The organism is Rossellomorea vietnamensis, from assembly GCF_008180615.1.
GTDB lineage: Bacteria > Bacillota > Bacilli > Bacillales > Bacillaceae_B > Rossellomorea > Rossellomorea vietnamensis_D.
In genome coordinates this window covers 1-54514 of the sequence record NZ_VTEH01000001.1, presented here as the reverse complement: position 1 = coordinate 54514, position 54514 = coordinate 1, and the positions used below count along the sequence as shown (strand labels likewise).

At 40.1% G+C, this 54514-nt stretch carries 65 protein-coding genes and 1 pseudogene; 35 read left to right on the top strand and 31 right to left on the bottom strand.

Annotated elements, in window-relative coordinates; translation table 11 throughout:
• Window positions 1–19: 19 nt before the first annotated feature.
• Together FZC79_RS00340 and FZC79_RS00335 are read right to left on the bottom strand one after the other, a co-directional pair.
• Complete coding sequence (locus tag FZC79_RS00340) at window positions 20–514, bottom strand: DinB family protein (RefSeq protein WP_148944930.1); 495 nt, start codon at window positions 512–514, stop codon at window positions 20–22.
• A gap of 97 nt (window positions 515–611) precedes the next feature.
• Window positions 612–1193 (bottom strand): HD domain-containing protein, encoded by a 582-nt coding sequence (locus FZC79_RS00335; protein WP_148944929.1) that lies wholly within the window; start codon window positions 1191–1193, stop codon window positions 612–614.
• A 127-nt stretch (window positions 1194–1320) separates the two neighbouring features.
• Between FZC79_RS00335 and FZC79_RS00330 the strand changes: the two genes are divergently transcribed.
• From FZC79_RS00330 to FZC79_RS00310, 5 genes are all read left to right on the top strand, one after another.
• Complete coding sequence (locus FZC79_RS00330; protein ID WP_148944928.1) at window positions 1321–1527, top strand: YbxH family protein; 207 nt, start codon at window positions 1321–1323, stop codon at window positions 1525–1527.
• An 18-nt stretch (window positions 1528–1545) separates the two neighbouring features.
• Window positions 1546–2265: a hypothetical protein gene (locus FZC79_RS00325; RefSeq protein ID WP_148944927.1), complete on the top strand. Its 720-nt coding sequence runs from the start codon at window positions 1546–1548 to the stop codon at window positions 2263–2265.
• Between the two features lie 476 nt (window positions 2266–2741).
• Entirely contained in the window at window positions 2742–4076 is a 1335-nt protein-coding gene (locus FZC79_RS00320) for a Na+/H+ antiporter NhaC family protein (protein ID WP_148944926.1), read from the top strand.
• 120 nt (window positions 4077–4196) lie between these two features.
• Window positions 4197–5048: an STAS domain-containing protein gene (locus tag FZC79_RS00315; protein WP_148944925.1), complete on the top strand. Its 852-nt coding sequence runs from the start codon at window positions 4197–4199 to the stop codon at window positions 5046–5048.
• A 281-nt stretch (window positions 5049–5329) separates the two neighbouring features.
• Window positions 5330–6448, top strand: a complete 1119-nt coding sequence (locus FZC79_RS00310; protein WP_148944924.1) for an NAD(P)/FAD-dependent oxidoreductase — start codon at window positions 5330–5332, stop codon at window positions 6446–6448.
• Window positions 6449–6555: 107 nt separating this feature from the next.
• Here FZC79_RS00310 and FZC79_RS22890 read toward each other — a convergent pair whose 3' ends face one another.
• Window positions 6556–6894 carry a hypothetical protein gene (locus tag FZC79_RS22890; protein ID WP_187442625.1) on the bottom strand — a complete coding sequence of 113 codons (339 nt, stop codon included), beginning with the start codon at window positions 6892–6894 and terminating at the stop codon, window positions 6556–6558.
• 390 nt (window positions 6895–7284) lie between these two features.
• Here FZC79_RS22890 and FZC79_RS00300 point away from each other — a divergent pair, with 390 nt between their 5' ends.
• Complete coding sequence (locus FZC79_RS00300; RefSeq protein WP_148944923.1) at window positions 7285–7653, top strand: hypothetical protein; 369 nt, start codon at window positions 7285–7287, stop codon at window positions 7651–7653.
• Between the two features lie 506 nt (window positions 7654–8159).
• Here FZC79_RS00300 and FZC79_RS00295 read toward each other — a convergent pair.
• Window positions 8160–8552 (bottom strand): hypothetical protein, encoded by a 393-nt coding sequence (locus tag FZC79_RS00295; RefSeq protein WP_148944922.1) that lies wholly within the window; start codon window positions 8550–8552, stop codon window positions 8160–8162.
• 136 nt (window positions 8553–8688) lie between these two features.
• Between FZC79_RS00295 and FZC79_RS00290 the strand changes: the two genes are divergently transcribed.
• The 3 genes from FZC79_RS00290 to FZC79_RS00280 all read left to right on the top strand — a co-directional run bounded on the left by FZC79_RS00290 (window position 8689) and on the right by FZC79_RS00280 (window position 11093).
• Window positions 8689–9564: an SDR family oxidoreductase gene (locus tag FZC79_RS00290; RefSeq protein WP_148944921.1), complete on the top strand. Its 876-nt coding sequence runs from the start codon at window positions 8689–8691 to the stop codon at window positions 9562–9564.
• 127 nt (window positions 9565–9691) lie between these two features.
• A complete protein-coding gene (locus FZC79_RS00285) occupies window positions 9692–9895 on the top strand; it encodes a hypothetical protein (protein WP_148944920.1) in 204 nt (67 codons plus the stop codon).
• Window positions 9896–9905: 10 nt separating this feature from the next.
• Window positions 9906–11093: an alanyl-tRNA editing protein gene (locus FZC79_RS00280; RefSeq protein WP_252183209.1), complete on the top strand. Its 1188-nt coding sequence runs from the start codon at window positions 9906–9908 to the stop codon at window positions 11091–11093.
• 255 nt (window positions 11094–11348) lie between these two features.
• On the opposite strand, the pseudogene FZC79_RS23510 reads toward FZC79_RS00280, so the two are convergent.
• Window positions 11349–11951, bottom strand: a pseudogene (locus FZC79_RS23510) (glycine betaine ABC transporter substrate-binding protein).
• A 399-nt stretch (window positions 11952–12350) separates the two neighbouring features.
• Here FZC79_RS23510 and FZC79_RS00270 point away from each other — a divergent pair.
• From FZC79_RS00270 to FZC79_RS00250, 5 genes are all read left to right on the top strand, one after another.
• Window positions 12351–12749, top strand: coding sequence for a GntR family transcriptional regulator (locus tag FZC79_RS00270; RefSeq protein WP_148944918.1), 399 nt, complete (start codon window positions 12351–12353; stop codon window positions 12747–12749).
• Complete coding sequence (locus tag FZC79_RS00265) at window positions 12733–13635, top strand: ABC transporter ATP-binding protein (protein WP_148944917.1); 903 nt, start codon at window positions 12733–12735, stop codon at window positions 13633–13635. The genes FZC79_RS00270 and FZC79_RS00265 overlap by 17 nt, the downstream gene beginning before the upstream one ends.
• Entirely contained in the window at window positions 13607–15565 is a 1959-nt protein-coding gene (locus tag FZC79_RS00260; RefSeq protein WP_148944916.1) for a DUF6449 domain-containing protein, read from the top strand. The genes FZC79_RS00265 and FZC79_RS00260 overlap by 29 nt, the downstream gene beginning before the upstream one ends.
• Window positions 15566–15591: 26 nt before the next feature.
• Window positions 15592–16110: an RNA polymerase sigma factor gene (locus FZC79_RS00255; RefSeq protein WP_187442591.1), complete on the top strand. Its 519-nt coding sequence runs from the start codon at window positions 15592–15594 to the stop codon at window positions 16108–16110.
• A 1468-nt stretch (window positions 16111–17578) separates the two neighbouring features.
• Window positions 17579–19129 carry a hypothetical protein gene (locus FZC79_RS00250; RefSeq protein ID WP_148944914.1) on the top strand — a complete coding sequence of 517 codons (1551 nt, stop codon included), beginning with the start codon at window positions 17579–17581 and terminating at the stop codon, window positions 19127–19129.
• 247 nt (window positions 19130–19376) lie between these two features.
• On the opposite strand, the gene FZC79_RS00245 is transcribed toward FZC79_RS00250, so the two are convergent.
• A complete protein-coding gene (locus FZC79_RS00245; RefSeq protein ID WP_148944913.1) occupies window positions 19377–20228 on the bottom strand; it encodes a DegV family protein in 852 nt (283 codons plus the stop codon).
• A 195-nt stretch (window positions 20229–20423) separates the two neighbouring features.
• On the opposite strand from FZC79_RS00245, the gene FZC79_RS00240 reads away from it, so the two are divergent.
• Window positions 20424–20750 carry a four-helix bundle copper-binding protein gene (locus tag FZC79_RS00240; RefSeq protein ID WP_148944912.1) on the top strand — a complete coding sequence of 109 codons (327 nt, stop codon included), beginning with the start codon at window positions 20424–20426 and terminating at the stop codon, window positions 20748–20750.
• A gap of 92 nt (window positions 20751–20842) precedes the next feature.
• On the opposite strand, the gene FZC79_RS00235 is transcribed toward FZC79_RS00240, so the two are convergent.
• Window positions 20843–21073: a hypothetical protein gene (locus FZC79_RS00235; protein ID WP_148944911.1), complete on the bottom strand. Its 231-nt coding sequence runs from the start codon at window positions 21071–21073 to the stop codon at window positions 20843–20845.
• Window positions 21074–21223: 150 nt separating this feature from the next.
• Between FZC79_RS00235 and FZC79_RS22885 the strand changes: the two genes are divergently transcribed.
• The 4 genes from FZC79_RS22885 (at window position 21224) to FZC79_RS00215 (ending at window position 24670) form a co-directional block, all read left to right on the top strand.
• Complete coding sequence (locus tag FZC79_RS22885) at window positions 21224–21373, top strand: hypothetical protein (RefSeq protein WP_187442590.1); 150 nt, start codon at window positions 21224–21226, stop codon at window positions 21371–21373.
• Window positions 21374–21789: 416 nt separating this feature from the next.
• Window positions 21790–22821, top strand: a complete 1032-nt coding sequence (locus FZC79_RS00230) for an STAS domain-containing protein (protein WP_148944910.1) — start codon at window positions 21790–21792, stop codon at window positions 22819–22821.
• Between the two features lie 1157 nt (window positions 22822–23978).
• Window positions 23979–24332, top strand: a complete 354-nt coding sequence (locus FZC79_RS00220; RefSeq protein ID WP_148944908.1) for a hypothetical protein — start codon at window positions 23979–23981, stop codon at window positions 24330–24332.
• A gap of 62 nt (window positions 24333–24394) precedes the next feature.
• Complete coding sequence (locus tag FZC79_RS00215; RefSeq protein ID WP_148944907.1) at window positions 24395–24670, top strand: HU family DNA-binding protein; 276 nt, start codon at window positions 24395–24397, stop codon at window positions 24668–24670.
• A gap of 200 nt (window positions 24671–24870) precedes the next feature.
• On the opposite strand, the gene FZC79_RS00210 is transcribed toward FZC79_RS00215, so the two are convergent.
• The 5 genes from FZC79_RS00210 to FZC79_RS00190 form a co-directional block, all read right to left on the bottom strand.
• The gene (locus FZC79_RS00210; RefSeq protein WP_148944906.1) at window positions 24871–25497 is read right to left on the bottom strand and encodes a LysE family transporter; all 627 of its coding nucleotides are present in this window, start codon (window positions 25495–25497) and stop codon (window positions 24871–24873) included.
• A gap of 285 nt (window positions 25498–25782) precedes the next feature.
• A complete protein-coding gene (locus FZC79_RS00205; RefSeq protein ID WP_148944905.1) occupies window positions 25783–26028 on the bottom strand; it encodes a hypothetical protein in 246 nt (81 codons plus the stop codon).
• A 212-nt stretch (window positions 26029–26240) separates the two neighbouring features.
• Window positions 26241–26753: a DUF3231 family protein gene (locus tag FZC79_RS00200; RefSeq protein WP_148944904.1), complete on the bottom strand. Its 513-nt coding sequence runs from the start codon at window positions 26751–26753 to the stop codon at window positions 26241–26243.
• Window positions 26754–27203: 450 nt separating this feature from the next.
• Window positions 27204–27518 carry a DMT family transporter gene (locus FZC79_RS00195; RefSeq protein ID WP_148944903.1) on the bottom strand — a complete coding sequence of 105 codons (315 nt, stop codon included), beginning with the start codon at window positions 27516–27518 and terminating at the stop codon, window positions 27204–27206.
• Between the two features lie 35 nt (window positions 27519–27553).
• Entirely contained in the window at window positions 27554–27829 is a 276-nt protein-coding gene (locus tag FZC79_RS00190; RefSeq protein WP_353733596.1) for an SMR family transporter, read from the bottom strand.
• A gap of 212 nt (window positions 27830–28041) precedes the next feature.
• On the opposite strand from FZC79_RS00190, the gene FZC79_RS00185 reads away from it, so the two are divergent.
• Entirely contained in the window at window positions 28042–29088 is a 1047-nt protein-coding gene (locus FZC79_RS00185) for an ATP synthase beta subunit C-terminal domain-containing protein (protein WP_148944902.1), read from the top strand.
• A gap of 89 nt (window positions 29089–29177) precedes the next feature.
• On the opposite strand, the gene FZC79_RS00180 is transcribed toward FZC79_RS00185, so the two are convergent.
• Both FZC79_RS00180 and FZC79_RS00175 read right to left on the bottom strand, forming a co-directional pair.
• Window positions 29178–29690, bottom strand: coding sequence for a DUF421 domain-containing protein (locus FZC79_RS00180; protein ID WP_148944901.1), 513 nt, complete (start codon window positions 29688–29690; stop codon window positions 29178–29180).
• Between the two features lie 92 nt (window positions 29691–29782).
• Window positions 29783–30349, bottom strand: a complete 567-nt coding sequence (locus FZC79_RS00175; RefSeq protein WP_148944900.1) for a DUF2179 domain-containing protein — start codon at window positions 30347–30349, stop codon at window positions 29783–29785.
• A 437-nt stretch (window positions 30350–30786) separates the two neighbouring features.
• On the opposite strand from FZC79_RS00175, the gene FZC79_RS22880 reads away from it, so the two are divergent.
• Complete coding sequence (locus tag FZC79_RS22880; protein ID WP_187442589.1) at window positions 30787–31134, top strand: hypothetical protein; 348 nt, start codon at window positions 30787–30789, stop codon at window positions 31132–31134.
• Window positions 31135–31213: 79 nt separating this feature from the next.
• On the opposite strand, the gene FZC79_RS00165 is transcribed toward FZC79_RS22880, so the two are convergent.
• From FZC79_RS00165 to FZC79_RS00150, 5 genes are all read right to left on the bottom strand, one after another.
• Window positions 31214–31498 carry a hypothetical protein gene (locus FZC79_RS00165; RefSeq protein ID WP_148944899.1) on the bottom strand — a complete coding sequence of 95 codons (285 nt, stop codon included), beginning with the start codon at window positions 31496–31498 and terminating at the stop codon, window positions 31214–31216.
• A gap of 239 nt (window positions 31499–31737) precedes the next feature.
• Window positions 31738–31902 carry a YfhE family protein gene (locus FZC79_RS00160; RefSeq protein WP_148944898.1) on the bottom strand — a complete coding sequence of 55 codons (165 nt, stop codon included), beginning with the start codon at window positions 31900–31902 and terminating at the stop codon, window positions 31738–31740.
• 139 nt (window positions 31903–32041) lie between these two features.
• The gene (locus tag FZC79_RS22875) at window positions 32042–32194 is read right to left on the bottom strand and encodes a hypothetical protein (RefSeq protein WP_187442588.1); all 153 of its coding nucleotides are present in this window, start codon (window positions 32192–32194) and stop codon (window positions 32042–32044) included.
• Window positions 32195–32242: 48 nt separating this feature from the next.
• Window positions 32243–32437, bottom strand: a complete 195-nt coding sequence (locus FZC79_RS00155; protein WP_148944897.1) for a YozQ family protein — start codon at window positions 32435–32437, stop codon at window positions 32243–32245.
• A 14-nt stretch (window positions 32438–32451) separates the two neighbouring features.
• Window positions 32452–33204, bottom strand: coding sequence for a TraR/DksA C4-type zinc finger protein (locus tag FZC79_RS00150; RefSeq protein ID WP_148944896.1), 753 nt, complete (start codon window positions 33202–33204; stop codon window positions 32452–32454).
• A 681-nt stretch (window positions 33205–33885) separates the two neighbouring features.
• Between FZC79_RS00150 and FZC79_RS00135 the strand changes: the two genes are divergently transcribed.
• A complete protein-coding gene (locus FZC79_RS00135) occupies window positions 33886–34224 on the top strand; it encodes a hypothetical protein (protein ID WP_148944895.1) in 339 nt (112 codons plus the stop codon).
• 12 nt (window positions 34225–34236) lie between these two features.
• Complete coding sequence (locus FZC79_RS00130) at window positions 34237–34794, top strand: GNAT family N-acetyltransferase (RefSeq protein ID WP_148944894.1); 558 nt, start codon at window positions 34237–34239, stop codon at window positions 34792–34794.
• Between the two features lie 60 nt (window positions 34795–34854).
• On the opposite strand, the gene FZC79_RS00125 is transcribed toward FZC79_RS00130, so the two are convergent.
• On the bottom strand, window positions 34855–35526 hold the full coding sequence (locus FZC79_RS00125; protein WP_148944893.1) for a DUF421 domain-containing protein: 672 nt from the start codon (window positions 35524–35526) through the stop codon (window positions 34855–34857).
• A gap of 134 nt (window positions 35527–35660) precedes the next feature.
• Entirely contained in the window at window positions 35661–36059 is a 399-nt protein-coding gene (locus FZC79_RS00120; protein WP_148945446.1) for a secondary thiamine-phosphate synthase enzyme YjbQ, read from the bottom strand.
• Window positions 36060–36392: 333 nt separating this feature from the next.
• Here FZC79_RS00120 and FZC79_RS00115 point away from each other — a divergent pair, with 333 nt between their 5' ends.
• From FZC79_RS00115 to FZC79_RS00105, 3 genes are all read left to right on the top strand, one after another.
• Entirely contained in the window at window positions 36393–37016 is a 624-nt protein-coding gene (locus tag FZC79_RS00115; protein ID WP_148944892.1) for an NUDIX hydrolase, read from the top strand.
• Window positions 37017–37302: 286 nt separating this feature from the next.
• Window positions 37303–37605, top strand: a complete 303-nt coding sequence (locus FZC79_RS00110; RefSeq protein ID WP_148944891.1) for a hypothetical protein — start codon at window positions 37303–37305, stop codon at window positions 37603–37605.
• A 21-nt stretch (window positions 37606–37626) separates the two neighbouring features.
• On the top strand, window positions 37627–38322 hold the full coding sequence (locus FZC79_RS00105; protein WP_148944890.1) for a peptidase E: 696 nt from the start codon (window positions 37627–37629) through the stop codon (window positions 38320–38322).
• A 131-nt stretch (window positions 38323–38453) separates the two neighbouring features.
• On the opposite strand, the gene FZC79_RS00100 is transcribed toward FZC79_RS00105, so the two are convergent.
• Complete coding sequence (locus tag FZC79_RS00100; RefSeq protein ID WP_148944889.1) at window positions 38454–38744, bottom strand: hypothetical protein; 291 nt, start codon at window positions 38742–38744, stop codon at window positions 38454–38456.
• Between the two features lie 127 nt (window positions 38745–38871).
• Window positions 38872–40071, bottom strand: a complete 1200-nt coding sequence (locus FZC79_RS00095) for an NAD(P)/FAD-dependent oxidoreductase (RefSeq protein ID WP_148944888.1) — start codon at window positions 40069–40071, stop codon at window positions 38872–38874.
• 89 nt (window positions 40072–40160) lie between these two features.
• On the opposite strand from FZC79_RS00095, the gene FZC79_RS00090 reads away from it, so the two are divergent.
• The 3 genes from FZC79_RS00090 to FZC79_RS00080 all read left to right on the top strand — a co-directional run bounded on the left by FZC79_RS00090 (window position 40161) and on the right by FZC79_RS00080 (window position 42119).
• Entirely contained in the window at window positions 40161–40754 is a 594-nt protein-coding gene (locus FZC79_RS00090; protein ID WP_148944887.1) for a DNA-3-methyladenine glycosylase, read from the top strand.
• Between the two features lie 257 nt (window positions 40755–41011).
• Window positions 41012–41131, top strand: coding sequence for a 3-methyladenine DNA glycosylase (locus FZC79_RS00085; RefSeq protein WP_113928572.1), 120 nt, complete (start codon window positions 41012–41014; stop codon window positions 41129–41131).
• Window positions 41132–41468: 337 nt separating this feature from the next.
• Window positions 41469–42119, top strand: coding sequence for a CPBP family intramembrane glutamic endopeptidase (locus FZC79_RS00080; protein WP_187442587.1), 651 nt, complete (start codon window positions 41469–41471; stop codon window positions 42117–42119).
• A 277-nt stretch (window positions 42120–42396) separates the two neighbouring features.
• On the opposite strand, the gene FZC79_RS00075 is transcribed toward FZC79_RS00080, so the two are convergent.
• Both FZC79_RS00075 and FZC79_RS00070 read right to left on the bottom strand, forming a co-directional pair.
• Window positions 42397–42594: a spore germination protein gene (locus tag FZC79_RS00075; protein ID WP_148944885.1), complete on the bottom strand. Its 198-nt coding sequence runs from the start codon at window positions 42592–42594 to the stop codon at window positions 42397–42399.
• A 25-nt stretch (window positions 42595–42619) separates the two neighbouring features.
• Window positions 42620–42859: a hypothetical protein gene (locus FZC79_RS00070; RefSeq protein WP_148944884.1), complete on the bottom strand. Its 240-nt coding sequence runs from the start codon at window positions 42857–42859 to the stop codon at window positions 42620–42622.
• Window positions 42860–43049: 190 nt separating this feature from the next.
• Between FZC79_RS00070 and FZC79_RS00065 the strand changes: the two genes are divergently transcribed.
• Window positions 43050–43754 (top strand): class I SAM-dependent methyltransferase, encoded by a 705-nt coding sequence (locus FZC79_RS00065; RefSeq protein WP_148944883.1) that lies wholly within the window; start codon window positions 43050–43052, stop codon window positions 43752–43754.
• A 627-nt stretch (window positions 43755–44381) separates the two neighbouring features.
• Here FZC79_RS00065 and FZC79_RS00060 read toward each other — a convergent pair.
• Window positions 44382–45194 (bottom strand): DUF2935 domain-containing protein, encoded by an 813-nt coding sequence (locus tag FZC79_RS00060; protein ID WP_148944882.1) that lies wholly within the window; start codon window positions 45192–45194, stop codon window positions 44382–44384.
• A 252-nt stretch (window positions 45195–45446) separates the two neighbouring features.
• Between FZC79_RS00060 and FZC79_RS00055 the strand changes: the two genes are divergently transcribed.
• Complete coding sequence (locus tag FZC79_RS00055) at window positions 45447–46436, top strand: Gfo/Idh/MocA family protein (RefSeq protein ID WP_148944881.1); 990 nt, start codon at window positions 45447–45449, stop codon at window positions 46434–46436.
• 1066 nt (window positions 46437–47502) lie between these two features.
• The gene (locus FZC79_RS00040) at window positions 47503–47982 is read left to right on the top strand and encodes a site-2 protease family protein (protein WP_148944878.1); all 480 of its coding nucleotides are present in this window, start codon (window positions 47503–47505) and stop codon (window positions 47980–47982) included.
• A gap of 934 nt (window positions 47983–48916) precedes the next feature.
• Here the strand turns inward: FZC79_RS00040 and FZC79_RS00035 are convergent.
• Entirely contained in the window at window positions 48917–49216 is a 300-nt protein-coding gene (locus tag FZC79_RS00035; RefSeq protein WP_148944877.1) for a DUF3817 domain-containing protein, read from the bottom strand.
• A 547-nt stretch (window positions 49217–49763) separates the two neighbouring features.
• Here FZC79_RS00035 and FZC79_RS00030 point away from each other — a divergent pair.
• The gene (locus FZC79_RS00030; RefSeq protein ID WP_148944876.1) at window positions 49764–50621 is read left to right on the top strand and encodes an STAS domain-containing protein; all 858 of its coding nucleotides are present in this window, start codon (window positions 49764–49766) and stop codon (window positions 50619–50621) included.
• Window positions 50622–50854: 233 nt separating this feature from the next.
• On the opposite strand, the gene FZC79_RS00025 is transcribed toward FZC79_RS00030, so the two are convergent.
• The 3 genes from FZC79_RS00025 to FZC79_RS00015 all read right to left on the bottom strand — a co-directional run bounded on the left by FZC79_RS00025 (window position 50855) and on the right by FZC79_RS00015 (window position 53017).
• Window positions 50855–51514: a DUF429 domain-containing protein gene (locus FZC79_RS00025; protein ID WP_148944875.1), complete on the bottom strand. Its 660-nt coding sequence runs from the start codon at window positions 51512–51514 to the stop codon at window positions 50855–50857.
• 267 nt (window positions 51515–51781) lie between these two features.
• Window positions 51782–52594 (bottom strand): alpha/beta fold hydrolase, encoded by an 813-nt coding sequence (locus FZC79_RS00020; RefSeq protein WP_148944874.1) that lies wholly within the window; start codon window positions 52592–52594, stop codon window positions 51782–51784.
• A gap of 222 nt (window positions 52595–52816) precedes the next feature.
• Window positions 52817–53017 carry a hypothetical protein gene (locus FZC79_RS00015; RefSeq protein WP_148944873.1) on the bottom strand — a complete coding sequence of 67 codons (201 nt, stop codon included), beginning with the start codon at window positions 53015–53017 and terminating at the stop codon, window positions 52817–52819.
• Window positions 53018–53363: 346 nt separating this feature from the next.
• On the opposite strand from FZC79_RS00015, the gene FZC79_RS00010 reads away from it, so the two are divergent.
• Entirely contained in the window at window positions 53364–53756 is a 393-nt protein-coding gene (locus FZC79_RS00010; protein WP_148944872.1) for a thiol-disulfide oxidoreductase DCC family protein, read from the top strand.
• Window positions 53757–53831: 75 nt separating this feature from the next.
• Window positions 53832–54254: a DUF4064 domain-containing protein gene (locus FZC79_RS00005; protein ID WP_252183208.1), complete on the top strand. Its 423-nt coding sequence runs from the start codon at window positions 53832–53834 to the stop codon at window positions 54252–54254.
• A gap of 96 nt (window positions 54255–54350) precedes the next feature.
• On the opposite strand, the gene FZC79_RS22870 is transcribed toward FZC79_RS00005, so the two are convergent.
• Window positions 54351–54503, bottom strand: coding sequence for a DUF5348 domain-containing protein (locus FZC79_RS22870; protein WP_187442619.1), 153 nt, complete (start codon window positions 54501–54503; stop codon window positions 54351–54353).
• Window positions 54504–54514 lie beyond the last annotated feature (11 nt).

Here is a 54514-nt window from a genome sequence, read left to right as displayed (position 1 = left end):
CGCCGGAATCGGCGTTTCTTTACTTTGACTGGAGTTTCATAAAGTCGATGATTTGCCTGGAGTGATAATTGTCATGATCAGCAAATTCATACATCAAATACGCGAGAGTGTATTGAGATCCGGTATTCGGGCAATGAGATATGCCATTAACCGTCAAAGGTTTATCCAGTATTAGCGTGTATTTTTCCATTTTCAGTTCATTGAGCAGTCTGTTTCTTAAATGAATAGACTGCTCAATGAGTTTTTTAATGGTGAATGCTTCTGTGCTTATAAGAGACCGGGCATTGAATTCATTATGAGAAGGGAAGGAAACAGCTTTTTTGATTAAGGCAGATGGCAGCACTGTTTCTAAAAGATAAAGATCCCATCCATACATATGGCTGATGACTTGTTTGGTGGACCACTTTCCTTTTGCTAAAGGAAGATCAGCTTGTTTTTCATCTATATAGACCAATCCTTCTAAGAAATCATTATACCTTTTCAGTGCATCTGTTACAGTATTTGGGTCCATCATTCCCGGCATCTCCCTTGTGTGATGTATTTTTTCTCTTTTATCAGAATAGAGAGGGACTATCCCTTTTTTGCTTTAAAGCGGGGGAGTACAGGCGTTTTTACGGCTTCAGCCAGCCATTTTCTTTTCCTGTGTCTACCCATGCCTGAATTTGGCGGTAGATCGAGGGGGAAAGTTCCTGTATCCATTCATTTCGTTTCAATACTTGTTGAGAGCGGATTCCGTGCTCTTTCCATGAAACACCGGAAGTTGCGATATTGAGCATCAGTGGCTGGATATGGTCAATGATGTGAGCAAAAGTTGCTTCAGGTGACTGTGCTTCTTCATATTCTTCCCACGTCTTTCTGTAATCGTCCTTTATTCCTTCTGGCAGCAAGCCATAAAGCCTGTCGGCAGCAAGCTTTTCACGCTGTATCTTATCCTTATATCCTTCTTCGTCGAATGCATAGGTGTCTCCTGCATCGACCTCGACAATATCATGAAGCAGCAGCATTTTAACACTTTTGAATAAATCAACCTCTTCTTTATGTTCATACCGTTCCCAAAGAGTCATGGCCATCATCGCCACATGCCAGGAGTGTTCGGCCGTATTTTCATTTCTGCTTCCATCAGAAATATAAGTTCTTCTGATCACTCTTTTCAACTTGTCAATTTCTAATAAAAAATCAAAACATTCTTTCATGGGCCGTTCTCCTTAAAAAGTTTATTTATATGGAAATTTTATCATAAACAGTATTTCGGCGTAACGGGGATTATTCTTTCACATTTTTAATCATACTAAATTGAGAAACCATTTAAGGAGACAGGATATGGGCGCAATTGATGCAAATGGCTTTGTGTTTGAGACTGAATTCAGTGTGACTGCTCAAAAAGGGGCCATCCATGTGTATAAGGAAGGCACTTTTGTGGAAGAAATCCGGTTTGAGTTCAACGGGAAGTTTCCGCAACATGATCAAATTGAAGAGCTGGTCAACAATTATTGTTATACACATCAAGGTAAGAACAATGATATTTAAAGAAGGGGTGAAGTTTCAATGAATATAGAGTGGTTCGACAGAGTCAGTGGTGAGCTTCAGGATCATCTTCAATCAATATGTGAGAAATATGATAAAGCAGGGCAAATGAATATTGATCGCGGAGCAAAGCATCCGCGGATTGAATTCTATGTTGAGACAGAAGATGGTGAAAGAGACTACTTTTGCTCTCTTCTATTTGATCCATATAACGAAGAATTTTATATGGAATCCTATGATATTGATTATGGACAAAGTCTTAAAATCATTCTTCCTGATATTGAGGACCTTATTGATGCCGTCCATGAAAGTCTTCATGATTATCTCAATATGGAAGAAATTGATTTTTACGATGAAACAGATGAATACGATGATGATCATATTGATTATATTGTGGATGATGAAGATGAAGAAGGGCCAGTGCATTATGTCGTCGATGACCATGATTATGAATATGAAGAGCAGGCAGAAGAAGATATTCTGGAAGAAGTCGATGTTGAATGGGAAACTCCCGAGGTCACTGCTTTCATACACGGAGATGAAGTGGAAGTCACCTATCAGTTTGGTATTCTAAATGAAACAGGTGATGGTGTATTAAGAAGGCTGAATAGAATTGTAACAGCTGATGATCAACTGATAAAAGATGAATCTCATTTCATTTTCAGTAAGGAAGAAGCCAATACCATCATTGCAATGATCGCCAGCCACAGCGATAAGCTGAAGGAATTCGACTTTGAATGATGAGGCAGGTCCTTTATCTTTTCGCGTAGGTCCATTTCAGCAATAAGCACAAGTCTATCAACGAAAAAAAAGATATATGAGACATTGAAATACGACCAGAGGGAAATCCCTGGTCGTTTTCCTGTTTCCCCGGGTTTCTTTTTTAAAGCTCTTTCGGAAATTTTGGCTGTTCTATGTTATGAAAGGCAGCGCCATAATAGACCAAAAAAACCTGCTAATCAAGAGAAAAAAGAGCTGCTCTACCAATTGGAGAGGAAGACCCTTTGTATCTGGGTTTCGACTAATGGGATTACTCCGAAAGCAATAATATAGACCAAAACATTCTATTTATATAAGTCCTTTTTCTAAACCTGTGCAGCCATACACCTTTGGATTGAGTTGATTCTCCATAAATGAAAAGGAATCTCTATAAATAATTCACCTAAGAAATCCGATTTATAGTAAACTTTTGGTTAGAAGGTTAGGAGTGGATAATCATGAAATCTTGGAACTTTACTATAAGGCAAGTCCTCGCTATCATCGCAGTTACATTATCAGGGGTTCTGGTTTCAGTCAGTCTGGAATTCCCTCTTTTCTTTGGTTTTTTGCCTGGTTATTCTATTCTTACAATAATGGTTCTTTTAAAAGGGGCACGTTTAAAAGAAGTGCTTACAATATCGTGGACTGGAGTAAAGAAGACAAGAGGCGTCATCTATATCTTGCTGCTGGTCAGCTTTCTCCTTCCATCCTGGTATATTTCCGGAGTGATTCAACAGCTTGTTTCCATAGCGTTGTTTTTAGTCACTCCCGATCACTTTTATGTTCTTTCTTTTATAATTTGTCTGGTTTTTTCTATGATTCTCGGAACTTCAGTAGGAACGTTGAGTGCTGTCGGCATACCTTTAATGAGCAGTGCTCTTGCCCTTGACCTTTCATCTGCCATAACTGCAGGGGCATTGGTTTCCGGAGCGTTTGTAGGGGACAGGACTTCTCCTTTCTCCAGTTCACACCAGCTTTTATCACACACAGTGGAAGTCAGGACAGGGAAGCAGTTTAAGAAGCTCCTTCCTACCACTATAACTGCCATATGTGTGTGCCTGATTTTTTTTATGTTCATGGACTCTGGAAGGCACTATGGAACAACTGTTTTTTCGAATGAAGCCTTCGAGCGGGAAACCCTTTCTATTATTAAATTTCTGCCTCCCTTTATATTGGTTGCTTTTGTTGTACTTCGCGTTCGTATTCTGTATGCATTCATCTGCAGTGTTTTGTCTGCCTGTCTCATAGGTTTGGCGGAAGGTGCGGGGATTTTCTTCATTCTTGAAGCCTTGTGGTATGGAGTGGAAGGGATCGGAGGCGGCCTTTCAAGTATGCTATTCCTGCTTCTATTCTTAGCGCTGGCGGGTGCCTATAATGGAATCATAGAAGGATATCGGATTATTCAGCCTCTGCTTGACCGCTGGCTGAGAAATTCCAAAGGACTATTCAACGATTCGATTAAAACGATCATAGCGACATTTATTATTTCAATGATTTCTGCGAATCAGACACTGCCAATCATTTTAACAGGCCGCTCTTTCTTGCACCACTGGAACGAAAAGTATGATAAATCCGAATTGGCGAGAACCATGGGAGATTCAACTATGCTGTTTCCAGGCATGATTCCTTGGAGTGTGCTGGCCATCATGTGCAGCACAATTTTAGGGGTGCCGATCCTGTCTTATCTTCCATATGCAGTCTTTTTATGGATTCTTCCTTTATTGACCTTGCTGCTATCCATGTATAAACAAAGCAGAACTGTACATTATTTAGAAGCGAAATCTACGAATTGATTCTTTTGTTTCGTTTCTTAAAATGCCTTTAAACGGGGGTGCGAAAGCATTATTTGTATCTTTTTTATGGGTCTTAGGTTAATATTATAGGATAAACGCTTCAGAAGGGAGTAAGGGTGAATGCATCTGAATAAGGAATTACATAAGTTTTTTCTGAACCATACAAAAGAAATGAGTGAGGAATGGTATCAAACCATTAATAAAAAAAATTCCTCCGGTATATATGTGACCACAGACCAGGACTCTATTAGAAAATTGAAACAGCAAAACTATGAATTCTACTTACATATGGCAAACATCTTTTTAGAAGAAAGAGATGCGTTTTTTGATGAGTTTAACAAATGGATCCACAGAATAGCGAATGATAGCGGGCACATAGAAACACCGATTCATTATGTAATCAGGGAATTTTTAAGAGTGAGAGATCAATACTTTTCTTATATCAATCGATTTGCAAAAGAAAATGATCAAAAAATTGAACAGCAAAGAATTGATAATTGGAAAGATTTGATTCAGGATGTTTTTGATTACGTTGTGCTTCAGTTTGTCGAAGGAACACACAATGCTTCCTTGAAACAATTAAGAGCACAGCAGGAAATGATTAACGAGCTGAGTTCACCTATCATTTCAATCAGTTCTGATACGGCTTTGCTTCCGCTTGTGGGAGATATTGATACAGCAAGGGCTAAAGTGATATTGGAAAATACCCTTGAACAATGTACCGCTAAAGAAGTCGATCAACTATTCATAGATCTTTCAGGTGTTGTCATTATAGATACGATGGTTGCACATGAAATTTTTCAGTTGATTGATGCTTTGAATTTAATTGGTGTCAAAACAACACTCTCTGGTATTCGCCCGGAAATTGCTGTGACAGCTGTTCAACTCGGTATACCTTTGGATAGAATCTCAATTGAGTCCACTCTTTCCAACTCAATTGCCAAACATGTGGGTTCTCTATCCGCAAAATAAATATAATGGAAGTCCGGGACAGGTTGAAAACTTGTTCCGGGCTTTTTCAATACTGTGCTGTACTTCTTGTTCTTGTTACAGCAAGATTCTCATGGTAATAACTGAAACTAATGAGGTGCCTCGCTTGTGCAGAAAGGGATATTTTGCAGCTATTCTATTCTGAAACTTAAAGGGCTGATCCTCTTCACTGATTATCCACGCAAGTGGTTTTTTAAAACGTTGAGAATCTTGGCTGCCTTTAGTACAATCGATGAATAGAGAATGTGAAGAGTGGTGTTCAAATGAAGAAGGTCATTATCATTGGCGGAGGAGTACTTGGTGCGTCCACAGCCTATCATCTGGCTAAACAAGGAGCGGAGGTGCTTATTGTCGACAGGCCTCAACAAGGACAGGCTACAGATGCTGCAGCAGGCATTGTTTGTCCATGGTTATCACAACGGAGAAATAAAGCGTGGTACAGGCTTGTGAAAGGTGGAGCCCGTTATTACCCTTCGCTTATTAGACAGCTTGAAGAGGATGGCGAGACAGAAACCGGCTATAAGCAGGTCGGAGCTATCAGCCTGCATTATGATAGGGGAAAATTAGAGAAGATGGCTGAACGCGCAGAAAAAAGGCGGGAAGAAGCTCCTGAAATCGGGGAGATCCATATCTTGTCCAAGGAGGATACTCAAAAGCTGCTGCCTCTCTTATCGGAAGAATACGGTTCCGTCTACATAAGCGGCGGTGCTCGAGTCAATGGCAGGGCACTCAGAAATGCCTTGTTAAATGGGGCGAAAAAGCATGGTGCACGGTTCGTACAGGGACATGCTTCGCTGCTCTTTGAAGGGGAAAGAGTTTATGGTGCCGCTGTGGAGGGAGAACGATACCTGGCAGATGAAGTAGTCCTGACTGGAGGGGCATGGGGTTCCGATCTTCTGAAACCTTTAGGGCTCACATTTCAAGTAACTTTTCAAAAAGCTCAGATACTGCATATGCATATAAAAGAATTTCAGACCGGAGATTGGCCTGTTGTCATGCCGCCCAACAACCAATACCTGCTCAGTTTTGAGGATGGCAGAATAGTTGCGGGTGCCACCCATGAAGATAATACTGGCTATGATGTTCGTCCAACTGCTGGCGGAATTTATGAAATATTGGATAAGACGATGAAGTTTGCTCCAGGTATATCCAACGGCGAAATAATTGAAATAAGGGTTGGTTTCAGGCCGTATACCCCAGGATTCCTTCCTATTATTGGAAGAATCCCTGGTATAGAAGGCGCACTTACAGCCAATGGGCTTGGGGCTTCGGGATTGACCAGCGGCCCCTACCTTGGGGCAGAACTGGCTAGGTTGGCATTGGGGATCGAGACGGAATTGGACTTATGTGATTATCCTGTTCAGGGAGCAATGGGTGATTAACAATAAATCGTTGGGAGGACGAAACTGCTTACAGTTTCGTTCTCTTTTTTTGTCTGGAATTTATTTGTTAAATCACCCTTTATGAATAATGTTTAACTATGTTATCCTCATCCAGCTTCAGCGCCTAACCCCTCGGGGTCAAATAACCTCAAGAGAATAAAAGGAAAGACCGCCTTTTTTTCTCTTGAGAACATTTGCCTGTCGGGGTTAATCGAGGCGCATCCGCTTTTGGTACATCCAGCTTCAGCGCCTAACCCCTCGGGGTCAAATAACCTCAAGAGAATAAAAGGAAAGACCGCCTTTTTTTCTCTTGAGAACATTTGCCTTTCGGGGCTGATCGAGGCGCTTCCGCTTTTGGTACATCCAGCTTCAGCGCCTAACCCCTCGGGGTCAAATAACCTCAAGAGAATAAAAGGAAAGACCGCCTTTTTTTCTCTTGAGAACATTTGCCTTTCGGGGTTGATCGAGGCGCTTCCGCTTTTGGTACATCCAGCTTCAGCGCCTAACCCCTCGGAATCAAATAACCTCAAGAGAATAAAAGGAAAGACCGCCTTTTTTCTCTTGAGAACATTTGCCTGTCGGGGCTGATCGAGGCGCTTCCGCTTTTGCAGCTAGGGCACATAAAAAGAGTGGTTTTGATTGAAACTAAAGGAAATATAAATTTGGAAGGTTTTGTAATGAGTATAGTTATCTTACTTTTATACATTCTGGCAGGAATAAAATTTGGAGAATGGTCGGAGTTTGAGAAATATTACCCCACTTTACTTTATTTAATCATAGGTGACTTGTTGGCGCAGTTCCTCCTTTTTAATCATTCTCTGTGGATGTTTCATCCCATGGATGCTGTAGGTCGTTTTTTTAACTTGAATCATACGTATATTGCTTTATTGAAAATGGCCATACAATACACCGTCACGATAGCTATTTTTATTGGCAGGCTGCCGGAAGGGCTGTACAGTCAATTCCTCAGGGTGCTGTTGTGGACAGCGATTTATGGGGCCAATGAATTTGTCACTAACCATTTTGGCGGCTTAACTTATCATAGAGGCTGGAACTATGGCTGGGATATTGCTTTCAATTTAATGATGTTTATTATGTTGATTATTCATTATAAGAGACCATTGACAGCCTGGGTTCTGACGGTACCGATCATCATGACGCTCTGGATGATATTTGATATCCCTTTAAGTGTGCTGAAGGAATAAGAAAAAAGGCTTTTTTGAAATGCTGCTTTAAGGAGATCCAATGGTTTACCTCCTAAGATCAAGAAGAATTAGGTGCCGGAACTAGATAAGGAATAGGTGTTAATGGGGAGGGAAAACACAACCTTTTTGAATGCTCATCCCGCAAACTATGTTGCTATGAGATGAATATCCGAAATTCTGACTTACCAAGACTGTATCGATAAAGGATAAAGGAATGCTCTGCACTTCTACTCAGAAAAGCAGAATGTACCTAGGGAAGAGAAGAGGCAGAGTGGTTTTTTTAAGTCCATTCATGAAAATTAGAAGAAGTAATATATGGGAAAATGAAGACAATTTAAACGAGGATTGAAAAGAAACTTTTTTGCGTAGGGGAAAGTCCTAAGAGGGATAAATCAATTAAGTGATACTGGCAGGAAAAGATACCAGAAGAAAAACGCTTGGACAGCCAAGCGTTTTTTGTTTTGCATCCTCTTGTAATAACTGTTTATGCAATAAAAGGCAGCTGCTTAATGAACTACTCCTGAGGTGAAAGGGACTTTTAACTCTTCCCATAAAGGTGCAGGAATAGAAACAGGCTTTCGTCTTGCCGCGGACTCTTCATAGGATCTATAAGAGTAAATCGTCTTTTCTTGTGAGGATATTGTCAGTTGCAAAATAAACTCACTTCTTTCCCCTTTTGTTTCCAATTGAAGGAAGTAAGGAAATAAATTGAGTTCATATGTATGGAAGACATTCTCCAGGAGTTTTTGGCAGGTATGCTTTGTTTTTGGATGTTCTATAATTATGGCAGGCATATCAGTAAATGGTATTTTTTCACTTGAATGATCATGAATCATTTCTTCAATATCATGAGTCAGGTGTTTAGAAAAGGTTTTAATTCTTTCTATAAATTCATTCATCAAAATCCTCCTTTTTAATATAGTGCCCTCTTCAAGGAATTTCAATCCCGTCCAAAATATGGGTAGTGAAATGAGGTTTACCTTAAAAGTGAAAGGGAAAGGTTAGCATATACAAAAATTATGGAGGGATAACATTATGACAGACAAAAAAAGACCTGAATCAGTACCTGGACAAGAACAAAGCCATCAACCTGGAATCGAATCTGAAATGGACCCAAGACCTGATTTTACAGGAAATCTAGCAGGTGTATCCAAAAGACTGAATGGAAAGACTGCATTGATTACAGGTGGTGACAGCGGTATCGGCAGAGCTGTCGCTGTTGCTTATGCTAAAGAAGGTGCAGATGTAGCCATCGTTTATTTAGAAGAAGACAGTGATGCAAATGAAACAAAAGAATATGTTGAAAAAGAAGGCGGCAAGTGTCTGCTTATTCCTGGGGATGTCGGTGACGAAGAATTCTGCCAGCAAGCGGTAAAGAAGACAATTGATGAATTCGGCAAATTAGATATTCTTGTGAACAATGCCGGGGAACAGCACCCGCAGGATTCAATAGAAGACATTACGAAAGACCAGCTGACAAAAACATTCAGCACCAATATCTTCTCTATGTTTTATCTGACGAAAGAAGCTCTAAAGCATATGAAAGAAGGAGCTTCAATAATCAATACTTCATCCATTACAGCTTATCAGGGCATGCCGCAGCTGATAGATTATTCTGCGACTAAAGGTGCGATCACCACATTTACGAGATCGCTGTCACAGTCATTGATTGACCGTAAAATCAGGGTAAATGCGGTCGCACCAGGACCAATATGGACTCCGCTCATCCCGTCAACATTTTCAAAAGAGACAGTTGATGGATTCGGCGGAGATGCTGTACCTGTTCCAATGAAGCGTCCTGGACAGCCGGCTGAACTTGCAGGCAGCTATGTCTTCCTTGCCAGCGAGGATGCATCCTATATTTCTGGACAGATGATTCATGTGAACGGCGGCACAATTGTCAACGGATAACAATTGGCACTCTCTTTTTTGAAGAGAGTGCTTTTCTAGTTTAAATCATCAACTCAATGGAAAGGTAAAAACAAAGATGTATTTTAATGAACGCGCAGTTCAGATAAGGAATGAAGGAGGAAAGCTCATGTTTATAGTGCCGCTGCTTGCAGGTCTCGCTCTTTTGATTTTTGCTTTTGCGGGCCTTAAAGGCAAGGATGCAGATAATGTGCAGAACAAGATTGTGAAAATCAGATTTATTCTGCTTGGACTGTTCCTCATATATGTAGGTATAATGGATAGTATATCTCTGTTGACCGATCCCTCGGGCTATATTGAACAAAGAAGGTGACTATAAAAAATTGACACAAAAACTGTATTACCTGGATCCATATTTACGCGATTTCAAGACAAAGCTGATTTCACAGGAAAAAAGTGAGGATGGAAGGTGGTTCGCAATCTTGGAAGAGACTGCTTTTTATCCGGCAGGAGGAGGGCAGCCATCTGATACGGGCACGCTTAATAATAATGCTGTCGTGGAAGTTGAGGAAATAGCTGGTGTCATTCGGCACTACATGGACAGGCCGCTGAAGTCCTCTCATGAAATAGAGGGGAGGATAGAGTGGGATAAGCGCTTTGACCATATGCAGCAGCATTCAGGTCAGCATATCCTGTCAGCTGCATTCTCTGAAAGTTCAGGCTATGAAACAGTCAGCTTTCATCTAGGAAAGGAAACATGTTCTATCGACTTAAACATTCAGGAATTATCTGAAGAAGATTGCCTGAAAGCCGAAGCCCTGGCGAACCAAAAAATTATGGAGAACGTTCCAATACATACGAAATGGATATCGAAGAATGAACTTGATCACTATCCCCTTCGGAAAACGCCTGCTGTGGAGAAAGACATCAGACTGGTCATCATTCCCGGGTTTGATTACAATGGCTGCGGAGGTACACATCCAGAAAGTACAGGACAGGCCGGGCTGATTAAAATCCTTGATTGGGAGAAACAAAGAAAAAATATAAGAGTGACGTTCGTTTGCGGAAAGCGTGTCACCTCCCAGTTACATCAGAAGAATGAATTATTAAAGGAACTGACAGGTGTTTTGAATGCACCTCCTGCCCAAATGTCTCAGGCTGTACGCACATTAATCGAAAATGGAAATAGAAATGAAAAACTGCTGGCTGAAGCAAGGAAGACCATTCTTGACTATGAAGCAGATATTCTCTCTCGTTCCTTTGAGGATATAAACGGGATGAAAGTAGTGAAACAGATCTTCAGCCAAAGATCCATGGCGGATTTACAGCATTTAGCTAAAGGCATTCTACAGGCAAATGAGGCTGTTGTTTTGCTAGTGAGTGAAAATGGAGATAAGCTGCAATTTGTGTTTGGATCAGCAAAAGCTGATAAGAATATGAAAGAGCTGATGACATATGCTGTCCAGCTGACTGAAGGAAAAGGCGGGGGCAGACCTTCTTTAGCTCAAGGAGGGGGAAATGCTGTATTAAATGGCGAGGAACTCATGGAGCGGTTACTGGATAAATTATAAGTGCATCGAAATATAGGGATAATTAACAGGCAGTCGCGGGGAGAAGACAGTTAAGGGAAAAGAACCTTCATTGCCCCAATGATCATCTCCTGTTCTGTAAATGACTAAAACCGAGATAAAATGATTAAAGGCAGAAAACAGTAAGTTTTCTGCCTGATTAGCATGTGTATTAATAAGATTTCGCTCTATTTCATGTAGACAGTCAAAAACACGACCCTATATTTCTGAAGTGCTGATGGATATGATTTCTGTCTGTCACTTAAGCCATTGATCCACTAAATCACGATTTTCATCGATCCATGCCTTTGTACCTTCAGCGGGGTCACCTGTTTCTTTAACTGTCGCCATGAGACTTCCGAGTGTTTCATCATCCATCTTCCAATTATTCATCCATTTGATTACTTCTGGATGGTCTTCTTCAAAGCCTTTTCTTGTCTATAGTCCGGATCCCATAAACTTTTTTAGGATCTTCCAGATATTTCAGGTCATATTAAGAAAAAGCCCAGTGCGGATACAAAGGGTTACCATTATAGGTTCTTTATCCTTATACGCTTTTGATAATTCTGCCATAATGGCTGGTCCTGAGCTTGTTACCAGATCAAGTTCAAGGCCATATTCTTCTATAGCATCCTGAGTCATGGATGTTAAGCTTGCTCCGGGATCGATACCGACGATTCTTCCGCCGATTTCTTCTTTTATCTCATTAAGTTCTTCAATGCTTGAAATATCATCCATATAAGAAGGCACTACCAATCCAAGTCCGGTATTTTCATACCATATTTCATGCATATCAAGGTTTTCTTCGTATTTATTCATTAATGGTTTGTCTGTGTGAGGAAGCCAGACTTCCGGGGCAATATCGAGCTCATCCCTGGTAATTCCAAGCCAAACAGGAGCTTTTTCATGGATTTTAATTCTAATTCTACTTCGTAATTCTTTTCTTCAAGAAGAACCTTCCACATATATTCATGAAATATGATCTTTTGTGCTTGCGTGTTTGAAAGACAAAATAAAGAAATTCTTGAAAATATCAATAACAATCTTGAAAATTATGGTGATCGAAAAAAATGCGGGAGTTTGAAAAATCTATACGTAATTTTCGGATATCAAAAGGCGTTTGTCAGGTAAGGGTTAGCCGGATTAGTTTTAACAAAGATGTACAGATAATAAAAATTGTCCTTCTCTTTTTTAAAATTCTAGAGTATACTAAACTGTATTATCAATAGTAGTACACTTAATACAGCAGGGAGGGTATAAATGTTCGAACTTGATCTAAGAAGCCGTAAGCCTATTTATGAACAGCTTGTTGAAAGGTTTAAAGTATTGATTATCAATGAAGTAATGATTGAGAATGAGCAATTACCCTCTGTGAGAACCCTTGCTGGAGAGTTGACAATCAATCCCAATACTATTCAAAAAGCCTACAGAGAACTAGAAGTACAAGGATATATTTATTCCGTTAAAGGAAGGGGCAGCTTTGTGAATGAAGCTGCACAAATTGGAAATGCCGATAAACTAAATAAGCTCAGGGCTGATTTGCAGAAACTGATAGCTGAAGGAATCTATCTCGGAATTACTAGTGATGAATTGATCTCCATGATTAAGGAAATAGAGGGAAGTGCTGGAGGGGGGCTTAGTGATGATACAACTTCATAAAATATCAAAGCAGTTTGAAGGCAAAGAGAGTGTCCATGATGTTTCCCTTTCAATCAAAAAAGGTTCTGTATACGGACTGCTGGGTTCTAATGGAGCAGGGAAAACAACGCTTCTAAAGATACTGGCAGGCATATATAAACCGGAAAAGGGAGAGGTCAAAATATTTGGACAGCAGGTGTTTGAAAGTCCTGAAATAAAACAGAGGATTTTTTTTCTGGCCGACACACCAGGCTTCTTCCCGCAATATACTTTGAAGCAGATGGCTTCTTTTTACAGGGCCATTTATATGAACTGGGATGAAGAGAGATTCCTGGAACTATGCATGGCTCTGGGTATCGACACAACGATCAAATTACATAAATTTTCTAAGGGAGTTCAGCGTCAAGCTGCCTTCTTAATTGCCTTATCATGCCGACCGGATTTGTTAGTCATGGACGAGCCTGTCGATGGCTTGGATCCAGTAGTTCGAAAGAAAATTAAATCCATCCTTATGGAAGAAGCAGCTTATAGGGAGATGACTATTCTGATTTCCTCCCATAATCTTGAGGAAATTGAAGATCTTTGTGATCATGTGGGGATTCTTCACCAAGGGAGAATGTTATTACAAAAGGAATTAGATGAATTAAAATCAGCGTTTCACAAAATCCAGGTGGCTTTTCGAGGAGACACGCCGCAAGAAATGGTTGATAAACTGCACGTTTTACAGAGAGAAAAAAGAGGAAGTGTTCTGTCTTTCATTGTAAAAGGTGCTGAGAAAGAAATAGAAGAGGTCGTAACCAGCTTCCAACCTGTTATTTTCGATATGCTTCCATTAACTTTAGAGGAAATATTCATTCATGAAATGGGGGATGCCGGATATGCACTCAAGAACATCCTGGTTAAATAAAGAAATCCTATTTCTGATTGGCAGGAATACCGGCTGGATAGGAATCTTGTATTTCGCAGGTTTGGTCTTTGCGCTTCCGCTAAATGTTTGGATGCGGATTTCCAATGAAGAAAGTTATCATTACCTCTTAACTTACGGCAGAATGTTTCGTGTGAACTATTTTCTGCAAGCAGGGATGATTATGGTGGTACCTGTTTTGCTGTCGGTCTTTTTATTCCGTTTTTTGCATGTAAAACAACAGGCGGACTTGATTCATAGTCTTCCTGTCAGAAGAGGGACTCTTTTTCTGCAATTTTCAGCAGCTGGCCTTTCTATGCTGGTTTTGCCGGTAATCTTGACTGGACTCATCATGAGTATCATGACGGGGGCAGTCGACCTGGGACAGCATTTTCAGTATGAGGATATATGGAAATGGACATTCACTACCATCTTGTTCACTAGTATTTTTTATGTTAGCGGGATTGCTGTAGCCATGTTAACGGGCCTTTCAGTAATCCAGGCAGTACTGACTTATATACTGCTTCTATTCCCATCAGGAATATTTATATTAGTTGTTTTAAACCTAAAAAATTTCCTGTTCGGTTTTCCAGAGGAATACTATATGAACGTACAGTCTGAAAATTTCTCTCCGATTATAAAAGCAGGGATGCTTGATGAAACCTTCTTAACCGTCAGCGAGGCGGCTGTATACATAGTGGTCAGTGTCATTCTATTCATTTTGGCCTTTTTTCTATATAAGAAACGTAACATCGAATCTGCTTCACAAGCTTTAGTTTTTCCGGTTTTGACGCCAGTTTTTCAGTTTGGACTGATCTTCAGCTTTATGCTTCTTACCGGCGCTTACTTCACAGCGATGCAGCCAGATTCAAGATGGACGATTTTTGGTTATGCAGCCGGTTTCACAATAGGATTTTTAACTTCCGAGATGATTCTGCAGAAAACATGGAGAATGTCATTCAAGCTCAAACGGTTAATCATTTTCGCTGCTTTTATCGCATTGGCAGCCATGGTTTTTCAAATTAGCTCTAAGAACTACGAGACTTATATACCGCAAGAAAAAGAGATAGACAGAGTCTTCTTCAGCGGAAATATTTATTCTTATATGGATGAATACGAAGAGCAGCCTGTCCGGTACCTAACGGAGAAGAAGAATATTCACATCGTTTTGGGACTTCACCAGGCTATTCTTGAAAATCGAAATAGTCATGGATCAGAAAGGGTTTTTATTATTTACGAATTACATTCAGGAGAAAAAGTGGTCAGGGGGTATCAATTAAATCGAGATCACTTTGATACGTATTTTGAATCGCTATATGAATCTCTTGAATTTAAAAAGTCAGATAGCGAAATTCTCTCAATGAATGAGAATAAAGCAGATAAATTAACGATTACAGCTAGAGGGCCGCATAACAGGCAAGTCACTATTACGGACGAGTCCCTTTTAAAAGAGGCCGCTCAAATTCTAAAAAAAGAGGTAGAGGAAGAATCCTACGAAAGCATGGTGAATCGTATGGACTCTCTTTACGGTATCGAATTCCTGCTGTCTGATGACAAAAAAGTGTATGTGCCTTGGAAGCCCACTTATACCAACTTCAGAAATTGGCTTATTGAGCAGGGGCTGTATGAGAAAGTCCAAGTCACAACGGATGACATTTCAAAAGTACTTATCATCAAACGAGAAGATCTTGGTTCGGAAACAGGAATGGAATTGGATTTTAACCAGTCCTTTGAAATACTCGAGGAAGAAGGAAGAGCACTTAAAATCGGTTCGGATAAAAAAGTTGAAGAATTATTGGAATTAACTTCATGGACCTCGGAGGGTGATTACGTCGCTGCCTTCTACTTTAAAGGAAACGATTATCCTGATATTAAAGGGTTTACCTCCGCTGATAAAGTGCCCGAGTATGTTAAAAATCATTTTGAAAGATAGAGGATTAGTGGACAGGGGTGGGTTTCTTGAAAATTAACTTTAACCATTTATATGAAAATTATTATAAGCTGGTTTTCCAAATTGCTTTCCGGATCACCAAAAATAAAACCGTTTCAGAAGATATTGTGCAGGAAACCTTTCTAAAAGCCTATAAAAAACTTGATACCCTTACAGAGAACGAAAAGGCAGGGAGCTGGCTCTCAGCTATTGCAACCAGGACCAGCATTGATTTTCTCCGAAAAGAAATCAGGGCGAGGGAAGTATTACTTGATCCATTTACCATAGAGCTGAATGGTTCGATATTGCCTGCAGGGGAGAGTGTGCAGGAGTCAGTCGATATAATGATACTCAAGCAGGACATCGAGACACACATTAAACAGCTGCCGCTGGCACAGCAGGAAGTTTTTATGCTCCGTGTACAGCACGGAATGAATGAGGAAGAAATAGCTAAAAAACTTGATTTAAAGAAAAGCACCGTCAAGACCCGCTTCTTTAGGGCAAGGAAGAAATTAAAACACATGTACACATTAAAATACAGTGCCTGAACATTTATAGAGACAATTACTGAAAGATCTTTTTTAGTAACGGATTCTGTTTTGAAGTACAAACTTTTAATTAGCCAAAGAAATGGTTGAGTGATTCACACCTGAAAACAATGTATACTGATTTCCACTCCAGGTGGGTGACTCCGCGGGGCGTGCGGTGAGCCTCCTCGGCTTCATAAAAAAGCGGAAGCGGCCGTTCAGCGACGTACAGATTTTAGGGCTCTCGTATGAGATAAAGGAATCACGAAGAGCTTAAGCGATTCGATGATGACTTATCTATATAAAGTGAAATGGCCCCGCTCAGCGGCGTACGGACTGGACTGACTCCGCATGAGATAAAGGAAACACAACGAACGTAGTGATTTGATGTTGACTTATCGCAAGGAGGAGGCAGGGAAGTACGCTAGCCGTTGGGGTCATGCAGCTAGATTAGCAAGGAGAGAGACCTAAATCTGCTAGTCGCTGGCCGCTGAAGCTAGATTCGCCTGTGGGGTCTCACCTGTCATCAAAAGTGGAAGCGCCTTGGTCAGCTCCGACAGGCAAATTTTCTCAAGAGAAGAAAAGGCGGTCTTCCTTTTTATCTCTTGGGGTTATTTGACCCCGAGGGGCTATGTGCTGGAACTAGACGTCACGCTAGTCCCGCAGGAGGTCACGCACCTTCCGTTCCAATCAAATCTTTGCTAGGGTTTTTTAGAATTAACAACTTTCCTTCATATTAATATAGGATTGAAAGTGTATAGGAAATTGTGTGGGATATTTAGAAGAATAAAAAGTCCTGTCATTTTCTATTTAGGGTGCTTTTTGTATTACTAATTGAACAGACTTACCAGCAAGAATACCGTTAAATCACCCAAAAAAGAGTGGGGAAATCAATGCGATTCTATACTCCTTTTGGTGTATTATTTTAAGGTTTGTACTCGACGAATAGTGTCTTGTCTCCAGGTAACACAGAAGACTAAGGTGTCCCACTTAAAGGCTTTGAGGGGTTCTTTCAGGTAAACCGTTTAGATTGAACATCCAAAAAATATACAGTTAAAAAAGCTTAGAGACATGTTTCTCTAAGCTTTTTTAGTAATTAGAATTCGCAACTGATAAAAATCAATCATGAATCTATTAACAAAAGTGGCCCCAAGACAGTTTTTCCGGTCTTTCTTTAGCGTGGCTGCCAATAAAGTATTGACTTTTCGGAAAATTCCACCTAGAATTTTACATGAGAATTTAGTTGTTACATTTTTGTAATATAAAATTGTCAGAACTGTAATTAGTCTTTGATAAAAGGCTCTTTTCGCAAACTTTGTTGCTATTTGGTGCGAATTCAGAAAGAATTCATCAGAATTACCTGCTGATCTTGAACGAAAAGAGCGACCCTCACCGATAAGAGAGAAAACCCTTAGTCTCCTGGGATATCGGAAAGCAGCAATATATGCGTAAACAGACTAATAAATAAAACAATATAAAGGATGTTTGGATGAAGCAAAAATTAAAATCTTTTGGAATACCATTACTTGCAATCATTGCACTGATTGCTGCTTTATTTTTTCATCAGCTTTCGTCTATGACTAAGCTGCCGAATCAAGAATGGAGCCGCTCGATACCATTTAACTATGAAGGTCAAGAAAGCCCTATTACCTTTCAACGGCAGAATGAAGTGTACCTGACGAATGTAGACGAAGTCAGGAAGTTTACCATAGGGGAAGGACTCACTATTGAAAAGACTGAGACACTATCCATGGACATACCAAGGGGATATCCTTTTTGGACAGATGGAACTGAATTTATTACCCTTTCAGGTGGTCAGTTAACTCTGACAGCAGACGGTAAGACAGAGGTCATCGATGAAGAAGTCACCGGAATTGCTGCTGAAGAAGAACAAGTCCTCTACTGGAAACAGGGAGCGGTATATGAATATTTACCTGCAGATGGGGCGGCAAGTGAACTACATACTTTTCCAAATGAAATTCTCGATGTTGTATTCGGAAATGACGAGAGTTACGCTGTGATCCATCAGAAAGATACAGTGAATGCGGAAGTGTTCTACGTGAGTTCAGCCGGTGAAATGGCAACCTCCCCGGTTTTAACCGTAAAAAATTCTACGTATGACCAGCTTGGCAGCTTGGTCCTTCATACGGCTGGTGATGAGGTTACGATTATATTTGGCAGAAAAATGAGAACAGGGGGTTCGCTCTCTTTCAATATGTTTAAAGCAGCAGGCAAAGTAAGTTCATTGGAAGCCGCTCCTCTTTCTGCTCAAAAACTGAACTTTATTAATGAAGAAACTAATGCAAAACTTCAATCTCCCGATTATGCAAGGATAGTGAGTCTTAATGGAGAATTGAACCTTGTATTTACAGCTGAGGGGCAGAGGGTAGGTGATAACCGGAATATCAGGCTGTACGCAGGAGAGTTGGAGGAAGGAACACAAATAGCTGCCAGACCTGTTAATACGAATCAAAATGTGGCTCAACATCCCATGAAGATTAATGAAGAGTCACTATTATGGATTTCATTCAACGGGGACTATTATCAGCTCTATGGTGCCTCGCAAAACAGCAAGGTGAAGGAAGCAAGCACTGAGCTTGCAGCCGAGGATTGGAAGCTGAGTGCCTATAATGCATTCTTGATGCTGTTCAGCAGCATGGTTACAGTGCTTACTGCTTCTTATTGGCTTTTTCCATCGTTGACCCTGCTGCTGGTTCTTTACATTTGGAGCCCTAATACCTTTGAGAAGGAAGAAATCAATTGGGTGGAGTATGCTTCCATTGCCTTATTCCTTGTTATGCCTTTTACTTATATGAGCAGAGCTATGAACTCTTTCTTTTATGAGGTAGCACCAGTCTACTACACCTTTCCTTACAGCGGAGCAATATTGCTGGTCGCCATCAGCTTAATGACAGCCATCATTTGGAAGGTTGGCAGGGACCCTGAATGGGGAACATTTGCAGGTGTATTCTATTATATGCTTGTTTACATGATGCTTTACATATTCTCCATAGGGCCTTATATTTTTAATTTGTTTTAAGAAACTGGATTTTTCTACGGCGGTCGTTTTGTCAGCGGCTGCCTTTTTCTTTTTTCATCACAGGAGGGTCCCTCTAACCTCTGGTGTTTACCGAGCATGGGTGCTTGCGCATTGATTAATCCTTTCTGTCTCTCCTTTTTTTCTTCAAGAATATTCTATGTGCAGCCGTATAAAAAAAATCCCCTTCTTCTGCCCTGTAAAACACAGGAAGAAAAGGGGAATAATTATAATGTTATTGGATTTTTTCCTATTTGGGATTGTTCTGCCACATGAGCCCGACAGTTCCTTCTCCGGCATGAACGGCTATTGTAGAACTGATTTCACCTACAACAAATTGTAATGAGGGATATTTGGAGCTAAGTTCGTTCTTGATCTCTTGGGCTCTTGCAGGGACATTGCCGTGCATAATTTGAATTTCATTCACTTTATACTTACTATAGGAATCATCGAATAGTTCAAGTATTCTTTTTGTTGCTTTTTTTTCAGACCGGACTTTTTCAGAAAGCATAAATTCTCCAGAAGGATTGATTCGAATAATAGGTTTTATTTTAAGAAGGTTTCCCAGCAGGAACTGTGTCCCGGACATCCTGCCCCCTTTGTAGAATTGTTCAAGACTGCCAAGGAGAATAAGGTTTTCGTGCTTTTCTGCCTCGGCACGCAGGTTGTCTGCTATCTTGGTATGGTCGGATTCCGTTTCTGCCTGCCGGATACCCGAGAGGAGAAGGGAGGTTATGGCATAACTCATGGACTTGCTGTCAATGACTTCCACCGGGAAATCGGCAATTTCCGCTGCAGATCTTGTCGCCTCTAAGGTCCCGCTCAATTTGCCTGAAATGTGAATGGCTATAGCTGCATCATAGTCACCTTTCAAAGAATTAATGATTTCTGCAGTTTTTCCCACTGAAGGCTGTGAAGTTTTAGGGATTTCTTTCTCATTATTGATTTTTTCATATAACTCTTCAGTAGTTAAGTCGACCCCATCTTCATATGCCTCTGCACCAAAGATAATACTTAACGGCAGAACAAATACATCCTGATTGTTTTTAAGACTTTCCGTTATATAAGCCGTACTGTCTGTAATCCATGCAATCTTTTTCATACAATCTTCCTTTACTATTTCATATTGTTTTAAAGGCTCATAATTTTTTTAAATAATTATTATTAATTCAAAGAGGTACATAAACATTCTATCAATAACCTGCTCATTATACTATAGGAAACCTATCTGAGAATCCCGTTTTAAAATGATTTAATGGGGAAAAGTTGTGTAAATCATTTTAAAGGAGTGGTATCAATGAAGCAAACCTATGAGGAGTGCGTCAAAGCCTGTCAGGAATGTTTAGAGGCGTGCAATGTCTGTTTTGACAGCTGTTTAAATGAAGAGAATGTTGGCATGATGACAGGCTGTATCCGGTTGGATCGTGAATGTGCAGATGTTTGTTCTCTGGCTATCAATTCCATACAGTCGGACAGCCCGAACGTTAAGGAGATCCTGAAGCTTCTAGTCTCAGTATGTGAATCTTGCGGGAATGAATGCAAGAAGCATGAACATGATCATTGTCAGAGATGTGCAGAGGCATGCTTTAATTGTGCAGAAACATGCCAAAAACTGATTGCATAAAAAACCTGTGACCATAGTCAGGGCCGTTCTCATTAATGAGAACGGCCCTGACTTTAACCCTTTTTTTATGCGGCGTTCACCGAGAATATACCTTAATTATAGTCCTGGTCATACTTTCGTTCACTTGAAGATTGATCTTTAGTGTTTGATTTTGCTCGTTCCTCTTGCTTTTCTTCTCGTATATCCTCCATAGGGAGCGGATCTACGGTTTGCTCGCTTTCAAACTTATCCAGGATGCTTTCTTTTTCACTGTCATATTGCTCGGGATTGTCAAATCTATCAAAACCTTGGCCCTTTTCATTATTATTGTTTTTGTCTTTCATGTGAAATGCCTCCTTAAAATAATATTTAGTTATTAAAAAGTTCCCTAATAAAGGATGTATCAAACAAAAATCAAGGTCTTCTTAATATTTCCATTTTTAATTCAAGGATTTGGGGTATATAAAAATTAAAATAGGAAGGAGTGATGGAGTATGAGCAACCAAGGCAGCTGGTATACTTCCAAAAACGAAAAGTATGAAACCTGGAAGGGACGACAGGACCGGACGGTAATAAATAAAAGCCTGCTATACTATGGGGTGCCCTCTCTTCTTATGATAGGACTTCTGATATTGGGTGCCTAAAGCTCTGCAATTCATGCAGAGTTTTTTCTTTGCTTAAAATTAATAAAATCAATGTGTGTGGACAACTTTTATCTCGTCCAGCTACAGCGCCTAGCCCCTCGGGGTCAAATAACCCTCAGAGAATAAAAGGGAAGACCGCCTTTTTTTCTCTGAGGAACATTTGCCTGTCGGGGCTGATCAAGGCGCTTCCGCTTTTGATGCGTCCAGCTACAGCGCCCAGCCACTCGGGGTCAAATAACCCTCAGAGAATAAAAGGGAAGACCGCCCTTTTTTTCAATGCGGAACATTTGCCTGTCGGGGATGATCAAAGCGTTTTAAATTTTTGTACTTTGTAAAGAGATAAGTCCTGCGGCTTTACGGATATACTAACTTAAGTTAAATTAATAATATAAAATTATACGGGGGTCCTTATACATATGGAAAAGAACGACACTTTACTTAATGATCAAATAAATGTCGGGGGGCTGGATTTTGCCTGGAAGTTGGAACAGGGATTATTCCTATTTGAAGGGGATGATGCCGTTTTATTTTGGATATCATCCGCAATGAAGTCCTTTTTCGATACAATTGAAGAGGTTTCAGGAAAAGAAGCAGCCAAAGTTGTGCTTGAAACAACAGGATTCAGACAGGGACTAGTAGTAGGTGAATATTTTCAAAGACTGGATATGCCGCTGGAGCAAGTAGCAGCAGCGATTCCGGCTACATATGCCTCCGCGGGCTGGGGAAAGATCGAAATTCACAATTTAAATAAGGATGAACATACGGCAACAGTAAGATTGAAAGACAGCTGGGAAACAAAGATTAATGTAGCACAAGGCAAGGGAAAATCCACAACATTCCTGGCTGGTCATTTTTCAGGAATATTTACCGGACTGTTTGGTGCTAATGTATGGTTCACCTTGCAAAAGGATCAGATACAAAATGAAGAGTACAGTGAGTTTCAATTTGCTCCCTCAGATATCACCATAGAAGAAAACATTCATGATCTTGCCAGAAAATCCGAATCGGATAGAATAGTGAAACTGGAGAGTATGGTGGAAGAACGAACACAGGAGCTCACCGACCTTGTAAAAGAAATTTCATCGCCTATCATTCCAGTGCTGGAAGGGATAGTCGTTGTCCCTTTACTCGGCAAATACGATGAGAATCGATCAGAAGACCTGATTACCAAGACTCTTAATAATCTTCCTAAACATAAAGCAGATTATCTGGTGATCGACCTCACTGGCCTTCATCAGTATATCAGCCAATTCACCGTTGAATTTCTGAGCAAGCTTGCATCTGCTGCCTCCTTGATAGGAACAGAAACGATTCTTGTAGGTATTTCACCGGAACTTGCACAGGAAATAACGGGTACCGATATGCAATTGTCACGTTTTAGTTGTTTTTCCACACTGAAGCATGGCATTTATTATGCGATCGGACAGCAAGGAAGACAGTTATATTAAAAAGCGAGCGGATTCCGCTCGCTTTTTAATTTTGTCTGATGGCCTTGAAAACCCCTGGCTATGCTGGAGGTTCCAGAGAGCTTATAGCGTGGTCGAGAACACCTTCTTTCTTTAGAAAAAGCCGGTTCCTTATCACTTCATGCCAGTCCAGCAGGAGGGGAGGTATCCTTGCTGATTGGCATTAATTAAGCCTAAAATAAGCGGAGTTTTTCCGGTTAAGCTTACGAATTGAATGTTATTTAGAGTATATAAGCGGAATTTTTCCGCTTAAGCACTGCGAAACGAAATTATTTTAGCCTCTTTTATACAAATAAGCGGAATTTCTTCCCTTATTTCTCGAAGTTTTTTCAGCCGGAATAAATAGCCAGGGAAAATAATTCATTGGCCCTTTTAGGCCGAGGCTGGTAAGGAAGGCTTCCAGCCGCAGAGAAAGAGGCTGGGACATAAGTTGAGATAGTAGAAAAATAAAACCGCATGAGTTCAAGGTTTTATACTTGATTTCATGCGGTTCTTTCATTTTAATAGGCTCTATTTGAAAGATGTTGCTTTTAAGGTTATTTATCGATTTTTCCTGAACGTAGACGGATTGGAGCGGAAGGTGTGCGACCTCCTGCGGGACTAGCGGGACAGGTGAGACCCCGCAGGCAAAGCCGAGGAGGCTCATCCAGCTCCAGCGGCCAGCGACTAGCAGATTTCGGTCTCTCTCCTTGCGATAAGTCATCATCGAATCGCGGTCGCTCTCCGTGATTCCTTTATCTCATGCGAGAGCCCTAAAATCTGTACGTCGCTGAACGGCCACTTCCGCTTTTGCTTCACCGCCCGCCCCGCGGAGTCGTGCACCTGGAGCGCAAATCCATTCTTTTTACTCAGCCGCAATCTTTGCGAAGAGAGCTTTTTATTATGGTTTTGTCCCAGCCTCTTTGTTTTGAAGTTATCAAACGCCCAGGGCAAACCTCCTGCCATCTTTGTTCCATCATAGCAGGAGGTATGCTCTGCGAATGACATGAACAATCTTAGTCGAGCCAGATTGAGAGAGAAAAACTGAAAATTTAAAAGCAATTAATATAGAAAACAGCTGTACAAAAGTGTCATTTCATGGTGAGGTCGAGTTTATACGTTTATAGAGGAGGGAAAAAGAATGGAGGGAGGGGTAAAGAATGCCAAATAAACTAATTGGAGTCTACAGCACAGCGAAACAGCTGATTTCTGATTTAGAAGATAGACAGTTAAAAGATTCAGAGTCTGCTATTCTTTTTTTTACTGCGAACCCTAAACAGTATCAGTTTCTTGAAAATGAAACTTCTTTTAAAGGGAACCTGATGGAAACTGCATCGGCAAATGACGACAGCGGCATACACAGCTTAGCTACCGCCTTTGATGAGGATGATGGTTCTTTAGAATTAATGAGGTTAGAAAAGGTTCTTCTTGATAATGGCTTTTCTGAAGAAGATGCCCAAGAATGTAAGACTTATTTGCATAAAGGAATGATAGTTGCGGCAGAAAAGGTTTAACTGACAGAATGCAGTGGTAAGAATCAATTGTAGCAAAGATAATATTTTAGGAGGTTTTACATATGAATAAAACAGAATTAATTAATGCAGTTGCTGAATCAGCGGAATTAAGCAAGAAAGATGCAGAAAATGCCGTCAAGGCGGTCCTGCAGAATATTGAAGAAACTCTTGCAAAAGGTGATAAGGTACAATTAATCGGTTTCGGTAATTTTGAAGTCAGAGAACGTTCTGCAAGAAAAGGGAGAAACCCTCAAACAGGAGAAGAAATGGAAATCCCGTCCAGCAAACAACCTGCATTCAAGCCAGGCAAAGCTTTAAAAGACAGCGTGAATAACTAATAGTCCCTCAAAGACCAGTCATAGTGCTGGTCTTTATTTGTAGGCATAGAAAATTCTTTTCACTTTAAATTGGTCTCATAATTAAGAAGTGATGTATCTCTTTAGGGCTCAAAAAGACTGTACATAAAATGGACAGTCTGGTCTGAAATTTAATGAATTTCAGCGATAAATCAGCTGCATTGTCATGCTGTTTTATTAGATTAAAAGAAAATAATTTTAATAGCTTCCCAGCCAAAGTAAAAACCAAAGCCGATCAGAGAAAGACCCGATACACATGAGATGACGACAAGTAACTTGTCAGTAAGGAATTTTCTGAAGGAACTTGACAATGCCGCCATACTGACATCCCATAGTGTAATTCCAATGAATATAGCACCGCTGTAGAGGACCAGATGAGCATGGTCATAAGTCTGGGCTGTTTTGGCAAGAACAGATCCATAAATCCCCAGCCAAAATAAAATGGTTAACGGATTGGACAGAGCCATCAGAAAACCGGTTAAGAAAGTTTTCAGGTAAGAATCACTGTTCTGCCTGTTGGTAGAACTGATCTTTCCAGCTCCAAGGAGGCTTTCAATCCCGGTATAAACCAGTACGAAAAATCCAAAGGACCAAAGGAACGTCTGTACTAAGGGGGTATCTAGAAAGCTGACGACACCAAAATAAACAACCAGCATGTATAGAAAGTCGGCTGCCACAGAGCCTATTCCAATGAGCCAGGCATGCCAAAACCCACTTTTAATTCCCCGGTCGAGCTGTGCCGCATTGATAGGTCCAATCGGTGCGGCGAGCGATAACCCGAGAAAGATATAGCTTATAAAGACAGCCATTTTTTCACCCCTAAATAAGATAACTTGTACATCTTATTCAGAAGTTGTCTTATTTATCACTTCTAAATAGTATCCACATTGCAGCTGGTTCAATTGAAACGGAGAAGGTCCACTTGCCGGATAAGCTAATGGCAAAGCGGGTAATTATAGGTACTAAAATTAGAAGAGTCCAATGTGATCTTAAGGATCCTGTAAGAGAATTAAAAAGGAAGACGCCACTCAAATTCTAACAAGTTATATAACCCCAAATTCAAGGGTGAGTGGCGAAGGCTTCATAATTAATAGTTATAGGGAAGCTTGAGTTTCTTCCAAAATTCTCATCATTTCTTGAGCACGGTGATATTGTTGTTGTTCTTCTTGTGAGGCGTCATGGATAATATCATGGACGCTATTCAGCAGTGATTGTGCGTAATGGATATCAAGTGACGCTCGTTGATAGTGCTGGGGATCATTGTTCCCTTGAGCATCCATTAAATGACGTTCAGCGATATCTACTTGTATTAATGCTTCTTTTAATTTTTGACTTATCATAGTCAATCCTCCTGGGTGATGTTAATAAAAGGCTCTTTTCATAAACTTTTTGGTTTTTAGATATTTGATTCCAAAAGATAGTTCCCGTGAAAAACGGAAAAAACATAAGTATTCAGGGGGGATCAGGCTTTTGGGATTTTACGAAAGCAGCAATGAATGAGAAAACAGCCTAATAAAAAGGGAATATTCCGTTTGGAATATCCCTGAATGATTTAGCAGTCTTCATTCTTATGCTGATGAAGTGGAGGAGGGATTAACCAGCCTTTTTCTTTATTAAGACGAAGAAGCTTGCCTCCCAATGTTACTTTCTGCATATGGAATTGTCCAAACATCATTGCGATGTCTTCTCTAACTGATTGTCCTATAGCTTGGCTGCATGCGACCAATCCGCCAGCAATATCCATTGATAGTGTTGCTGATATCTCAGGATCCTGGAATCTCGCTCCTACCGGGATATCTTCAAGGCAAGCATTTGGGCGCTCTGGAGGAGAAGGAGGAAGGCCGACGCCATTCTCTTTCAGCAGTTCTTCAATTTGCTTGATTTCCTGCTGTCCGTTTTGGATGAGCTCCTCTATAAACTTATTTAAATCTTCATCACCTGTATGATTCTTTAACGTTTGATAACCTGCCACCATTCCTTTTGCAGCCAGTAAAAAAGACCAGGCTCCAAAAACCTCACCATAATGCATTGGTTCTTCTTTAGGATTTCCGCTTAGAATACCCATTGTAATCCTCCTGAAAACATTCATTTTTTGTGCCACCTCTTTCAATATGCACAACATTATTGTTTTCCATAGAGAGGATGTATATTCAGTTATCATATAAAAAACATGATTTTAAGGGAAGGACTCATTTGGGGTGCATAAGGGTGAGAGGTAAAAGGTGATAGGCAATTGCTAGCAGATTGAAAGCACTTGCTACGAAGAAGAAAGCATTGAAGCAAAAGCCTTTTGAAAAAGAAAAACGGGTATATCAGTTGCAGGCATCCCGTCCAGTTCTTTTTGAAAGGCTCTTTTCATAACCTTGGCTGCTATTTTTTACTAAATCCGAAAAAATAATCCTATTACAAAGATGAAATCTGGTAACACCGAAAAGAAAAGAGCTGCTCCTCCCCGCTAGAGTTAAAATTCTTAGTCCGGGGTTATCCGTAAGCAACAATATAAATGAAAACAGCACTATGAAAAAGCCTTGAGGCCTATAACACTTATATCAATACAACTGATGAAAAAGATTCTTTTAAGATCTCTCGATTCGCTTAAAAACACCATGCGTGTAATAACTGCACCAGCTGATCTTATACCAGTCCAAACCGAATATCCAGTACTTATGGGAATGGATATCAGGGCAAGTGAGAGTAGGTAGAAACTTGCACCGCCTGAAACAAAGGCAAGGATAGGCGGCAGTACTTTTTTATAGCCTTCCGAAAGCTTCATGAACGTCACAAGAAGAACGTCGAATATTCCAGCTGTAATTAAATAAATCCAAGCCATTATTCAACCCTCGGAATGTTGTTACTTTTTTCGTTTCATCTCTTGAACTGAACTTCAGACCGAGCACGCCGAAGATAAGAAGGCTGATAAAAAAATTTGGCGTAACTCACATCATCTACTAAAATGATCATCCCAATTATAGAAGTTCCTCCAGCTCCTATACCTGCAAATGCTGCATAAGCAGTACCTATTGGTATCATTTTCATTGACTTTGCGAAAAAATAAAAACTGATCAGCAGAAGGATTACAGTTATAACGCTGGGTATAGGTTCGCTAGCCCTTCGATAAAGATAACCCGATGGCCCAGCCAACTTCTAATACTCCGCCGATTAAAAGATAGATCCACGCCATACTCATCATCCTTTCTTTTTATATACTTTTCAATCCCATTTACTTTATCCATTTTAAAGGAGAAAGCGCAAATAGAATGAATCTAAATCAACGAGTAGTATACAGTCATACCAGTTTCGTTCTTGTTTTACGGAGTAAAATGTTTTACTATTTAAGGTAAAGGAGTGAGGGGATGAATACGAATATTAAGTTGAATGCAGCCTTATTACGGAGACGGGTTCCTAATCTTACTTCAGCAGCTAAGGCTGTTGGTTTGAGGCCTGCTACAGTATCTAACCTCTGTACTGGAAAGATACCGGTTGGCAGAGCAGAGGTAAAGACTATTGTCGCGCTTGCTTCCTTAGCCAACTGCACGATTGATGAACTGCTGATTCGGGGCAGCGGCCTGGAAATGATTGAAAGCGGGATTAAAGTGGTGGATATCTTTTGTCCGATTGTTAAAGGGGGAAAGATCGGATTTATAGCGAGGGCTCAAATGGGACAGCTTGTTCTGTTGAATGAGCTGATTATCAGGCTTAAAGACAAGGGCTTTCAGATGATTTTCGTTGATGAAAATTCTACTGTCCCGGATGTCGCTGAGGCCAGAGCAGCCTGTGATCATGTTTTCCAAAATACAGAAGAAGTTTTTGACCTGCTTAAGAAATTTGAAAATAAGGAAGACGCCATCATAATAGCAGACCGGGCCATTGTAAAATCAGGAGAATTGTTTGCCATGATGGAACGGTTCGAACAGGCTGGTTTTCCTGACATTACAACCTTCTTATATGATCCAAGCGGGGAGGTTGTTGATGTTGAAGATCCTTATGGACCACTCGATTCTCTTATTCCTTTTGACATGGACTTGTCTGTCAGACAAATGTATCCAGCAGTGCAGCCAGTTAAAGCAACTTCAACCTTGTTAGAAGACGCCCTCGTGGATAATAACCACTTATCAATCCAGCGCAGGGCAAGAAAGCTTTTAAGAAGGTACAGGGAAATTCGGATACTTATCAATAATATTGGTGAAGAGAGAATTCCTCAATCGGAAATGGCTCTTTTTCATAGGGGGCAGCGATTAGAAGCATTTCTAACTCAGCCTTTTTATGCTGCAGAAGCTTTTACTAATCTAAAAGGAGAATACGTTCCCGTGGAGGTCTCGCTGGCAGGTGTACAGAAAATAATTGATGGAGGAGCCGACAGCATGTCAGCAGAACAGCTTAAATATATCGGCAAGCTATAGTTTTTATAGTCACCAGGATGACAGTCTCTCTTTAAAGCTTTTAAAAACCCGGAAAAGAGGCTGACCCGCCAAGTGAGTCAGCCTGTTTTTTATTTATATCCCTTAACCTCTACCAATGTATCTTTATCATCTTTATCTGATTTTTTAATGATGGAAATCGATCCGTCAGACTCCAATACAACGGTGTCTATTCTCTTCATCGAACCAATTCCTTGCGAACGGGCCGCTTGGAATATAGCTTTTTTCGGTACCCGTTCCTTCTTCATAGGTCCCTCCCTGAAAACCCCGTCCTGATAAAGAACTTGAGGGTCCGATTTGATAATTTTGTTGAACCAGTCAATATGTACAGCGAGCTTGGCGATAACATATTGGAGAGCAATCAACATAAAGAATGCCGTTGTTCCTTGTGCCCAGGTAATATTCTTATCAAGAAGAATGGAAGAGAGAGTGGACCCCATCGCAACAGTTATCACTAAGTCAAAGGCATTTAACTTAGAAAGGGTGCGTTTTCCTGAAATTCTAAGAAGAATAACAAGCGAGATATAAGAGAAAATCGCAATTATGATAGTTCTCTCGATGATATCGAAACCGGAAAAAAACATGGAAATCCTCCTTTCTTTGTCTCTGTTGTTATTTTTCCTTATATGAGAGTCCTCAAACAAAAACCCCCTTCAAATGAAGAGGGCTGGATTGTTTAACTATTCGATTCTGCAGCAGCTGAGGACGCCTCACGCTGGTTCTTTTTCATTCTTTTTTTCATTGCCTTCACGAGGAAGCCGCCTTTGAATCGGCGCGGTTCATATGAAATGACGAAGGCACGCGGCTCATGTTCTTCAACAATTTCAAGAAGTTCTTCCTCACGGTTCCGTTTTGTCAGTATTTCAAGCTGGTACCGTTTGCTGTCACGTCCCATGCCTTCAAATACAGTTACCCCAAACCCTTCATTTCTAAGGATTTCTATTAACGTTTCATTAATATCCATCAGGTTCACCACGATGCTTGTATATCCTATTGCAAGTTTATTCTCAACTTTGCTTCCGATAAACAATCCGATACCAAATCCTAAAGCGTATACCAGCATGCTGGCGATACTCTGGTCACCGGAGAAAACCAGGGCCAAACCAAATACGTAAATCAAGGCTTCCATAAACCCAAAGGCAGAGGCTGCTACACTCATGTTTTTTACAAGGAAGATGGTCCTTAAAGTTAAAATAGGCACATAAATCAATTGCAGAGCAAAGATCAACAAAATATCTATCATGAAAAGTACTCCTTTATTTAAAAAAGTTAAGTTCAAAAAATACTTTCCAAATATAACACTGATAGCGGTCTAAAAGGAAGGGTTATTTATGATTTTTTTTGTTTTCCTTGTGTCGAATAAATTCTTGTGAAGAGGTTAGTTATACAAAGCTTTTATAGGGTGTCTTTATACATCTATCTAATGTTGATTGCTGTGTGGGAATAAGGAAGTTCTGCTGTTCCTTCAAAGAGCTTTGATATCGAAAAGAATCGGCTTTGCATATACATAAATGGAGTGTTTCAAATAAAAAGCTGTTTTCGCACACATTGCTGCCTTCGGAAAAATCCCAAGAGCGGGAATTTTTACCGGATACTAAGAGTTTTACTCTAATAGGGGATTAGTATTAAATAGCAACAAAGTTTACGAAAAGAGCTAAATAAAAACAAGGAGTGTATACTTTGCTGCCTTATGATTCATATAATCAAAGACAAAACTTCATGTATGGCTATCAACCTGGAGGATACGGGCAAGGACCTTATGGGAACACAGGATTTCAAGGAGGCTACGGACCTGGGTTAGGAGGATACCAGGGCTATGCCGGTGGATATGGGCCATTTCAAAGTCCGGGCTATGGAGGATATGGTTCTCCAGGGTATGGGGGTTATCAAGGGTTTGGAGGTTCATATGGCGGGCCTGGATATGGGCCAGGAGGAGGACTATCTCCTTTAGGTGCCGGGTTACTGGGACTCGGGGCAGGCTATTTGGGCGCTGAATTGCTCGATAACAAACGCGGATATTATTACTAAGTGTAAATAAAAAGAACTTGTTTAAAACCCTGAAAAAACAGGTGCATTTCCTTATTAAATAGGAGATGCACCTGTTTTGTTAAGCTGTTACATTACTATATTTTTCAGCCATCCGTTTGACAAACTGCCCATAATTTACAAGCCACGAAGCAGTCAAGGCGAGCAATGAATTCAGGATGGAGGCGGTAATGATTAAGCCATGCAATTGGTTGGAAGCAGTAAAAATGTACCCAGCCATAGAACTCAGGAGAATTAAAACAGATAGTGGGATTTTGGGAAAAAGAAATGTAATAAGGCCGCTTACAAAAAGTGTAACAGCACCAAGCATGAAAAATTGCAGGATCAGTGATAAGGTGAATTCCATGATATCCCTCCTTAAGGTAGTTTCCACTACCATACCCCATTTGTACAAAGGGTAATCTAATATATGCAAAATCAGTTTTTCTGGAAAAATGTGGTTCTTACTTCCTGCTACAACTGTTTGATTAAAGCTGCACGACAGAAGCAGAAGTAATGACTAAGAACATGTTGAATAACAAAAAATATTTACGAATTCAGACACTTCAAATCAATATAAAAAGGAGGGGGCTGCCCTCCATTTTTTTACTTATTCTCTTGATTATCCGACTTGACTTCATCTGGGAAACCTGCTTTAGTCGCTGCTTTGAAGTCTTTTACGTATTGCACCTCTTGGGAACTGGATAGTCCATTATTTCTTTCAGTATTAATCCCTTTGTATGGAAGTCTCTTCTCATTTCTGCCTGCCATGATGATTCTTCTTTCAAAGTAATTAATATCTTGCTTATTGATTAATTACCCTGAAGGAAACAGACTAAACAGCTTGTACTTTAGTGTCTGAAAGGTTGAAAGAAACTATTCCTTTCAGTCCTTTAGAGCGTTGCTGTTTTTATTGTTCTTCCCTTATAAGGGGAGGGAGGTTTTCCGTACGCTGCGGTCCGTATGTGCTTCCGGCATTTTGCTTGATATGTTTATTTCCGGGGTATATGGACTTATGCTCATGAGATAGTTTAGCCACTTTTCCCCGATCTGTATTAACCATTCAAAATCCTCCTTAAAAGAATAATGCAGTGTGAGTACTATGCAGTATTTATCTTGGCAGGTCGATATCCTTGCCTTCCAGATTCTCAATTTTTCCATCAATAGTGCCTTCAGTCAGGCTGTCGCTTGCCTGTTCGTGTGTCATTGCAAGTCCTTGTGAAAGCTCATCACTCTTCTTGTAGTCAGAAACATCGTACGTTCTTCCGGCAAGATCAGTAGATGGGCTCTTTTGTTTTTTATCCATATTTTTCACCTCTTTTATTCTTCAACGTAAGGGTCATGTTCGTAGGCAGGCAGATCACCAAAGGTTGTCATGGTCCCTTCTTCATCTAGAGCTTGTTCATACATTTCATGTTGTTTGTTAGGATACACGGTGACATTCCTGCCTTCGATATCATTACCGGTAAAATTCTCGAAATCCTCCGTATACCCAACATTCTCCTCATAATCGATATAAACGTCATTATAATCATCTGGAGGATTCATCAAGGCAGAAGGGGATTCAGAAGTACCCCATTCTGCTACCGCCTGCCATGAGTCTTCTGCATCATAAGCCGTATTCTCATCCTTTTCATACAAAAAGAACTTACCGAATGGCGGCATAAGGACACCTTCTTCTATAGGACGGTTATGAGAAACGGTCTGATCAGGGCTGTGTTCTTTGCAATATAAGGCAGTAGGAATGGCCTCAAGCCTTTCGACCGGGATATCCTTCCCGCATTCATGGCACTTTCCATAACTGCCTTCTTCCATTGCAGCCAGGGCCTTTTGTATACTTTCAAGCTCATAGTCAAGGTGCTGATGCAGGGCTATATCCTTTTCTCTCTCATAAAGTTCGGTGCCCTCGTCCCCGGGATGATTATCATAACTGGATAATTCGCCAACTGTTTCATGAGGATGTCCTTGATTAAGGTCGAAATTGTCGTTATCTTCCTGTCTTTTAATAATGGTCTTTTCCAGTTCTCCTAAAGTTGAGCGGAAGGCAGACAGTTGTTGTGCAGTCAGTGTCATTTCATCATTCCTTCCAAGAAATTTTCTTTTTTAGTATGGAACACATTCAGAAAATCATGATTGTTAAATGATACCGGATCCATTATTGGTTTATTTGTGCGGTGAAGGGATAACTTTCGGTAAGGATGTGAAAAACAACTGCCTGACAGGGCGGAAGATTTATTTAGGTTTAGGAAATTATAAAACCACCCTCTGTTGATAATTTGCAGCTGAATTATCCACGTCCAGCTACAGCGCCTAGCCCCTCGGGGTCAAATAACCCTCAGAGAATAAAAGGAAAGACCGCCTTTTTTTCTCTGAGGAACATTTGCCTGTCGGGGCTGATCAAGACGCTTCCGCTTTTGATCCGTCCAGCTACAGCGCCTAGCCCCTCGGGGTCAAATAACCCTCAGAGAATAAAAGGAAAGACCGCCTTTTTTTCTCTGAGGAACATTTGCCTGTCGGGGCTGATCAAGACGCTTCCGCTTTTGATCCGTCCAGCTACAGCGCCTAGCCCCTCGGGGTCAAATAACTCTCAGAGAATAAAAGGAAAGACCGCCTTTTTTTCTCTTTGGAACATTTGCCTGTCGGGGCTGATCAAGGCGCTTCCGCTTTTGTTCTTCTGCTATATCTTTCTGTCATAAACCCTCTTCAGGCGAATATTTTTAAGTTGCTGAATATTTAAGCGGGGGAGAGTAACTAATGAACAAAGTAATCGTGAAAAGCTGTGTCTTCATCGTGCTGGCAGTGATACTGGGCATAATGCTGATGTATGAAATTAAAAAAGGTGAAGAATTAAAAAAAGACAAGGTGACCCTTACCGAAAAATATTTTGCACCTGGTCAATCCAATGTGGCTGTTGGAATAAAAACAAATAAAACCATCGAGATAAGGGATAGCGGAGAGAAACACTGTGCAATGGAATTCAGCAACAAAAAAATATTTGAAGTTGATTGTGACAAATATCTTGATTTTACTATAGGAGATAAAGTTATTATTATTTATAAAGACAACCGCCTTATAAAACTCGGCAAAAAGTAGGGAGAGAAGAAAATGCAATTGGAAAGTATACCTGTAATTGAAACAGAGAACTATTTATTGACTGAAATTAAAGAGGACTATGCTTCACATATGTTTGAATTTCTAGGAGACAGAGTAACCATGAAGTATTTAACACCCCACCCTGATAAAACGGTACAAGAGGTGGCTGAAAGTATAAAACATTCACTGAAGCAGTTCAGCATGCAAAGTGAAATACCCTGGGTAATCAAAGAGAAACATAGCAGGAAAATCATTGGTATATTTCGGCTTCATAAGCTTAACTTCTGGCATAGTAAAACGGAGATGGGAGTAGTGATCTCCAGGGAGTATCAAAAAAAGGGAGTAATGACCGTACTTTTACCTGTGATTTTATCCTATTGCTTCAATAATCTGAGATTAAACAGGGTGGTGGGGGATATCTTCGATGAGAATGAAGGATCACGTAAATTGCTGCTTGCTCATGGATTTTGTGAAGAAGGGGTGCTGAGGCAGACAGATTTCGATGGAGAGAAGTATCATGACACTGTCGTATTTTCTATGTTGAGGAATGAATATTTAAATTTACCATAATGATATTATGGTAACAACGAACCGAACAACCCGTTCCATTTCTGTGAACGGGTTGTTTAATTATTGTAAGTCATTCGGAGGTTCATTGATATGCCCCTTATTACTCACTTCATCAAAAATGTTTTCCTGCATAGAAGCAGTGGAGGCGGTATAACTTGTTGGCTGTTGGACAGGAATGGCTTTATAGCCTGAATTTCCGGGGAAAACAGTCAGTTTATTATTGATCATTTGAGTAAGCAGCTCCAATTCCTGCCTGAGCTGAATGATATCTTCTTTGGTTGCAGGCTGTTTTGGCTGCTTCAAAATGATTCCCAGCTGTCCATTCGGTTCCAATGTCGCATACTGAACATCTGAAATGTTGCTGACTTGGGACTGCCGCAGTTTCATTTCCAGCTGATCAACGGTCAGGCGCATTTTTTTCAATGCCTTTTTTTGCAATGTGCCATTTTGTATAACCACTTTTGATTGTCCTGTGATGAATTTCTCCAATGGATCATTTTTAATCTGGACAAATTCCATAAAAACCAATGTAAGTACCAAGGTAAGCCCAACCAGCAGTGTAGCCCAAACTCCTTTGCCGACAATCGGCTGCACAAGAAGTGAACCGAGTCCTATCATGATGACAACTTGTGCTAATGTCATCTGTGAGATAGATTTTCTTCCTGCCACACGTAAAAGTAATGTTCCTCCAAAAACGATTAGAACAGCTTTCCAAAGTAAGTCAAAATCCATTACCTTTTCACTTCCTTCTAAGTACGTTCCCGTTAAATAAGTGCTTTGCTGTGTGTTAATGAGCTTCTGCAAACCACCTTATTGATGATTAGGTTGTGAAAAAGGGGAGTAGATTATACTTTATCAGCACGTCTTTATTCAGTCAGCTTACAAACACACCTTCTTGTTCTAGGTCCGTCGAATTCACAAAAGTAGATTCCCTGCCATGTACCCAGAAGGATTCTGCCCTTTGAAATGATAAATGTCTGTGAATGGCCGACCGTGCTGGTTTTTAAGTGAGCTGCAGTGTTTCCTTCCCTATGAAGATCTTTAATATGATTCCATGGATAGGTTTCATCCAGTCTCATTAAAAAATCTGTTTTAACATCAGGGTCGGCATTTTCATTTACGGTTATTCCGGCTGTTGTGTGCATGGACTGAACGATCAATGACCCTTCTTTTACCCCTGTTTTAGATATCCACTCTTGTATCCTTGCTGTGATATCCACTATTTCATCTCTGCTTGTCGTCGTGATTTCAAATTCCCTTATCAAGTTTATCAACCCTTTCCTTTTTTCTCCTTCCTTTACTATAGCTGATTTTTAATGAAGTTAAACCTTGTTGATAAGTACAAGGCGATTTGCAGGAAAAAGCAGGATATACAAGTGTTAACAAGAATTACTTAAAGTGGGAAAGCTTTGTTTATTGTGCCTGATAGGCATTGACTGCATGAGATAAGGCAATAGTCCTGTTGAAATAATGAATTTGGTGATATGAGAAGAAAAATGAGTTGCCTTCACTATTAAGAAGCAATGCTGCAAAGGAATTAGCAATAACCAGTTGCTATAACGGAAAAAAAGGGTAAGGTAAAGGATAGGGGGGAAATGATGAACATAGAAGATATTCAACGAAGATTTAAAAATCGGACACCAACCATTCTGGGCAGCGGACAGTATTACCGATTTTCAGTGCTTCTGCCTTTAATTAAAGTTAATAATGACATTCATATCTTGTTTGAAGTGAGGTCAGAGCAGCTGAGGCGTCAGCCTGGCGATATATGTTTTCCAGGAGGAAAAGTCGATGAGAGTGATGAAACAGAAAAGCAGACAGCTATCAGGGAAACTTGTGAAGAACTAGGGATCCAGGAAGGAAACTTATCTGCCCTCTACCCGATGGATTACATTGTTTCCTCGTTTGGCACTTTCATCTTCCCTTATGTAGGAATACTGGATGAGAAGGCCATAATCAAACCGAATGCAGATGAGGTAGCTGAAACTTTTACGGTTCCTTTGTCATTTTTCATTGATACAGAACCTAAAGTATATAAAGTACGCTTTACAATTGAACCTGAAGAGGACTTTCCACTGGATTTAATCGCCGGAGGGGAGAATTATAACTGGCTGACAAGAAAGATCGACGAGTATTTCTATTTCTATGAGGATAAGGTCATATGGGGATTGACGGCTAAGATATTGAAGCATTTTATTGATGAATTGACCGAAATAGAGTAAACAGCTTATACTCCAACCCGATTCTGTGTATAAGTATCTATGTCCAAAGGGGAACGTTTGTCAAAGCTCTGGGTATACCTTAGCCTGGAGGATATAATAACTTTATGTCACATTAGTTACGTTATGCAGCTATGTAATCATATAACGCCAATGTAATCGGATATTTTCTGAAATACAATAAGAATAGGGCAGAGAGAAAAACCTCGGTAACAAGAAATATCAGAAAGCAGTAAATACAGCTTGAAATTACTAAAGCACCGGAGTCTATTATATTGGAGGGAGAAGAATGTTTAATGAACATGTAAGGGGTGTTCTGGGAAAGCTTGCCTTAATGGACGATGAAGATCCCCGTATGGAAGAATATCTGCAAAGACTGCTGGATTTGCTTCTTCAAGATGAAGAAAAGACGATTCAGTTTTTGGAACAAGGAAGCCGCAAAGAATTGCTTCTCATTAGTGAACTATTTCCTGAGGTGGCTTACACTCTTGGCAGTGAAGACTTTCTGAAATATATCTATCAATTGGATAAGAAACACCCCGAACTAGATCTGTTAAGGCATATTGAAACAGATCCGAAGTATTTGAATTAATCAGGGGAAGGAAGGTTTGGCATGCAGCAAATCATTGCGCTTGGGGGCGGTGGGTTTTCGATGGAACCTGAAAACAGCCTCCTTGATACATACATTTTGGAACAAGCATCTGTGAAGACACCTAACATTTGCTTTCTTGCAACAGCCAGCGGTGATGCTGAAGGATACATAGACAGATTTTATCAATTTTTTCAGAAACTCGATTGTACACCATCACACTTATCAGTTTTTAAACCTCACACCCGTGATTTCAAAAGTTTTCTATTAAGTCAGGATATCATTTACGTTGGAGGAGGGAATACCAAAAATTTAATGGCACTCTGGCATGAATGGGGATTAGACACTATTCTGAAAGAGGCTTTGTCTTCCGGAATCATACTTTCGGGGCTAAGTGCGGGTTCCATATGCTGGTTTGAAGAAGGAGTCACAGATTCCTTTGGAGAAGGGTTGGAACCAATTAATGGTCTGGGTTTTTTAAAAGGAAGTCACTGTCCCCATTATGATGGGGAATTGGAAAGGCGTCCAGCATACACAGATTTAATAGCACGTTCGATATTGAAAGCAGGTTACGCAGCGGATGATGGTGCAGCCCTGCACTTTATCGATGGCAATCTTGCAAAAGCAGTTTCTTCACGCCGGCATGCTTTTGCTTATCTTGTAGAAGAATGCGGGGGAAAGGCAGCACAACAAAAACTAAATACGATCTTTTTGGGATAAAATGGGAACTGTTGATAACAGCCCCCTAAGAATTAAGTGAGTGACTTGAGTTTGATTGAATCAATGGAGGTTTTATTTTACCTCTAACAAGGAAGCTGGGCTTTAACACATTGAAGGAAATGAAATGGCAGTTATAAAGATATCTCAATATCACCATCATCGGTTATTAAAACAGTCGTATAGCTGTAGAAGGACTGGGCTGCTTCTATTTCACTTTCTTCTTGCGAGAGGGCATTCATGTAACGGTTATAACTATTAACATCTTTAATTATGTGGTAAAAGTAAGTAGGAATCCCATTCAAGGTATCCTTTTCCTTAAAAATAAACTGTCCTTGAAACCGATTTCCGAACCATTCACTTGCTTCTTGGTGACTCTCAAATTCAGGCATCTCTTCAGCAAGTTGTTCAATGTTGATGTCCATCCTGTACCTCCGTTTTTTAGTAAGTAAAAATGCAAAAATGGTTGATTAAACTTAGTGTTCAACCTGTTATATTGTGCAACTTAAGTTTTTTCCTGTAATTAAAAGCTTGGTACCTGGATATATGGACTTAAGTCTTAAGATAGATTTTATGATCTTCTGAACTGCCCTTTACTATCAAATCCCTGATGATTTTAGCAAGTACCATATTATATACAGTCCCGTTATCTCCGTAACCCATTAAGTAAAAATGGTTTGGTTTGCTCTCATATATACCGAGCATAGGAAGGCCATCGTGAGTTCCTCCATAAAATGCACCCAGGTAAAATTCAGGAGTGATTTTAATATGAGGAAAAAGCTTATTGAACTCTTGGACAAGTCTATCCTTCTTATTGAGAATTTTCCCGTTTCTTTCGGCAGCGATATCGGTATTCTCATCCAATCCTCCAATGATTATTCGATTGTCTGCTGTGGTACGCATATAGATATAAGGCCTGGCAGTTTCCCATATAAGGGAGCGTTTATGCCATCCGCTGAAATCCTCTACAACATTTGTGACAATGCTGTAGGAAGAGTTCAACACTGCGTTTTTTTCCTTTTTAAATTCCAGGGATTCATAGCCCCCGGCAACAATTACATATTGAGCTGTGATGGAAGAGGAGTTGTCCGTATAGTATACACTTTCCTTCTCTGTCACTTTTTGTCCAGTAATAAGGGTTTCTTCGAATATTCTTGTTCCGCTTTTCATCCCTTTTTTCAGTAATCCATGAGTGAATTTAAAAGGATTCAACTCAGCATCCTTTTTTCCGTAGATGGCTGCCAATTTGGAAAAGGAATAGCTGGATGCTATCTTTTCTCTATCAAGATACTCCACAGGGAAACCATGTTTATTGAGAAGTTGGAAGTCCTTTTTGAGTTTGGGAAGATCTTCTTTTGTACTTGCGTAGTAAAGAGTGTCTCTTTCGTGAAACTCGACATCTATATCGAGTGATTCAGCCGCTTTTTTAATTTCACTCATACCTTGCCTGCATAAGATTAGGTGCTGCATGGCTTTAGTTTCCCCAAAGGAATTGACTAGTTCATGGACCATTTTATCGCCCATGTACTGGATGAGGGCTGTGTTAGCTGCTGTACTTCCATAGCCTATTTTCCGTTTATCGACTACTGCTACATCAAGTCCGGATTCGGAAAGGAAGTAGGCACATTGAGCACCGGAACTGCCTCCTCCAATAATCAATACATCACAATTTATATTTTCTTGAAGGACCGGGTAAGATGGGGCATTCAAGAAGGTAGAAGGCCAATATAGCTTTCCCGACTGCAGATTCATTATAAACACATCCTAATTTAAGAACTTTGGTAAATACTATTTTCTTCAAAATCTTAGTAATCATTCACGCATAGAAAGGAGAGGCTGAAATGTTTGACTCTACATCCTATACAATCCTGCCCCAAAGCTTTTATGAGGCACCCACACTTCAATTGGCTGAAAACTTGCTCGGCTGTCTGCTTATCAAAGAGACAGAAGAAGGGATAACTTCTGGATATATAGTGGAAACAGAGGCCTATATGGGACCGGAGGACAGAGCTGCTCACAGCTTTAATAATCGACGGACCAAAAGAACGGAAATTATGTATGCTGAGGCAGGGAGGGTGTATACCTATGTGATGCACACTCATTGTCTGGTAAATGTGGTGAGCGGGCAGGTGGAAAAACCGGAGGCAATTCTGATCAGAGCCGTGGAGCCGAGAGATGGCATAGATTATATGATGGAAAGAAGACCAAAGAAGGGAAAAGAGCTGACAAATGGACCGGGAAAATTGACAAAAGCCATGGGAATCACCATGGAAGACTATGGCGGATGCTTTCATCAGGGTCCTTTATATATTGCAGAAGGGTATAAGCCGGTTAGTATAGAAAAAGGTACAAGAATCGGAATTGGCAATTCCGGGGAAGCACGTGATTATCTTTATCGCTATTGGATCACTGGAAATACATACATTTCTAAATAGCAGCAGCATAAAAAATGGGAAGCTATTCTATAGAGTTAGAATACTTTTTTTCTTTTCAGGGTTTGTATCAGTATGAACCTAAAAGGGGAGGCATAAATTATGCCGAATTAATCTTCAATTTAAGAAAAGTCTTTTTGGGAGGATCACTCATACTGATCAGAGAAAGAGAAAGTGAAAAAAATCTGAAGAAATCCTGTTTGATTAAAATTCGGAACGGGAAAAGATTTAATGAACGCAACTTAAAGGAGGAATTCATAATGAGCAAAGAACAAGAAGAAAAAGATAACCTCTCTTTAGAACAGGAAGAAAAAAAGGAAAGCAACCAGGAAATCGATCCGCAAAAGGATCCGGATAAGCCGAAGCATCCGGAAGATTGATTCTGGTTATATACGTAAGCCAAGGGTAGAATCCATAGGGTTCTATCCTTTTTGCAGCTATTTCCTCAATTGTTGCTTTCGGAAAAATCCCAAGAGCCGGAATTCTCCCCGAATACTAAGGGTTTTCTCTCAAACCTGAGAGAGGAGCTCTTTCTTTTCCTGTTTACGAGGTTATTCCGGCGAAATATGGTTATTTTTAAAGGAATTTATCTGAAATAGCAGCAAAGTATACGAAAACAGCCTATCAAAAACTATTGATGTATGCATGGTCCTAAGCGGTCACTGCCGATGGTACCATAAGAAGAATAGTACATATAAACTTTTTTTGAGGTGTGAAATGAGAAAAACTCTATTGCTGATGGGTCCAACCATCATGATTTTCATTGGGCTGACCCTTATTGGGAATGTACCTTTAACTTTTGCGTTATTCTACGGGTGGCTCCTTCTTATCCCAGTCTATTCAAGCTGGAAGAAGCAAAACCATTCACAATGGAAATTCAGTATAACCTCCCGCTCACTAATGCTGGGGATGGTTAGCGGAACCCTTGTACTGGTGATTATCTTTGCCGCTGTTTCCTATTTATTCTCATTCCTGATTGATCTGGAACTTATTCGTTCATTACTGAAGCAATGGGATTTTGATGGAAAGATGATATGGGTGTTAATTGCTGTACTACTAATATTAAACCCTTATCTTGAAGAAAATTATTGGAGGAATTTCATTTTTCAAGAGTTGAAAATGTCTACATCAGCTGGAAATGCCATTATCATTTCTTCTTTCTTTTACAGCTTGTATCATTTGCTTTCACTTGTAGAGCTGTTTAATTGGCCATTCAATGTACTTGCTGTCATTCCGATTTTTCTGGCAGGGCTCATCTGGGGGATCTTTAGACACAAATCTGGTTCGCTCGCTGCACCTATCCTCAGCCATGTTTTGGCAGATACCGGTATCATATTAATCTATTTGGTGTATATCCATACCTGGTGAAAATTTTTCTTTCCCTTAGGTATAACTATAAGTATCAAAAATGTAAAAAAGCAAGGTGTTTAAATACCTTGCTTTGGTGCAGTCTCATTAATTTATTCTGTAAGGCTCTTTTCTAAAGATTGCTTTCATAATAAATCCCAATAATTGGATTTTTCTCTGGATTGCTAAGGTTTTCCGCTCTAATCCGGGGGAGCATCTCTTTTCTTTCTTGCTTACCAGGATTTTAAGGGTGATTTATGGTGTTATCTTACGAAATTAATATTAAATAGCAACAAGTTCATTCGGATATTTGAACTGGAGTTGTAGAGGTGACAGAAAATCCTGTGTTTGTTATTTGAAATGGTCCTGTATTTCCTGAACCGGATCCCGTAGTGCTTTTAGTGCTTGAGATGGGTGACTGATAGAGTGGAGCACCGAAGGTTACTTCTCCACCGCTTACTTCTTTAATATATACATTTTTAATAAAACAAGGCATGATGCTCTGGCTCCTTTATACCGTTTTACCAAAAGAAAGCAGCAAGTGCTAACCCTGTAATCGCTCCTAATGCGATTCCGTATCCGAATCCACCATAGCCATAACCCCACCCTAGGTAGCCATATCCTTGATTTGGCCTGACAGGACGGATATAAACCTTGCTGTTGGTAACCCGAGTGATTTCCCCAATATGATTTCTTCCAAAACGATCATTGATTCTGACGACTTTCCCATGGTAACGGCAGCATAGATTGTAATAATTCATAATTCTCTTCTCCTCTCAAATTCAGTTAGTATAGTATTAACTTATTCCCCGATAGAATGGTTGCTTGTACATTCACCTATTTTCTCTTCTTTTCATTAGATAATTAGAGAAAGGGAAAGTGACGGATGCTTTAACTCATACAGAAGGTTAAGTGTTGATAAGACATTATCGGGGAAAAGGGGTTTGAGAAATGGGCAGTTATCTTGATTTCTTGGCGTTGTATGGAATTGGAGGCGCACATCCAGGAGGAATTTTATTAACCAAGGAGCTGATGTACCGCGAAACAATTTCAGAAGATATGTCAGTACTGGATATCGGCTGTGGTACAGGGCAGACTGCAGCTTTTATAAAAGAGATGTTCGGCTGCAGAGTGGTCGGATTGGAGAATCATCCGGTAATGCTGGAAAAAGCACATAAGAGAATGAGGGCTGAAGAGGCTGAGGTGGAAGTTATCTCAGGATCTGCAGAGAAGATGCCATTTAAGGATCAAGAGTTTGATTTCATTATTTGTGAATCTGTTTTGTCCTTTGTTGATAAGAAGGCCGTTCTGATGGAAGCGAACAGGGTTATGAAGGCGGGGGGTGTCTTCATCGCTGTCGAGATGACGGTTGAGCGGGAAATCTCAAGTGAAGATATGAAAATCTTGACAGGATTTTATGGGGTGAAGCAGCTGCTTAGAGAAGAGGAGTGGAGGAAGTGTTCGGAAGAGGCAGGATTCAAGAAAGTGGAAATAGAAAGACCGGATTTTCCACTGTTGTCTCAAGAACCAGTTATAGAATTTAATTTATCAGAAGAGATTCCCGAAGAGATTCATGAAATGCTGGATAGACACGAAGGATATTTAGCGGAATACAAAGACTTGCTGGGAGTAAGAATTATCCGTTGTACAAAATAATGAAAGAGGCTGGGACAAAACCATAATAAAAAGCTCTCTTCGCAAAGATTGTGGCTGAGTAAAAAGAATGGATTTCCGCTCCAGGTGCACGACTCCGCGGGGCGGGCGGTGAGCCTCCTCGGCTTTGCCTGTGGGGTCTCACCTGTCCCGCTAGTCCCGCAGGAGGTCGCACACCTTCCGCTCCAATCCGTCTACGTTCAGGAAAAATCGATAAATAACCTTAAAAGCAACATCTTTCAAATAGAGCCAATTAAAATGAAAGAACCGCATGAAATCAACCGCGGAGTCACGCACCTGGATTGGAGATCAATAGACCTATTTTCGGGGTGCGAATAACTCAACCGTTTCTTTGACTAATTAGAAATTTGTACTTCAAAACAGAATCCGTTAATTAAATAGACTGTTTTCTCATTGATATTGCTTTCGGCAGTATCACCCTCGGGACACTAAAAGTTATCTCTCTAAACAGGGAGCATCTCTTTTCTTTTGGTTTAGCAGAATATAAAGCGGTTTACCTACGAAGTTACTATATAATACCAACAAAGGTTAAGAGTAGAGCCTTTTAATTTTATCACTTTAAAGCACGAAAAAGATCTGTTCTTTTTGTGCTTTAAAGTGGTGAAGTACTTATGCTTTTATACGGGGAGCTGTTGGGTCGCACTCCGGCAGCTGTGTTCCTGCAGATTCATATAGTTTGATAAGATAGTAGCATTCTTCCCTTCCCATATGGTCAGYCATTAATGCTGAAAAGGATCCTAGAAGCTTATTGTTCATTTCCCATTCTTCCAACTCATTGAGGAAGCTTCTGAATATCTTCATTTCCAATTCTACATCTGCATTGAACTTCGATAAGGCAGGAAATTCGAGCAAACCAGTTCTCATATAGCCTGCAAGTTCAATCGCCTTTAAGTAAAAAGCTTCAAAATCTTTTTGAAATTCCGTCCCTTTTTCTTTCAGTTTTTTCTCACTAAGGTCAAGGCTGTCATTAATTGCGCCTGCATGTCCCGCTGCATCGGCCAGCCAGAGGAGGTGGTGATGAACGGGATGAAAGTCAGGAACTTCTTCGTTTTTCAACAGATGATCAAGGATTTTAATATATTCTTCTAATTCATTGACCATGTGATTAATGAATGTTTCACCAAGACCGAGGACGACTTTACCAGTTAATTTTTTTCTTATAAGCGAAAGTTTAAAGGTTCTCAATTTTTCCGTTTGCTTTGCAGCCATTGAAGTCAAATCGTCCAGTTTTTGGCCTGAGAGAGGCTGCCTTGACATTTCCAGGAGCTGATCCATATTTACGATGAATTGTTCTGCCCTATTTATCTCCTCTTTCTCAAGGGGGGATAAGGTATCACGAATAAACCGGGCATGGTCTCCAAGTATTTGAAGCCAGAAACGGTGCTCGTAAAGAGCCTTTTCCTCAAAACGTTCTCTATTCATCCAATATGACACTCCTTTAGATTTTTTCGAAAGTACTATCCTAATGACTTGAAATTCCCAATTTCAGAATGACCCTTTAAAAAAGGGAAGGAATCAGACCTGTCTAAATGATATCGATTTAATATATGAGAGGATGACAGCAAAAATTAGTAAAAGTTATTTCTCTGTCAGCCTGAATAATTTCACCCTGCTCGTAAAAAGTGATAAAGTATGTGTATTAATCACTTATAAGAGAATAGAGAGGGTTTTACTATGATTCGTTTTGGAGTTATTGGAACAAACTGGATTACTGATCGGTTTCTGGATGCTGCGGAAGGAGTAGACGGGTTTGAACTCAAAGCGGTATATTCCAGGACGGAAGAACGCGCCAAAGAATTTGCAGGCAAGCATGGAGTTAAGCAGACATTTACTGATTTAGAGGAAATGGCTAAGAGCGATAGTATCGATGCTGTTTACATAGCGAGCCCTAATATTCTGCACGCTGAGCAATCCATCCTCTTTATGAATGGTGGAAAACACGTTCTGTGCGAAAAGCCTGCTGCCAGCAATACTAAAGAACTTCAAAAAATGATTGAGGCGGCAAAGGATAATGATGTTTTGTTAATGGAAGCTCTGAAAACAACCTTTATTCCAGGGTTTCAGGCAATCAAAGATAACCTGCCCAAAATCGGCAGGGTAAGAAGATTTGTTTCTGTTAAAAATCAATATTCCTCCCGGTATGATGCCTATCGGAATGGAACCGTCCTCAATGCTTTTAAACCGCAACTGGCAAATGGGTCATTGATGGATATAGGCATATACTGTGTTGTTCCAATCATCACCTTATTCGGACTTCCTGAAAGCATCTTTGCGCAGGGTATGTTATTAGAAACGGGTGCAGATGGCGAAGGGACCATTCTTTTTAAGTATGAAGAGATGGAAGCGGTGGCGATGTACTCCAAGATTACTAATTCTGCTATCCCTTCAGAAATACAGGGAGAGGATGGGAGTATCATCATTGACAGTATTTCTGATCCTCAAAAGGTAGAAATACATTATAGAGATGGTTTAGTTGAAGATATAAGTGCTGATCAAAAAGAAAACACTATGTTTTATGAAATCAGTGAGTTTGTCGATTCCATAGTGAAAGGTGAAAGAGAATCCACGAAACAATCCTTTCAGCAGTCTTTAAATACTATGGAAATTCTGGAAGAGGCGAGAAGGCAGATTGGTATCAAGTTTCCCAGTGATGATTCACAATGAACCTAATTGCTAGTCATCCATATTACGTCGTCACCAGGAAAATTGAAAGTAACGTTCAGGCATCATATGAATCAGAACATGAGCTATTACTTTATGGCGAATGCATAGCGTGTTCGCTGAAATCTTTTTGGCTGAAAGATGTCTATGATATCTCTTATAAGTCATTAAATGAAGGAAAAGGTTTTCTTTATTTACATACTCATCAGGGAGTACACACTTTTTATGTAAAACAAAATCCAGCTTCATTCATCAAGGAATACAAGAAACTTCAGTAGCGGAACCATCCAAAAATACTTTTGCGATTAGCCGGAAAGAGGCTGGGACAAAACCATAATAAAAAGCTCTCTTCGCAAAGATTGTGGCTGAGTAAAAAGAATGGATTTCCGCTCCAGGTGCACGACTCCGCGGGGCGGGCGGTGAAGCAAAAGCGGAAGTGGCCGTTCAGCGACGTACAGATTTTAGGGCTCTCGCATGAGATAAAGGAATCACGGAGAGCGACCGCGATTCGATGATGACTTATCGCAAGGAGAGAGACCGAAATCTGCTAGTCGCTGGCCGCTGGAGCTGGATGAGCCTCCTCGGCTTTGCCTGTGGGGTCTCACCTGTCCCGCTAGTCCCGCAGGAGGTCGCACACCTTCCGCTCCAATCCGTCTACGTTCAGGAAAAATCGATAAATAACCTTAAAAGCAACATCTTTCAAATAGAGCCAATTAAAATGAAAGAACCGCATGAAATCAAGTATAAAACCTTGAACTCATGCGGTTTTATTTTTCTACTATCCCAACTTATGTCCCAGCCTCTTTCTATATTATTGTGGAATTAATTTAAGCAGAGATGCTTGGTATGCTGCATCAATAGGTTAGAAAGGGTTCGGATAGGGATATCATAAGAAGATTTTTGAATTCTGGGGCTGTTAAACTGGATAACTTTACTGCACCAAAATCTCCCTCCTTTAATACATCCATGTACTTTGTGTTACGAGTCTATTAAATTCAAGAAGAATAAGGTTAAAGCATAAGAGTTCCGGCAATAGACATAGGAAAAATTAAAATCGGGGGTTTCATGAATGTTTACATTGAGTGATATGTGGACCTTTTTTCTTGCGTTCTTTTTGACATTGCCTTTAGTGACCTTGGTCCATGAGGCGGGACACGTACTGGCCGCAAGAGCATTTGGTGCCAAAATTAAGTTTACGTTGGGTGCAGGGAAAACCTTGTTCAAGATAGGGCCGCTTGAGGTGAAGAGATTATATTTTATGGATGGCTGGTGTCAATATGAAAGCCTCAAATACGATAAATTATGGGTTCATATATTTATCTATATATCCGGCAGTTTATCTAACCTTGCAGTCATTCTGGTAATCAACTTTTTGATCTATCAAGGTACACTGCCTGTCCATATTTTCTTTTACCAGTTCGTTTATTTCTCTGTCTATTTCATCTTTTTCTCTCTGTTTCCATTCAAGACAGGGGAAGGGCAGCCAAGTGACGGACTTGCCATTTACGAGGTGATTAAATATGGGAAGAAGGCGGATCCAATAGACTGATTTATCATCTTTGAACTACCTGTTTACAGGCAGGATTAAAATTGATAGAAAAAACTAAACCCCGGTATGTATAGTTTCTCTCTTAACTGGAGATTGAGAATAGGCTGAGTTTAATAGTTTACGAATTTGTAATTCAGGGAAAAACACTACTATTAGATTTCATAGGGAGGTATTGGCGGCATGAAGCGACTCATAAAGTCCCTTGTCAAATGGGGGCCAATCGTATATCCATTATATAAAAAGTATAGAAACAAAAAAAGGAGTTCAAAATCATATTGAAAACCTTGTTAAGTTAGAAAACCCTTCTCGGAAAATTTATGAGAAGGGTTTTTTAAAGGGTGTTTTTGCATAGCTCTTTTCTAAAAGATTGTTGCTTTTGGATGGCTATTTGCATTTCACCCCCTTCACGGAAGGGGATTGGAACGGAAGGCGTGCGACCTCCTGCGGGACTAGCGGGACAGGTGAGACCCCGCAGGCAAAGCCGAGGAGGCTCACCGCCCGCCCCGCGGAGTCGTGCGGCTGGAGAGGAAATCCATCACTTTTCCACAGCCACAATCTTTACGAAAACAGCCTTTTGCATTCATTGCTTTTTGGAAAATTCCCACAGCTGATCTCGCCTGGCTAAAGAGGTTTTCTCTCTAATCGGGAAGAGCAGCTCTTTTCTTTCTTGCTTATCAGAATTATCTAGGTGAATTATATTGTTATCTCTAGAATTTAATCCATAATAGCAACAAAGCTTGTGAAAAATAGCTTAGAGAAAAAGGCGGTTTTTCCTTTAATTCTCTTCAGGTTATCTGTCGACGAGAGCTGGTCTCTAAAGCTGGAAGCAGGTATGACACTTGAAAGTTAGAGTATAACCTAACCTTATTTAGCTTCACAAAAAAAAGCAGCAAAAGAATCGCTGCTTTTGATTATTTCTCATTTATGATTGCACCTACACCGTAAAATTTGTTTTCTTCAGCCTGCTGTCAAGCATCAGGTTGCCGAACGGAACAAAGGCGACTAGAACAGAGCCGAAGATCCATTTAAATGCCCAGCGTACCTTGATTGTCGTATAACCAATGACCAGCAAATATACAATGAAGAAAAAACCATGTAAAGCCCCCACAACCGACACAGCTTCAGGGATGTCTGCTATGTACTTAAGCGGCATTGCAATGAATAATAAAACCAACAGGGATGCTCCTTCTATAAATCCCATTAACCTAAATCGTCCAATATCTGTTTTTAACATAGTAGTTCCTCCAATATCTATACTTGTTCTTATTATAGTATATTGTGATGGGATAAATCCCTGCTTTCTAAAGATTTCATTAAATTTTCACTTTAGTCTTTTTAAAAGGCTGTTTTCGCATTCATTGTTGCTTATGCAAAAATTCGAAAAGCCTGATTTTCCCTGGATACTAAGAGTTTGATCTCTTATCGGAGAAGAGCATTTTTTTTCTTTTCGACCTTACCATATTGACACTTCTTAATAGTGACATTTCTTCGGAAGTAGTACCAAATAGCAGCAAATTTTACCAAAAGATGATTTTAATATTCATAAGACGAAGTAAACTCGGTAAGGAATTATTATACATTTAGAAGAGAGGCAGAATCCACGAGCAATTGAGCTGAAGCCTTTCGAAGGTGAAGAGTATGGAATGTCAAAGGCAGGTTTAGAAAAGTTTTCAGAAGGAAGATTCCTTTAATTTACGCTGCATTTTTAACAGTTTAAATATTGCTAAAAATATCAAAGCTTTATAAAATAAAAGTATATTTAAGATGAGGTGAACCCCCTGATGCAGGAAAAAAATAATAGGCTGCTTTTTCAATATATTATCGATAATGACCATAAAATGACGGATGCCTGGCTCGATTGCCGTAAGCACTGTGCTGGTTTTTCAGTATATGCTAAAAATACCTCTTCAGAAATAGAAAGCAAGCTTAGAAGCCAGAATTCAGAATTCATTGAGAGCCTTGCGTATGTATTAATATGCAAAGACAACTTTAGCGAAAGAGTAGACAGATGGGCAGAAAAAATAGCTCATGAGAGAGTTGAGCTGGGTACATCGATTAATGAAATAGTTCAGCAGTTCGGTATTTTCCGGAAAATCTTTTGGGATTTCATTGAAAAGTTCATTCATGAAAACCATACAGAAGTACCCCAGGTCTTAGAATGGAGCAGAGAATTAAATTCAGGTTTTGATTCAGTCATTGAGAAATTTACCGAGCTATACCATGCGAAAACAAAGGACTCTTTATCAAAGCAGGAAAATCTGATTAAAGCAATTATTTCCCCTGTGATTCCCGTCACTGAATCTGCTGCCATCTTTCCTCTTTTAGGAAACTTAAATATAACGATTGCAGAAGGACTTGCAGATTCAGTTTTGGAGCAATGCACGAAATATAATATCACCAAGTTGTTTATCGACATTTCCGGAGTGGGAACTATAGACACAATGATTGCCAACCAAATCTTTCAAATGATATCCAGTCTGAAATTGATAGGTGTCGAGGCCTTTCTTTCGGGCATTCGTCCTGAATTGGCGATGACCGCGGTCCACCTGGGTATTGATTTTAAAGAATATCCATCATACAGCAGCTTAAAACAGGCTTTAAAGGAAAATGGTCTGCATGTAGAGAGCTTTTTACATTAGGCTGTTTATCGCAACAATTGTTGCTTTCGGAGGTCCCCGGATACTAAGGGATTTCTCTCTAATCGGGGAAAGCAGCTCTTTTCTTTCATGATCACCAAGTTATTAAGATGAATAATGATTAGTTTTTTTGGAATTAGCATCCAAATAGCGACGAAGTTTACGAAAAGAGCCTTGCATTAATAATCAAAACCCCGGCTGAAAGTTTCAGCCGGGGTTTTAGTTAATGTCGATCATTAGCAGCAGAAATCAAAGGGGTGGTGAGGAGGCACTGCTTTTTGGCACCAGTTCGGTTCAAGGTAAGGATCTCCCCAATGCCACGCTCCCAAAGCAGCTGCACAAGCATCTATTGCATGTGTAGAGGATCCTGCCTCATTAGGCAGTTCATTCAAATCTGTGGACTGGAGAAAATGAAAGATCTGCTTTTGAGAGTCTTCGCTTCTTTTGTATTCAAGCAGATGAGGAAGCAGTTCATCAGGGATTCTAGAACCCATTACAGCACCTGGATGAACCTCCACAACCTTTATTGGTCTGTCTGTCTTAAGAGAGTCAATCGAACGTGTCAGGGCAATTCCCCTCAGGGTGAGATAAGCCATTCGATTCATGGTGGGTGACATGACCGAAGAAGTATTCATACCAAGACTTTTTATATAGGCACGAAGGCTCTTGTCTGCTTTTCGGTCGCCGCCGCCGTCCTGGTAAGATAAGGGGGAATCTATGCCTACAAACACAGAATCATTTTCTACTTCTCTTTTAATTTGAGAGAGGATCACTTCATCAGTAGCTCCTGAAATCAACTGCCGAAATCTTAAAGATCCATTGACTTTTTCAAAAATTGAAATTACCGTATCTTTTGGATTAGAGGGACCTGATAAATCAATTCCCATAACAATCATGATCTCACCTGCTTTCTATTTTATTGAATTATAATTTCAGTGCTTGTCAAGCGAATCGTTATCCTTTTTAACATGCTTAAGCTTTTGATGTTGTTTCATAACACTCTACCCATATTACTAAGGTTATAAATCGGATTTTTTGGGGTAATGGGCGCTGAAAGTTTTTTATTAAATCCGCTTGTATTGTATAACAAGCACAGCTTCTATCAGCGAACTCCTCTGTATGCAGATCATCTTTCGAGAGTTATCAGCACAAAAAAAACCGTCTTATAGAAAGACGGATAATGGGAAGAGCATGGAAACAGCCACAGGGCTCAATTTCCTTAAATATTTCAGAGTGATTAAGTTGAATTTTTCCGGCTGATCGATATTGCATACATGGCCGGAATCCTCTATTAGGTGTAAATCAAGCTCTTTTTGCTTTTCCACCAGCTGTTTCACCGGGGCCAGGAACAAGTGGTCTTCCTCACCCATCACAAAGAGAGTAGGAATCCCCTGGGAATCAATTTGTAAATTTTTCAGGTATGGATTGATGGATTTTGTCAACCCTAACCAGCGTATGAATTCTTTTTGACACATTTTTCTAGCCTGCTTCACGAATGTGTATCTGGATTCAATATGCCTTGGCTGAGGCATGATAATCCAGGCAAATAATTTGTAGAGCCACATATAAGGAATGAGAAACTTAAATGCATTCCCGACGGCCAGCAAAAATTTTGTTCTAAGGTTCAACTTTATGATGGCTCCTGCTAATATCATGGAAGAAAGCCGTTCAGGATGTTTTCCTGCAAGAGTCTGTACTACAATCGTTCCGAGTGATATTCCTATAAAGTGGGATGACTTTATCTTTAGATAGTCGAGAACATCGATGACTTCCTCAGCCACATTGACAAAGGAGTCGCCTTTTTTCCAAGAAGCCTGGGAACTTCCATGTCCTCTTAGATCAATTAATAATACATTAAATTCTTTTTTGAAATCTTTAATTTGTTTAAACCAGATACTGGAACTACCCCCGGCACCATGGATAAAAGTTACCCAAGGCAAAGAAGTATCTTTAACATATGTTCGATAATGTAACATTTTATGCAACCTCACAATCGATGATGAAAACATGGATTATATATTTTCATAGATTACAATAGTTGATCTATATCTTTTCTGAGAAGATTACTAAAGCGATTCTATTATAACCCATTACCCGAAATTTATCATCTCACACTATAAATCGAAATATAAAAAGACCGCCCAATTCCTCTGAGAAAATGGGACAGTCTTAATTTACGGGGTACAAAGCGCAAGGTGTTATTCTTTGAAGAAATTTTGAAATTTCTCTCGATCTTGCTGGTTTCCTTCTTGATAATAAGGATTGGACTCTTCTGAGTTTTGCTGATCCAGATTGGTTTTGATAACAAGAGACGGACTTGATGGCCGTGAAGCAATCAGCCTGTCATCCAGGCTGTCAAAGTTTGGGTCTTGCTGTTTTTTATCTTTATCATTATCCATAAAAATTCACCTCCATCCTCTAGGATGCAGATGAAACTTCAAATTATGTATGTAGGTACCCCACAGTAAAAAAAAGCTGACCTGGATAAACCAGGTCAGAAAAAACGAGGGGGCCAAATAGTCTTTCAAATCTTCTTTTATAATGTACCTCTAATTTAACGGAAAGCCAATATTGATATAAGTCCATAGCTGTCCATATAATCCTTTGAATAGGAAAAAATCTTCTGTTACGTAGCGAAATCATGAATAACTATAACTCTAAGCATATTGAAAGGTAATATGAAAACATTACCATAACCTTCATGGAAAATGATATTATAGAGTTGCAGGAAAGGAGGGTGATATTATGGGAGCTATCATTCTATTTGATGGAGTTTGCAATCTCTGCAATCATATCGTTCAATTCGTGATAAAAAGGGATAAGCATGCTTATTTTAAATTTGCTTCCTTACAAAGCGAAACCGGCCAAACGTTACTGGAGAAATTTATGGTTGATCCTAAAACAGACAGCATCGTCTTGATAGAGCAAGATGAATGTTATATGAAATCTTCTGCAGCCTTGAGAGTGAGCAAAAAACTCTCTGGTATTTGGAAGACCTTTTTTATCTTTATCATTATTCCTCCTGTCATAAGAGATAAAGTATATGACCTTATTGCCCGAAATCGATATCAATGGTTCGGAAAGAGAGATAGTTGTATGCTTCCATCCCCTGAAATGAAAAAAAGATTCATTCAATGAGAAAAAATGAATCTTTTATTAAGTTTGTTCGTAAATACGTGTAGTACATAAATAAATGTTCAGGAGGAGATTAAATTGGTAAAACGCACAGGAGAAATAGTTATGGGAGTCATTGGGATTATACTGAGTGCATTATTTGCCGTAATGGGCTTTATTTTAAATGCAAACAGCGGAGCCATGCAGGAGATGGTGGAGGAGGAGTTCAGCCAGGATCCAACTCTTACCGCCGAAGATACAAATTTTATCCTTCAGTCTATGGAATCGGTAGGTCCGTTTTTGATAGGTCTGGGCTTGATCAGCTCGATACTTGGCTTGATTGCTGTTCTTCTAATTAAAGGAAACAAGAAACCTGTTATAGCAGGAATTTTGTTTATCCTGGCTGCTTTAGTAGTCGGGCTTGGTACGGTAGGCGCTGGTTTCCTCCCAGGAATCCTTTTCCTGGTTGCAGGTATTATGGCCTTTGTCAGAAAACCTAAGGATGTTAATGACGCTCCATAATGTCCTGAAACTGACGGCTCATTTTGTCCTGAACTTGACGGATTTATTGCCTATTAAAGATACAGAAGGGAGGCTTGTGAGGCCTCCCCAAAACATCTATAAATCTACCTCATAGGTTTCATTTTGCTTCAAATAAAAACGGACTTCGTGACTGCCGGTGATAATGTACCAATCTCTGCCGAGCTCAAGCCTGCATGACAACACCTTTCCATAACCAAGATTCAGCTCGAACCATTCGCCACACCTCAGTTTGTAACCTT

What these genes read in the sequence shown, in the direction of transcription:
- FZC79_RS00340 (WP_148944930.1), bottom strand. Translation starts at nt 514, where the DNA reads ATGATGGACCCAAATACTGTAACAGATGCACTGAAAAGGTATAATGAT.
- FZC79_RS00335 (WP_148944929.1), bottom strand. Translation starts at nt 1,193, where the DNA reads ATGAAAGAATGTTTTGATTTTTTATTAGAAATTGACAAGTTGAAAAGA.
- FZC79_RS00330 (WP_148944928.1), top strand. Translation starts at nt 1,321, where the DNA reads ATGGGCGCAATTGATGCAAATGGCTTTGTGTTTGAGACTGAATTCAGT.
- FZC79_RS00325 (WP_148944927.1), top strand. Translation starts at nt 1,546, where the DNA reads ATGAATATAGAGTGGTTCGACAGAGTCAGTGGTGAGCTTCAGGATCAT.
- FZC79_RS00320 (WP_148944926.1), top strand. Translation starts at nt 2,742, where the DNA reads ATGAAATCTTGGAACTTTACTATAAGGCAAGTCCTCGCTATCATCGCA.
- FZC79_RS00315 (WP_148944925.1), top strand. Translation starts at nt 4,197, where the DNA reads ATGCATCTGAATAAGGAATTACATAAGTTTTTTCTGAACCATACAAAA.
- FZC79_RS00310 (WP_148944924.1), top strand. Translation starts at nt 5,330, where the DNA reads ATGAAGAAGGTCATTATCATTGGCGGAGGAGTACTTGGTGCGTCCACA.
- FZC79_RS22890 (WP_187442625.1), bottom strand. Translation starts at nt 6,894, where the DNA reads ATGTTCTCAAGAGAAAAAAAGGCGGTCTTTCCTTTTATTCTCTTGAGG.
- FZC79_RS00300 (WP_148944923.1), top strand. Translation starts at nt 7,285, where the DNA reads ATGGATGCTGTAGGTCGTTTTTTTAACTTGAATCATACGTATATTGCT.
- FZC79_RS00295 (WP_148944922.1), bottom strand. Translation starts at nt 8,552, where the DNA reads ATGAATGAATTTATAGAAAGAATTAAAACCTTTTCTAAACACCTGACT.
- FZC79_RS00290 (WP_148944921.1), top strand. Translation starts at nt 8,689, where the DNA reads ATGACAGACAAAAAAAGACCTGAATCAGTACCTGGACAAGAACAAAGC.
- FZC79_RS00285 (WP_148944920.1), top strand. Translation starts at nt 9,692, where the DNA reads ATGTTTATAGTGCCGCTGCTTGCAGGTCTCGCTCTTTTGATTTTTGCT.
- FZC79_RS00270 (WP_148944918.1), top strand. Translation starts at nt 12,351, where the DNA reads ATGTTCGAACTTGATCTAAGAAGCCGTAAGCCTATTTATGAACAGCTT.
- FZC79_RS00265 (WP_148944917.1), top strand. Translation starts at nt 12,733, where the DNA reads ATGATACAACTTCATAAAATATCAAAGCAGTTTGAAGGCAAAGAGAGT.
- FZC79_RS00260 (WP_148944916.1), top strand. Translation starts at nt 13,607, where the DNA reads ATGCACTCAAGAACATCCTGGTTAAATAAAGAAATCCTATTTCTGATT.
- FZC79_RS00250 (WP_148944914.1), top strand. Translation starts at nt 17,579, where the DNA reads ATGAAGCAAAAATTAAAATCTTTTGGAATACCATTACTTGCAATCATT.
- FZC79_RS00245 (WP_148944913.1), bottom strand. Translation starts at nt 20,228, where the DNA reads ATGAAAAAGATTGCATGGATTACAGACAGTACGGCTTATATAACGGAA.
- FZC79_RS00240 (WP_148944912.1), top strand. Translation starts at nt 20,424, where the DNA reads ATGAAGCAAACCTATGAGGAGTGCGTCAAAGCCTGTCAGGAATGTTTA.
- FZC79_RS00235 (WP_148944911.1), bottom strand. Translation starts at nt 21,073, where the DNA reads ATGAAAGACAAAAACAATAATAATGAAAAGGGCCAAGGTTTTGATAGA.
- FZC79_RS22885 (WP_187442590.1), top strand. Translation starts at nt 21,224, where the DNA reads ATGAGCAACCAAGGCAGCTGGTATACTTCCAAAAACGAAAAGTATGAA.
- FZC79_RS00230 (WP_148944910.1), top strand. Translation starts at nt 21,790, where the DNA reads ATGGAAAAGAACGACACTTTACTTAATGATCAAATAAATGTCGGGGGG.
- FZC79_RS00220 (WP_148944908.1), top strand. Translation starts at nt 23,979, where the DNA reads ATGCCAAATAAACTAATTGGAGTCTACAGCACAGCGAAACAGCTGATT.
- FZC79_RS00215 (WP_148944907.1), top strand. Translation starts at nt 24,395, where the DNA reads ATGAATAAAACAGAATTAATTAATGCAGTTGCTGAATCAGCGGAATTA.
- FZC79_RS00210 (WP_148944906.1), bottom strand. Translation starts at nt 25,497, where the DNA reads ATGGCTGTCTTTATAAGCTATATCTTTCTCGGGTTATCGCTCGCCGCA.
- FZC79_RS00205 (WP_148944905.1), bottom strand. Translation starts at nt 26,028, where the DNA reads ATGATAAGTCAAAAATTAAAAGAAGCATTAATACAAGTAGATATCGCT.
- FZC79_RS00200 (WP_148944904.1), bottom strand. Translation starts at nt 26,753, where the DNA reads ATGGGTATTCTAAGCGGAAATCCTAAAGAAGAACCAATGCATTATGGT.
- FZC79_RS00195 (WP_148944903.1), bottom strand. Translation starts at nt 27,518, where the DNA reads ATGGCTTGGATTTATTTAATTACAGCTGGAATATTCGACGTTCTTCTT.
- FZC79_RS00185 (WP_148944902.1), top strand. Translation starts at nt 28,042, where the DNA reads ATGAATACGAATATTAAGTTGAATGCAGCCTTATTACGGAGACGGGTT.
- FZC79_RS00180 (WP_148944901.1), bottom strand. Translation starts at nt 29,690, where the DNA reads ATGTTTTTTTCCGGTTTCGATATCATCGAGAGAACTATCATAATTGCG.
- FZC79_RS00175 (WP_148944900.1), bottom strand. Translation starts at nt 30,349, where the DNA reads ATGATAGATATTTTGTTGATCTTTGCTCTGCAATTGATTTATGTGCCT.
- FZC79_RS00165 (WP_148944899.1), bottom strand. Translation starts at nt 31,498, where the DNA reads ATGGAATTCACCTTATCACTGATCCTGCAATTTTTCATGCTTGGTGCT.
- FZC79_RS00160 (WP_148944898.1), bottom strand. Translation starts at nt 31,902, where the DNA reads ATGGCAGGCAGAAATGAGAAGAGACTTCCATACAAAGGGATTAATACT.
- FZC79_RS22875 (WP_187442588.1), bottom strand. Translation starts at nt 32,194, where the DNA reads ATGGTTAATACAGATCGGGGAAAAGTGGCTAAACTATCTCATGAGCAT.
- FZC79_RS00155 (WP_148944897.1), bottom strand. Translation starts at nt 32,437, where the DNA reads ATGGATAAAAAACAAAAGAGCCCATCTACTGATCTTGCCGGAAGAACG.
- FZC79_RS00150 (WP_148944896.1), bottom strand. Translation starts at nt 33,204, where the DNA reads ATGACACTGACTGCACAACAACTGTCTGCCTTCCGCTCAACTTTAGGA.
- FZC79_RS00135 (WP_148944895.1), top strand. Translation starts at nt 33,886, where the DNA reads ATGAACAAAGTAATCGTGAAAAGCTGTGTCTTCATCGTGCTGGCAGTG.
- FZC79_RS00130 (WP_148944894.1), top strand. Translation starts at nt 34,237, where the DNA reads ATGCAATTGGAAAGTATACCTGTAATTGAAACAGAGAACTATTTATTG.
- FZC79_RS00125 (WP_148944893.1), bottom strand. Translation starts at nt 35,526, where the DNA reads ATGGATTTTGACTTACTTTGGAAAGCTGTTCTAATCGTTTTTGGAGGA.
- FZC79_RS00115 (WP_148944892.1), top strand. Translation starts at nt 36,393, where the DNA reads ATGAACATAGAAGATATTCAACGAAGATTTAAAAATCGGACACCAACC.
- FZC79_RS00110 (WP_148944891.1), top strand. Translation starts at nt 37,303, where the DNA reads ATGTTTAATGAACATGTAAGGGGTGTTCTGGGAAAGCTTGCCTTAATG.
- FZC79_RS00105 (WP_148944890.1), top strand. Translation starts at nt 37,627, where the DNA reads ATGCAGCAAATCATTGCGCTTGGGGGCGGTGGGTTTTCGATGGAACCT.
- FZC79_RS00100 (WP_148944889.1), bottom strand. Translation starts at nt 38,744, where the DNA reads ATGGACATCAACATTGAACAACTTGCTGAAGAGATGCCTGAATTTGAG.
- FZC79_RS00095 (WP_148944888.1), bottom strand. Translation starts at nt 40,071, where the DNA reads ATGAATCTGCAGTCGGGAAAGCTATATTGGCCTTCTACCTTCTTGAAT.
- FZC79_RS00090 (WP_148944887.1), top strand. Translation starts at nt 40,161, where the DNA reads ATGTTTGACTCTACATCCTATACAATCCTGCCCCAAAGCTTTTATGAG.
- FZC79_RS00085 (WP_113928572.1), top strand. Translation starts at nt 41,012, where the DNA reads ATGAGCAAAGAACAAGAAGAAAAAGATAACCTCTCTTTAGAACAGGAA.
- FZC79_RS00080 (WP_187442587.1), top strand. Translation starts at nt 41,469, where the DNA reads ATGAGAAAAACTCTATTGCTGATGGGTCCAACCATCATGATTTTCATT.
- FZC79_RS00075 (WP_148944885.1), bottom strand. Translation starts at nt 42,594, where the DNA reads ATGCCTTGTTTTATTAAAAATGTATATATTAAAGAAGTAAGCGGTGGA.
- FZC79_RS00070 (WP_148944884.1), bottom strand. Translation starts at nt 42,859, where the DNA reads ATGAATTATTACAATCTATGCTGCCGTTACCATGGGAAAGTCGTCAGA.
- FZC79_RS00065 (WP_148944883.1), top strand. Translation starts at nt 43,050, where the DNA reads ATGGGCAGTTATCTTGATTTCTTGGCGTTGTATGGAATTGGAGGCGCA.
- FZC79_RS00055 (WP_148944881.1), top strand. Translation starts at nt 45,447, where the DNA reads ATGATTCGTTTTGGAGTTATTGGAACAAACTGGATTACTGATCGGTTT.
- FZC79_RS00040 (WP_148944878.1), top strand. Translation starts at nt 47,503, where the DNA reads ATGTTTACATTGAGTGATATGTGGACCTTTTTTCTTGCGTTCTTTTTG.
- FZC79_RS00035 (WP_148944877.1), bottom strand. Translation starts at nt 49,216, where the DNA reads ATGTTAAAAACAGATATTGGACGATTTAGGTTAATGGGATTTATAGAA.
- FZC79_RS00030 (WP_148944876.1), top strand. Translation starts at nt 49,764, where the DNA reads ATGCAGGAAAAAAATAATAGGCTGCTTTTTCAATATATTATCGATAAT.
- FZC79_RS00025 (WP_148944875.1), bottom strand. Translation starts at nt 51,514, where the DNA reads ATGATTGTTATGGGAATTGATTTATCAGGTCCCTCTAATCCAAAAGAT.
- FZC79_RS00020 (WP_148944874.1), bottom strand. Translation starts at nt 52,594, where the DNA reads ATGTTACATTATCGAACATATGTTAAAGATACTTCTTTGCCTTGGGTA.
- FZC79_RS00015 (WP_148944873.1), bottom strand. Translation starts at nt 53,017, where the DNA reads ATGGATAATGATAAAGATAAAAAACAGCAAGACCCAAACTTTGACAGC.
- FZC79_RS00010 (WP_148944872.1), top strand. Translation starts at nt 53,364, where the DNA reads ATGGGAGCTATCATTCTATTTGATGGAGTTTGCAATCTCTGCAATCAT.